The 55445-nt window shown below is 69.5% G+C and carries 61 protein-coding genes and 1 pseudogene (1 of these 62 running past the window's edge); 31 read left to right on the top strand and 31 right to left on the bottom strand.

Translation table 11 applies throughout. The features are described 5' to 3' along the window. Positions 1 to 168, bottom strand: partial view of an FAD-binding and (Fe-S)-binding domain-containing protein gene (locus tag NRB56_RS24575; protein WP_227838324.1) — the beginning only. 2658 nt of this gene lie to the left of the window's left edge; the window shows 168 of its 2826 coding nt (coding positions 1-168); it begins with the start codon at positions 166 to 168; its stop codon lies beyond the left edge, outside the window. A gap of 32 nt (positions 169 to 200) precedes the next feature. Between NRB56_RS24575 and NRB56_RS24570 the strand changes: the two genes are divergently transcribed. The 8 genes from NRB56_RS24570 (at position 201) to NRB56_RS24535 (ending at position 6877) form a co-directional block, all read left to right on the top strand. Further along, positions 201 to 926 carry a GntR family transcriptional regulator gene (locus NRB56_RS24570; RefSeq protein ID WP_153346181.1) on the top strand — a complete coding sequence of 242 codons (726 nt, stop codon included), beginning with the start codon at positions 201 to 203 and terminating at the stop codon, positions 924 to 926. Positions 927 to 1101: 175 nt separating this feature from the next. After that, on the top strand, positions 1102 to 2379 hold the full coding sequence (locus NRB56_RS24565; RefSeq protein WP_319943476.1) for an ABC transporter substrate-binding protein: 1278 nt from the start codon (positions 1102 to 1104) through the stop codon (positions 2377 to 2379). Positions 2380 to 2382: 3 nt separating this feature from the next. Continuing rightward, positions 2383 to 3228 (top strand): carbohydrate ABC transporter permease, encoded by an 846-nt coding sequence (locus NRB56_RS24560; RefSeq protein WP_153346178.1) that lies wholly within the window; start codon positions 2383 to 2385, stop codon positions 3226 to 3228. Continuing rightward, positions 3225 to 4073, top strand: coding sequence for a carbohydrate ABC transporter permease (locus NRB56_RS24555; protein WP_153346176.1), 849 nt, complete (start codon positions 3225 to 3227; stop codon positions 4071 to 4073). The genes NRB56_RS24560 and NRB56_RS24555 overlap by 4 nt, the downstream gene beginning before the upstream one ends. A gap of 10 nt (positions 4074 to 4083) precedes the next feature. Then, entirely contained in the window at positions 4084 to 5172 is a 1089-nt protein-coding gene (locus tag NRB56_RS24550) for an ABC transporter ATP-binding protein (protein WP_153346174.1), read from the top strand. 56 nt (positions 5173 to 5228) lie between these two features. After that, positions 5229 to 5531: a putative quinol monooxygenase gene (locus tag NRB56_RS24545; protein WP_153346172.1), complete on the top strand. Its 303-nt coding sequence runs from the start codon at positions 5229 to 5231 to the stop codon at positions 5529 to 5531. Positions 5532 to 5542: 11 nt separating this feature from the next. Further along, positions 5543 to 6433 (top strand): acyl-CoA thioesterase, encoded by an 891-nt coding sequence (locus NRB56_RS24540; protein WP_194290973.1) that lies wholly within the window; start codon positions 5543 to 5545, stop codon positions 6431 to 6433. Positions 6434 to 6448: 15 nt separating this feature from the next. Continuing rightward, positions 6449 to 6877 (top strand): DUF427 domain-containing protein, encoded by a 429-nt coding sequence (locus NRB56_RS24535; RefSeq protein ID WP_153346168.1) that lies wholly within the window; start codon positions 6449 to 6451, stop codon positions 6875 to 6877. Positions 6878 to 7062: 185 nt separating this feature from the next. Here NRB56_RS24535 and NRB56_RS24530 read toward each other — a convergent pair whose 3' ends face one another. The 5 genes from NRB56_RS24530 to NRB56_RS24510 all read right to left on the bottom strand — a co-directional run bounded on the left by NRB56_RS24530 (position 7063) and on the right by NRB56_RS24510 (position 11782). After that, a complete protein-coding gene (locus NRB56_RS24530; RefSeq protein WP_153346166.1) occupies positions 7063 to 8250 on the bottom strand; it encodes an MAB_1171c family putative transporter in 1188 nt (395 codons plus the stop codon). Positions 8251 to 8254: 4 nt separating this feature from the next. Next, a complete protein-coding gene (locus NRB56_RS24525; protein WP_153346164.1) occupies positions 8255 to 8770 on the bottom strand; it encodes a hypothetical protein in 516 nt (171 codons plus the stop codon). 43 nt (positions 8771 to 8813) lie between these two features. Next, the gene (locus NRB56_RS24520; protein ID WP_153346162.1) at positions 8814 to 9266 is read right to left on the bottom strand and encodes a hypothetical protein; all 453 of its coding nucleotides are present in this window, start codon (positions 9264 to 9266) and stop codon (positions 8814 to 8816) included. Between the two features lie 226 nt (positions 9267 to 9492). Beyond that, a complete protein-coding gene (locus tag NRB56_RS24515; RefSeq protein ID WP_153346160.1) occupies positions 9493 to 10644 on the bottom strand; it encodes a cytochrome P450 in 1152 nt (383 codons plus the stop codon). A gap of 205 nt (positions 10645 to 10849) precedes the next feature. Beyond that, positions 10850 to 11782 (bottom strand): TIGR03564 family F420-dependent LLM class oxidoreductase, encoded by a 933-nt coding sequence (locus tag NRB56_RS24510; RefSeq protein WP_153346158.1) that lies wholly within the window; start codon positions 11780 to 11782, stop codon positions 10850 to 10852. 203 nt (positions 11783 to 11985) lie between these two features. On the opposite strand from NRB56_RS24510, the gene NRB56_RS24505 reads away from it, so the two are divergent. Beyond that, a complete protein-coding gene (locus NRB56_RS24505; protein ID WP_153346156.1) occupies positions 11986 to 13338 on the top strand; it encodes a cytochrome P450 in 1353 nt (450 codons plus the stop codon). 13 nt (positions 13339 to 13351) lie between these two features. Here NRB56_RS24505 and NRB56_RS24500 read toward each other — a convergent pair whose 3' ends face one another. Next, positions 13352 to 13525, bottom strand: coding sequence for a hypothetical protein (locus NRB56_RS24500; protein WP_153346154.1), 174 nt, complete (start codon positions 13523 to 13525; stop codon positions 13352 to 13354). Positions 13526 to 13697: 172 nt separating this feature from the next. On the opposite strand from NRB56_RS24500, the gene NRB56_RS24495 reads away from it, so the two are divergent. The 3 genes from NRB56_RS24495 (at position 13698) to NRB56_RS24485 (ending at position 16049) form a co-directional block, all read left to right on the top strand. Next, positions 13698 to 13889: a (2Fe-2S)-binding protein gene (locus NRB56_RS24495; RefSeq protein WP_153346152.1), complete on the top strand. Its 192-nt coding sequence runs from the start codon at positions 13698 to 13700 to the stop codon at positions 13887 to 13889. A gap of 59 nt (positions 13890 to 13948) precedes the next feature. Continuing rightward, entirely contained in the window at positions 13949 to 14428 is a 480-nt protein-coding gene (gene bfr, locus NRB56_RS24490; RefSeq protein ID WP_153346150.1) for a bacterioferritin, read from the top strand. Positions 14429 to 14588: 160 nt separating this feature from the next. Beyond that, complete coding sequence (locus NRB56_RS24485; protein ID WP_153346148.1) at positions 14589 to 16049, top strand: MFS transporter; 1461 nt, start codon at positions 14589 to 14591, stop codon at positions 16047 to 16049. Between the two features lie 6 nt (positions 16050 to 16055). Here NRB56_RS24485 and NRB56_RS24480 read toward each other — a convergent pair whose 3' ends face one another. Then, positions 16056 to 16706 carry a hypothetical protein gene (locus NRB56_RS24480; RefSeq protein WP_153346146.1) on the bottom strand — a complete coding sequence of 217 codons (651 nt, stop codon included), beginning with the start codon at positions 16704 to 16706 and terminating at the stop codon, positions 16056 to 16058. 202 nt (positions 16707 to 16908) lie between these two features. Continuing rightward, positions 16909 to 19029, bottom strand: coding sequence for an ArnT family glycosyltransferase (locus NRB56_RS24475; RefSeq protein ID WP_153346144.1), 2121 nt, complete (start codon positions 19027 to 19029; stop codon positions 16909 to 16911). 239 nt (positions 19030 to 19268) lie between these two features. Between NRB56_RS24475 and NRB56_RS24470 the strand changes: the two genes are divergently transcribed. Continuing rightward, on the top strand, positions 19269 to 20132 hold the full coding sequence (locus NRB56_RS24470; protein WP_153346142.1) for an alpha/beta hydrolase fold domain-containing protein: 864 nt from the start codon (positions 19269 to 19271) through the stop codon (positions 20130 to 20132). Positions 20133 to 20136: 4 nt separating this feature from the next. Here the strand turns inward: NRB56_RS24470 and NRB56_RS24465 are convergent, their stop codons facing one another. The 4 genes from NRB56_RS24465 to NRB56_RS24450 form a co-directional block, all read right to left on the bottom strand. Then, positions 20137 to 20700, bottom strand: coding sequence for a TetR/AcrR family transcriptional regulator (locus NRB56_RS24465; RefSeq protein WP_319943475.1), 564 nt, complete (start codon positions 20698 to 20700; stop codon positions 20137 to 20139). 69 nt (positions 20701 to 20769) lie between these two features. Continuing rightward, positions 20770 to 22041 (bottom strand): amidohydrolase family protein, encoded by a 1272-nt coding sequence (locus tag NRB56_RS24460; protein ID WP_319943474.1) that lies wholly within the window; start codon positions 22039 to 22041, stop codon positions 20770 to 20772. Continuing rightward, positions 22038 to 22601, bottom strand: a complete 564-nt coding sequence (locus NRB56_RS24455) for a hypothetical protein (protein WP_153346140.1) — start codon at positions 22599 to 22601, stop codon at positions 22038 to 22040. Before NRB56_RS24455 ends, NRB56_RS24460 begins: the two co-directional genes overlap by 4 nt. Positions 22602 to 22629: 28 nt before the next feature. Continuing rightward, positions 22630 to 23847: a CaiB/BaiF CoA transferase family protein gene (locus NRB56_RS24450; RefSeq protein WP_153346138.1), complete on the bottom strand. Its 1218-nt coding sequence runs from the start codon at positions 23845 to 23847 to the stop codon at positions 22630 to 22632. A 206-nt stretch (positions 23848 to 24053) separates the two neighbouring features. On the opposite strand from NRB56_RS24450, the gene NRB56_RS24445 reads away from it, so the two are divergent. The 4 genes from NRB56_RS24445 (at position 24054) to NRB56_RS24430 (ending at position 27886) form a co-directional block, all read left to right on the top strand. After that, entirely contained in the window at positions 24054 to 24818 is a 765-nt protein-coding gene (locus tag NRB56_RS24445) for an SDR family NAD(P)-dependent oxidoreductase (RefSeq protein WP_153346136.1), read from the top strand. Between the two features lie 22 nt (positions 24819 to 24840). Continuing rightward, entirely contained in the window at positions 24841 to 25971 is a 1131-nt protein-coding gene (locus tag NRB56_RS24440; RefSeq protein ID WP_153346135.1) for an acyl-CoA dehydrogenase family protein, read from the top strand. Between the two features lie 148 nt (positions 25972 to 26119). Then, complete coding sequence (locus NRB56_RS24435; protein ID WP_319943473.1) at positions 26120 to 27391, top strand: acyl-CoA dehydrogenase family protein; 1272 nt, start codon at positions 26120 to 26122, stop codon at positions 27389 to 27391. A 111-nt stretch (positions 27392 to 27502) separates the two neighbouring features. Further along, positions 27503 to 27886 carry a hypothetical protein gene (locus NRB56_RS24430; RefSeq protein ID WP_153346133.1) on the top strand — a complete coding sequence of 128 codons (384 nt, stop codon included), beginning with the start codon at positions 27503 to 27505 and terminating at the stop codon, positions 27884 to 27886. Positions 27887 to 27902: 16 nt separating this feature from the next. Here NRB56_RS24430 and NRB56_RS24425 read toward each other — a convergent pair whose 3' ends face one another. From NRB56_RS24425 to NRB56_RS24415, 3 genes are read right to left on the bottom strand one after another with little or no spacing between them, the layout of a single operon-like run. Beyond that, positions 27903 to 28823, bottom strand: a complete 921-nt coding sequence (locus NRB56_RS24425) for a polysaccharide deacetylase family protein (RefSeq protein ID WP_153346131.1) — start codon at positions 28821 to 28823, stop codon at positions 27903 to 27905. Further along, complete coding sequence (locus NRB56_RS24420) at positions 28816 to 30246, bottom strand: cytosine permease (protein WP_153346129.1); 1431 nt, start codon at positions 30244 to 30246, stop codon at positions 28816 to 28818. The genes NRB56_RS24425 and NRB56_RS24420 overlap by 8 nt, the downstream gene beginning before the upstream one ends. A gap of 16 nt (positions 30247 to 30262) precedes the next feature. Beyond that, positions 30263 to 30691: a GAF domain-containing protein gene (locus tag NRB56_RS24415; RefSeq protein ID WP_194290972.1), complete on the bottom strand. Its 429-nt coding sequence runs from the start codon at positions 30689 to 30691 to the stop codon at positions 30263 to 30265. Between the two features lie 490 nt (positions 30692 to 31181). On the opposite strand from NRB56_RS24415, the gene NRB56_RS24410 reads away from it, so the two are divergent. Continuing rightward, complete coding sequence (locus tag NRB56_RS24410; protein ID WP_153346125.1) at positions 31182 to 31892, top strand: GntR family transcriptional regulator; 711 nt, start codon at positions 31182 to 31184, stop codon at positions 31890 to 31892. A gap of 135 nt (positions 31893 to 32027) precedes the next feature. Here the strand turns inward: NRB56_RS24410 and msrA are convergent, their stop codons facing one another. Next, on the bottom strand, positions 32028 to 32546 hold the full coding sequence (gene msrA / locus NRB56_RS24405) for a peptide-methionine (S)-S-oxide reductase MsrA (RefSeq protein WP_319943472.1): 519 nt from the start codon (positions 32544 to 32546) through the stop codon (positions 32028 to 32030). A gap of 79 nt (positions 32547 to 32625) precedes the next feature. Then, a pseudogene (locus NRB56_RS24400) lies at positions 32626 to 33359 on the bottom strand (enoyl-CoA hydratase/isomerase family protein). A gap of 136 nt (positions 33360 to 33495) precedes the next feature. Here NRB56_RS24400 and NRB56_RS24395 point away from each other — a divergent pair. Together NRB56_RS24395 and NRB56_RS24390 are read left to right on the top strand one after the other, a co-directional pair. After that, entirely contained in the window at positions 33496 to 33930 is a 435-nt protein-coding gene (locus NRB56_RS24395) for a hypothetical protein (RefSeq protein ID WP_153346123.1), read from the top strand. Between the two features lie 18 nt (positions 33931 to 33948). Then, a complete protein-coding gene (locus NRB56_RS24390) occupies positions 33949 to 34509 on the top strand; it encodes a dihydrofolate reductase family protein (protein ID WP_319943471.1) in 561 nt (186 codons plus the stop codon). A gap of 80 nt (positions 34510 to 34589) precedes the next feature. On the opposite strand, the gene NRB56_RS24385 is transcribed toward NRB56_RS24390, so the two are convergent. The 3 genes from NRB56_RS24385 to NRB56_RS24375 all read right to left on the bottom strand — a co-directional run bounded on the left by NRB56_RS24385 (position 34590) and on the right by NRB56_RS24375 (position 38210). Next, on the bottom strand, positions 34590 to 36980 hold the full coding sequence (locus tag NRB56_RS24385; RefSeq protein WP_153346121.1) for an ATP-binding cassette domain-containing protein: 2391 nt from the start codon (positions 36978 to 36980) through the stop codon (positions 34590 to 34592). A 144-nt stretch (positions 36981 to 37124) separates the two neighbouring features. Next, positions 37125 to 37535 (bottom strand): VOC family protein, encoded by a 411-nt coding sequence (locus NRB56_RS24380; protein WP_153346119.1) that lies wholly within the window; start codon positions 37533 to 37535, stop codon positions 37125 to 37127. A 90-nt stretch (positions 37536 to 37625) separates the two neighbouring features. Beyond that, the gene (locus tag NRB56_RS24375; protein WP_153346117.1) at positions 37626 to 38210 is read right to left on the bottom strand and encodes a dihydrofolate reductase family protein; all 585 of its coding nucleotides are present in this window, start codon (positions 38208 to 38210) and stop codon (positions 37626 to 37628) included. Between the two features lie 139 nt (positions 38211 to 38349). Between NRB56_RS24375 and NRB56_RS24370 the strand changes: the two genes are divergently transcribed. Then, positions 38350 to 39327, top strand: a complete 978-nt coding sequence (locus tag NRB56_RS24370) for an RNA polymerase subunit sigma-70 (RefSeq protein ID WP_153346115.1) — start codon at positions 38350 to 38352, stop codon at positions 39325 to 39327. Between the two features lie 4 nt (positions 39328 to 39331). Here the strand turns inward: NRB56_RS24370 and NRB56_RS24365 are convergent, their stop codons facing one another. The 6 genes from NRB56_RS24365 to NRB56_RS24340 form a co-directional block, all read right to left on the bottom strand. Beyond that, entirely contained in the window at positions 39332 to 39709 is a 378-nt protein-coding gene (locus NRB56_RS24365; protein WP_153346113.1) for a DUF5313 family protein, read from the bottom strand. An 8-nt stretch (positions 39710 to 39717) separates the two neighbouring features. Continuing rightward, positions 39718 to 40203, bottom strand: a complete 486-nt coding sequence (locus tag NRB56_RS24360) for a MarR family winged helix-turn-helix transcriptional regulator (protein ID WP_153346669.1) — start codon at positions 40201 to 40203, stop codon at positions 39718 to 39720. A gap of 351 nt (positions 40204 to 40554) precedes the next feature. Continuing rightward, entirely contained in the window at positions 40555 to 41325 is a 771-nt protein-coding gene (locus tag NRB56_RS24355; protein ID WP_319943470.1) for a DUF899 domain-containing protein, read from the bottom strand. Continuing rightward, on the bottom strand, positions 41322 to 41678 hold the full coding sequence (locus NRB56_RS24350) for an ArsR/SmtB family transcription factor (RefSeq protein WP_153346111.1): 357 nt from the start codon (positions 41676 to 41678) through the stop codon (positions 41322 to 41324). Before NRB56_RS24350 ends, NRB56_RS24355 begins: the two co-directional genes overlap by 4 nt. Continuing rightward, entirely contained in the window at positions 41668 to 42099 is a 432-nt protein-coding gene (locus NRB56_RS24345) for an SRPBCC domain-containing protein (RefSeq protein ID WP_153346109.1), read from the bottom strand. Before NRB56_RS24345 ends, NRB56_RS24350 begins: the two co-directional genes overlap by 11 nt. 109 nt (positions 42100 to 42208) lie before the next feature. After that, on the bottom strand, positions 42209 to 42880 hold the full coding sequence (locus NRB56_RS24340; RefSeq protein ID WP_153346107.1) for a hypothetical protein: 672 nt from the start codon (positions 42878 to 42880) through the stop codon (positions 42209 to 42211). A gap of 195 nt (positions 42881 to 43075) precedes the next feature. On the opposite strand from NRB56_RS24340, the gene NRB56_RS24335 reads away from it, so the two are divergent. After that, complete coding sequence (locus NRB56_RS24335) at positions 43076 to 44137, top strand: NAD(P)H-dependent amine dehydrogenase family protein (protein ID WP_153346105.1); 1062 nt, start codon at positions 43076 to 43078, stop codon at positions 44135 to 44137. Between the two features lie 25 nt (positions 44138 to 44162). Further along, positions 44163 to 44849, top strand: a complete 687-nt coding sequence (locus NRB56_RS24330; RefSeq protein ID WP_319943469.1) for a TetR/AcrR family transcriptional regulator C-terminal domain-containing protein — start codon at positions 44163 to 44165, stop codon at positions 44847 to 44849. A gap of 9 nt (positions 44850 to 44858) precedes the next feature. Here NRB56_RS24330 and NRB56_RS24325 read toward each other — a convergent pair whose 3' ends face one another. Next, positions 44859 to 45617 carry an ESX secretion-associated protein EspG gene (locus tag NRB56_RS24325; protein WP_194290971.1) on the bottom strand — a complete coding sequence of 253 codons (759 nt, stop codon included), beginning with the start codon at positions 45615 to 45617 and terminating at the stop codon, positions 44859 to 44861. A 283-nt stretch (positions 45618 to 45900) separates the two neighbouring features. Between NRB56_RS24325 and NRB56_RS24320 the strand changes: the two genes are divergently transcribed. Continuing rightward, the gene (locus tag NRB56_RS24320) at positions 45901 to 46932 is read left to right on the top strand and encodes an NlpC/P60 family protein (RefSeq protein ID WP_194290970.1); all 1032 of its coding nucleotides are present in this window, start codon (positions 45901 to 45903) and stop codon (positions 46930 to 46932) included. On the opposite strand, the gene NRB56_RS24315 is transcribed toward NRB56_RS24320, so the two are convergent. Beyond that, on the bottom strand, positions 46908 to 47489 hold the full coding sequence (locus tag NRB56_RS24315) for a TetR/AcrR family transcriptional regulator (RefSeq protein WP_319943468.1): 582 nt from the start codon (positions 47487 to 47489) through the stop codon (positions 46908 to 46910). The genes NRB56_RS24320 and NRB56_RS24315 overlap by 25 nt on opposite strands. A gap of 193 nt (positions 47490 to 47682) precedes the next feature. On the opposite strand from NRB56_RS24315, the gene NRB56_RS24310 reads away from it, so the two are divergent. Next, positions 47683 to 48477, top strand: a complete 795-nt coding sequence (locus tag NRB56_RS24310; RefSeq protein ID WP_153346099.1) for an SDR family NAD(P)-dependent oxidoreductase — start codon at positions 47683 to 47685, stop codon at positions 48475 to 48477. A gap of 18 nt (positions 48478 to 48495) precedes the next feature. Here NRB56_RS24310 and NRB56_RS24305 read toward each other — a convergent pair whose 3' ends face one another. Continuing rightward, a complete protein-coding gene (locus tag NRB56_RS24305; protein ID WP_153346097.1) occupies positions 48496 to 50193 on the bottom strand; it encodes an MFS transporter in 1698 nt (565 codons plus the stop codon). 10 nt (positions 50194 to 50203) lie between these two features. Beyond that, positions 50204 to 50653: a MarR family winged helix-turn-helix transcriptional regulator gene (locus NRB56_RS24300; RefSeq protein WP_319943467.1), complete on the bottom strand. Its 450-nt coding sequence runs from the start codon at positions 50651 to 50653 to the stop codon at positions 50204 to 50206. 128 nt (positions 50654 to 50781) lie between these two features. Between NRB56_RS24300 and NRB56_RS24295 the strand changes: the two genes are divergently transcribed. The 6 genes from NRB56_RS24295 (at position 50782) to NRB56_RS24270 (ending at position 54789) form a co-directional block, all read left to right on the top strand. Then, positions 50782 to 51594, top strand: a complete 813-nt coding sequence (locus NRB56_RS24295; RefSeq protein ID WP_153346095.1) for an IclR family transcriptional regulator — start codon at positions 50782 to 50784, stop codon at positions 51592 to 51594. A 108-nt stretch (positions 51595 to 51702) separates the two neighbouring features. Next, complete coding sequence (locus tag NRB56_RS24290) at positions 51703 to 52305, top strand: TetR/AcrR family transcriptional regulator (RefSeq protein WP_194290969.1); 603 nt, start codon at positions 51703 to 51705, stop codon at positions 52303 to 52305. A 59-nt stretch (positions 52306 to 52364) separates the two neighbouring features. Next, positions 52365 to 52598, top strand: coding sequence for a DUF6374 family protein (locus NRB56_RS40220; protein WP_153346091.1), 234 nt, complete (start codon positions 52365 to 52367; stop codon positions 52596 to 52598). Positions 52599 to 52686: 88 nt separating this feature from the next. After that, on the top strand, positions 52687 to 53145 hold the full coding sequence (locus NRB56_RS24280) for a DUF3558 domain-containing protein (protein WP_153346089.1): 459 nt from the start codon (positions 52687 to 52689) through the stop codon (positions 53143 to 53145). A gap of 248 nt (positions 53146 to 53393) precedes the next feature. Further along, positions 53394 to 53990 (top strand): Rv1733c family protein, encoded by a 597-nt coding sequence (locus NRB56_RS24275; RefSeq protein WP_153346087.1) that lies wholly within the window; start codon positions 53394 to 53396, stop codon positions 53988 to 53990. 106 nt (positions 53991 to 54096) lie between these two features. Continuing rightward, positions 54097 to 54789: a hypothetical protein gene (locus NRB56_RS24270; protein WP_153346084.1), complete on the top strand. Its 693-nt coding sequence runs from the start codon at positions 54097 to 54099 to the stop codon at positions 54787 to 54789. The last annotated feature ends 656 nt before the right edge of the window (positions 54790 to 55445 follow it).

Below are 55445 nucleotides of genomic sequence, written 5' to 3'. Positions count from 1 at the left end.
CGCCACCTCGTGGACATGCCGCGGCCGCACGACGGCCTGCGGCAGCACCCGATACAGCGAGGCGTCCGAGGAGTAGGCGGCCCGCGTGGTCCCGTCGGTCAGCACCTCCCCCGCCCCGGAGCGGCGCAACCGGTCGGCCAGCGAGGCAGTAGCGATCATTCGTAGCATGCTACACCCTCGTAGCATGCTACGATCGCCGCATGGCTGACGGCGAGCTCGACCTCGGTCCCCTCCCGCCCGCCACCGGCCGGCGCATGGAGCAGGCGATCACCGCGGTCCGCGCCGCCATCGACACCGGCCGTATGCGCCCCGGCGTCAAGTACTCCGTCTATCAACTGGCCGACGCCCTGAACATGTCCCGCACCCCCGTCCGCGAGGCGCTGCTCCGCCTGGAGGAGGTCGGCGTCATCAAATTCGAAGCGCGCCAGGGCTTCCGGATCCTGCTACCGCAACCCCACGAGATCGCCGAGATCTTCGCCGTCCGCCTGGCCCTGGAGGTCCCGGCCGCCCGCCGGGCCGCCACCGCGCCCACCCCGGACCTGCCGCGCGCCCTCGCGGCCCACCGGGCGCGGATGCGCTCGGCGGCCCGCGCCGGCGACGAATCCACCTTCGCCCGCGCCGATTTCGACCTCCACGACCTCATCCTCGCCGCCGCGGGCAACGCCCGATCCCGCGCGATCGTCGCCGCCCTGCGCGAGACCACCCGCCTGCTCGGCGCCTCCACCGCCGACACCACCCGCACCCTCACCGATATCGACGACGAGCACACCCCGATCGTCACCGCCGTCTCGGCCGGCGACCCCGAAGCCGCCGCCGAGACCATGCGCACCCACCTGATCACCACCGGCCGCCTGCTGGTCCACCAGGCCGCCCACGCCTGCTCCGGCGTCGACCCGGAAACCATCTGGACCTCCCTCATCGAATAGCCGGCGGGCCCCGGGGTCGGCGAACCCCGCGCGGAACAGCCATCGTCCGGCAACGAGCCGACCGTCCGAGCTCGTTGACAATGTGGTGCAGGTCACCTAGATTGACGCTTCGATCAACGAACGGTCCAGCACCGGGGGAACGGGAATGTCGGCAACCGGCTCGACACGCAGGACGGTGTTGCGTGCGACCGGGCTGGGGGCCGCGGTCTTCGCGGCCGCTTGTACCGGCTTCTCGACCACCGGCAACGGGTCGATGATCTTCCTCTCCACCCAGTTCCGCCCCACCGACGAGGTCGAGCGTTTCCGGGCGCTGCTGGCGCGGACCGCGCCCGGGGTCGCCTACGTGACCATCGAGGAGAGTCCGTTCGCGAATCGGATTCGCACCCAGGTGTCGGCGGGGTCGAACCGGATCGGGATGGTCGGGGGCCTGCACGGTGATCTCGCGCCGCTCGCGCCGGACTATCTGCAGGATCTCACCGGCCTGATCGCCGACCTCGGTCCGCGCGGGTGGTCACCGGACCATCTTCGGCTCGCGCGAGCGGGCACCGACCGGACCTGGTACATCCCCTGGGCCACCGCGACCTACCTACTCGCCGCGCATTCCGACGCGCTGGCGCACCTGCCGCCGGGGGTCGATCCCGAGGCCCTGACCTACGACCGACTCCTGGACTGGGCCGTCGCGGCGCGCCGGGCCAACGGGAACCGGCCGATGCTCGGGCTGCCCGCGGGACCGAAAGGGTTGCTGCACAGGTTCACACAGGGATATCTGCTGCCCTCGTTCACCGCCGGGCAGATCACCACCTTCCGGTCGGCGGAGGCGGTCACGGCATGGCAGTACTTCCGCGAGCTGTGGGCCAACTGCGCGCCCGCGAGCACCACCTACGACTTCATGCAGGAACCGCTGGCGTCCGGGGAGGTTCGGATGGCATGGGACCATGTGGTGCGCCTCGCGCAGGCGCCGCAGCGGGATCCGCAGAACTGGCGAATGTTCCCCGCACCGCGCGGTCCGAAGGGGCTCGGGTACATGGCGGTGCTGCTGGGACTGGGGATTCCGAAGCACGGGCCGGAACCCGAACTGGCGCAACGCACCATCTCCGCGTTCAGCCAGCCCGCCGCGCAGATCGAGCTGTTGCGGTCGAACGGCTTCTTCCCCGCCGTCGGCGCCGCGATCCCCGGCGATCTGCCGCCGGCGGTGCGGCTCGAGGCGGACGCGGTGCGCCGCCAGCAGCAGGCGCCGGGCACGATCGTCTCGCTGCCACCGGTCGGGCTCGGACAGCGCGAGGGTGAGGTGAGCAAGGTCTTCCAGGACACCTTCCGGGCGATCGTGCTGGGCGGGGCCGATATTCGCAACACCCTCGACCAGCAGGCCAAAGTCCTCCAGGGCATCCTCGACGATCTGAAGGTGCCGTGCTGGGCCCCCGATCCGCCCGCCGCACGCTGCCGGGTGGTGTGAGCGATGACCCTGCGCACCCGGACCCCGTGGCTACTGCTGCTCCCCTCGATCGTGCTGCTGCTGGCCCTGTTCGGCTGGCCGCTCGTACAAGCGGTGCTGCAGGCGTTCCGCGATGATCACGGTGTCACCACCGGCAACTTCTCCCGGCTGTTCCACGACCCGTATTTTCTTCCCGCACTGCGCAATACGCTGCTGCTGATCGTGATCGTGGTGCCGATCCAGCTGGTGCTGGCGGTCGCGATGACGCTGCTCGTGCAGGCGCGGCCGCGGTTCCTCGCCGGCCACTTCTATCTCTGGTGCCTGCCGCTGGCGATCTCGGAACTGGCGGCGGGCCTGGTGTGGTTGTCCGTCTTCGGCAATCGGGGCTATCTGAACTCGCTGCTGGTCCGGCTCGGCCTCAGCCACGACGGCGTGCAGTGGCTGGGGTATCAGCACACCTGGACCATGCTGCTGGCCGTGGTGATCGCCGAGGTCTGGCGCGCCACCTCGCTGGTGTTCGTCATCGTGGTGGCCGGGGTGCAGCTGATCCCGCGCGACTACGACGAGGCCGCACAGGTTTTCGGCGCGAATCTGTGGCAGCGGCTGCGGCACGTCACGCTGCCGCTGCTGGCGCCGAGCCTGCAGGTGGCGCTGATCCTGCGAACGATACTGGCGCTGCAGGCCTTCGCCGTCGCGCAGGCCCTGACCGGCCGTGATTTCCCGCTGCTGGTCGGCGAGACCTACCAGTGGTACTCGAATCTGCAGAATCCGGCCGTCGCGAGTGCCGTATCCCTGGTGGTACTGGCGATTTCGCTGATCACCGCCGTGCTGTACCTGCGGACCGTCCGATCACCGGAGCAGGCCGGATGACCGCCGCGCTGCCGCCGATCGACCGCCGCCCGCTGCGCCGCCGCCGGTGGCGCGCGGCCGGGGTGCAGTTCGCCTGCGTCCTGGTGTCGGCGTTCATGGTGGTGCCGATCGTGCTGATCGCGCTGGCGGCCTTCTCCTCGCGGGACAGCATCGACGCCTACCCGAAAACCCTGATCCCCCGGCAGTTCTCGACCGAGACGCTGTCCTCGTTCTTCCACGCCACCGGAACCTTTCCGGCCCTGGGCAATTCGATCCTGGCCGGGTTGTACACGGTGTTCTGGTCGCTGGTGATCGGCGCGCCCGCCGGATACGCGCTGGCGCGCTACGCCTTCCGCGGCAAGGACGCCTACCGGCTGTTCGTGCTGCTGGTGCGGGCGCTGCCGATCGTGGTGCTGTCCGTGCCGCTGGCCACCGTGTTCCTGCGGCTGCGGCTCGACGACACGGTGCTGGCCGTGACGCTGGTGCACACCGTGCTGGCGCTGCCGACCACCGTGCTCATCACCGCCGGCATCTTCGTCGCGGTGCCCACGGACCTGGAGGAGGCGGCGCAGGTGTTCGGGTGCAGCCGCCGGCGCGCCGCGTGGCAGGTGGTGGTGCCGCTCGCGCTGCCGGGCCTGGCCGCCTCGGCGATCTTCACCTTCGTGCTGTCCTGGAACGAGATCCTGGGCGCCACCGTCGTGACCCTCGGCCACCGCACACTGCCGGCCCAGGTGCTCACCGCGCTCGGCGAGGCGTCCACGCCCTATCGGTTCGCGGGCGGTTTCGCGTTGATCGTCCCGGCGCTGGTGTTCATTCTCGTGATACGCCGCTATCTGCTGAACATGTGGGGCACGACGCTGCGATGAGGGATGTGCGATGGCCGAGTTGATCCTGCGCGACCTGGTGAAGACCTACCCGGGCGGCAACGGCCGCGCCACCGACACGGTGTCGCTGGAGGTCGCCGACGGTGAATTCATGGTGCTGCTGGGCCCTTCCGGCTGCGGCAAGACCACGCTGCTGCGCATGATCGCCGGGCTGGAGGTGCCCGACGCCGGGCAGATCGTGCTCGGTGGCCGCGACGTCACCTATCTGGAACCGCGGCGGCGCAACCTGTCCATGGTGTTCCAGTCGTACGCGGTGTTCCCGAACAAGAAGGTCGCCGCCAACATCGGCTTCGGCCTCCGGGTGCGCGGCGTGCCCGCCGACGAGATCCGGCGCAAGGTGGCGTGGGCGGCCGAATTGCTGCAGCTGACACCGTATCTGGATCGCTATCCGGCGAAACTGTCCGGCGGGCAACGGCAACGGGTCGCGGTGGCGCGCGCCATCGTCACCGACGCCGACCTGCTGCTGATGGACGAGCCGCTGTCGAATCTGGACGCGTTGCTGCGCATGTCCTTTCGCGCCGAGCTGAAGAAGCTCGTGGCCGAACTCGGCATCACCACCGTCTACGTCACCCACGACCAGGTGGAGGCGCTGTCGCTGGGCCACCGGATCGCCGTCATGCGCGAGGGCGACATCGTGCAGACCGGCGCACCGGCCGAGGTCTACGACAATCCGGCGACCGAATTCGTCGGCGGCTTCCTCGGCAGCCCGCCGATGAACTTCCTGACCGGCACGGTCGCGCCCGCGGAGTACGGACCGCGACTGGACCTCGGCGGCCAGTCGCTGGCGCTGCCCGAGGGGCTGGCCTCCTTCGACGGCCGCGAGTTGCGGCTCGGCATCCGGCCGGAGGCGCTGGAGGTGGTCGAGGCGGGCTCCGATCCGGTGCTGCGCGCCGATCTGCAGGTCGTCGAGCCGCTGGGGGCCTCGACGCTGCTGACCACCGCGGTCGCGGGCCAGGTGGTGAAGGTGCACACCGCGGCCGGCTTCCGCGCCGAACCCGGCGACACCCTCACCCTGCGGGTTCCGCCGCACGCGTGCCGCTGGTACGACCCCGGATCGGGCACGTTGTTGCCGACCGCATGATCATGGCGGCATATTGTGAGAATCTTGTTCTCCGAGGAACAGAGTAAGGATCTCACATGTCGGACAGCCCGATCATCGCCATCGTCGCCCTGCGCGTGAAGTCCGGTGCGGCCGCCGCCGCCCGGGACACGCTCGCGAAGTCCATCCCCGACACCCGGGCCTTCCCCGGCTGCCTGAACGTCACGCTGCTGGCCGACGCCGCCGACGAGCACCGGATCACCCTCATCGAGGAATGGGCCAGCCTGGAGCACGACCGGGCCTACCGGAAGTGGCGAGCCGGCGAGGGCGCGGTGCCGGGCATGGCCGACCTGTTCGAGGGCATCCCGCAGTTCAGCCACCACACCCGCATCGGCGAGTAGCGGGCAGCGCGATGGACGGCACAGCGGAACAGACCCGCCCCTGGACCCAGGACGAACTGCTGCGGTTGATGGACGTACAACCGCAGGGTGACGGCATCTTCAGCGCCCCGGCCCACGGCCCCACCGCGCGCGACGTCGTGGAGGCCGGGCAGATGCTCGGCGCGACCGTGGTGGCCGCCGCGAAACAGGTCCCGGGCCAGCGCGTGGTCTCCGCGTCCATGATCTTCTCCCGGGCCGCCGCGCACTCGCGGCCGCTGACCGTGCACCTGGACCCGGTCCGCACCGGCCGCACCTTCAGCACGCTGGAAGTCCAAGTGCGGCAACAGGATACCCAGCGCTGCTCGGGTGTGGTGCTGCTCGACGCGGACGCCGCCGATCTGATCCGCGGGTCGATCGCGATGCCGGAGGTGGATCCGCCGGACCGGTTGCGTTCGCACGACGTGCCCGGCGCGGTGGTGGACGGCCGCGACATCCGGGTCGTCGACGACGCCTACGACCACGACCCGGACCGGATCGGACCGCCGGAGTTGTTCGTGTGGACCAGGTTTCGAGACGCGCCCGCGCACGAGTACCTGCACCAGGCGCTGCTGACCCAGTCCACCACGCACTGGACCGTGGCCGCGGCGATGCGCCCGCACAGCGGGATCGGCGAGTCGATGGCGCATCGGAGCGTCTCGACCGGAATCACGATGACCACCGTGACGTTCCACGATACGGCGGATGTCTCGACGTGGCTGCTGTACGCCACCCGTGCCACCTATGCCGGCCGTGGCCAGGCCCAGAGCGACGGCCACGTGTTCGACGTGGACGGCCGACTGGTGGCCTCGTACAGCGTGCACGCCATGATTCGGGGCCTGCTGCCACGCAACGGCGCCACCTCCGGTGGCGACACCCTGCTCTGACCACAGGAGGCAAGCATGACCAACGACCGGCCCTCGGGCTTCGTCGACTGGCCGGACTACTACATCGACGTCCGGCGCGTGCGCAATCTGATCCGGGTGACCCACGAGGGAGCGGTGGTCGCCGAGACCACCGGGGCGCTGCTGGTGGCCGAACAGGATCACGGCATCGTGTTCTACATTCCCGCCGACGACGTGCGGTTCGACCTGCTCACCCCGGACGACGACACGACAAGCCGCTGCCCGTTCAAGGGCGACGCGAAGTATTGGCGGCGCCCGGAGAGCACCGAGCCGATCGCCTGGGAGTACACCGACCCGTATCCGGAGGTGGCGGCGATCCGCGGCCACCTCGGCTTCTATCAGGATCGGACCACCCTCGAGGTGGGCGTGGCGGTACCCGCCGTCAGCGGGCGCCCCCAGCCGAAACCGGCGGCCGCCGCGCACTGAACACGAAACGCTTGGACGGCTGCGGTGTTCGATGAAGGGGATACCGAACACCACAGCCGCACCGGCAAGGATAGCCGCCCGGCGCGCGCACGTCACCATCGGGCCGATACCCGGGGATGCATCGAAAAACACAGATACACAGTACTTTTCGACACAGTTATCGAATCGGCGCTGGTAGCGGACATTCATCCTGACGTGCGGCGATCCGGACCACCCGCCGCCCGCGCCGATTCCGGCAGCTCCCGGAAGGCCGCCGCGACCGCCAGCAGCCAGGCGAGTTCGCCGTCGAAACCGGGTCGTGGCGGCTCCCGGAAGGTGGCGCCGGCGCCGCCCACCGCACCCGCCGCGCGCCGTCGCAGGGCGGCCGCGATGCGCGCGGCTTCCGTTGCCGCCGAACGCTTCTCCGCGGACGACCGCGCACCGGCCGGCAGCCGTTCGGCGTGATCGCCGTCCGCCGGGTCCAGATACGGTTGCAGACGGAGCAGCGCGTCGCGGATCTCGATCACCCGGCGGTACCGCACATCCCGCAGGCCCCGGCCGAGCTCCGTTGGGCCGCCGCCCGTCTCGGGCAGTTCCGCGCCCAGCGCCGACCGCAGCGGTTCCAGCCGGGGCAGTGCGCGCGCCTGGGTCACGGCGGTGATCGCCTGCGGGATCAGTGACGGGCACAGGTAGCCGATCAGCATGATCGTCGCGCCGAGCCCGGCGAATGCCGGTGCGATCTGAATGCTCAGCCGGTGCAGCGGAACTCCGGCCCAGGCCCCGGCCAGCGCCACCGCCTTGCCGATGCCGTAGCCGAGTGCGACGGTCGAGCCCACGGCCAGCAGCCGCAGTCCCCGCCACAGCCACACCTGCTCCCGCACCTGGCCGAGCCAGGTGCGGCACAACAGGATCAGGCGGATCAGTCCACCGCTGTAGGCGCCCAGATAGACCGTCAGGAACGCGGTCACCAGCGGCTGCGTGCCGTAGTGGTCGTCGAAATCGGTGGCGTGCGAACGGTCGTGCACCGGCGCCAGCGCGAACAGCACGGCCAGCGTCACCGCGACGGCGACGATCACCAGCAGCACCGGCCGGCCGCGCAACGGCGGACGATCCTCGGGCGCCACCAGATACGCGGCCCATACCAGCTGGGCCAGCACCGCCGTCGCGATCGCCGCGTACACGATCGGGGTGGCCAGGTTCTCGACGCCGCTCCACCGGCCGAGCCGATCGTAGATCGGCGGCACCGCGGCCCCGAAACCCACTGCCGCGCACAGGATCGCGACGGCCACCGCCCAGCGGGCCGGGCTGGGGTCGCGGGCGGCGAGCAGCAGCCGCCAGCCGAAGGTGAGCAGGGCCAGCGTTCCGATACCGCCGTAGGCGAGCGCGAATCCCATGGCGTCAGGCGGGCCCCGGGCCGAGGGTATCGAGCAGGCTGCCCAGCTCCGGCGGCGCGGTGTCCGGCAGCACCCATTCCGGCCGGGCCGCCCATTCCGTGATGTGGTGGGCCATCAGCAGATCCGCGATGCGCTCGGCCTCCCGCTCCTCCGACTCGGACGAGCAGGACCGGCCCAGCATCCGCTCCACCACCGCCGGGTCGATGTGCGGGGCGAGCAGCCGGGCCGCGGCCGGCCCGGTGACCGTGACCGGGCGATGCCCGGCCAGCAGGTGCCCGAATTCGTGGCACACGATGTGATCCTGGTGCATCCGCGTCGTATCGCGCTGGTAGGCGATGAAGTCGATGTCGGCGGTGATCAGCAGTCCACCCGACAGTCCGGCCGGCGGCAGCGGTTCGGGCCGCAGCCGCAACGGCCGGCCGCGCCGCCGGGCCAGCGCCTCGGCCAGCCGGCCGACCGAAAAACGTTGCGGCAGGCCGAGTATGCCGAGCTCACGGCGCAACCGCCGATGATCCATCACCGAATTCCCACCCCCGAGGCTCTGCCACGCCGCGATCCGCATATCAGCCGTCGCCGTCGCGCTCGGCCTCGATCCGCCGCAGCACGTCGAACATCGCCGCGACGGCTTCGGCCCGCACCGTACCGTGCGCGAGCCCGTCCCGCAGCACCAGCTCCAGCGCGGCGCCGTCGCCTTTTCCCTTGAGCGCGTTGATCAATGCCAGTTCCCGGCCGCGTTCGGCCGCCAGTTCCGGATTGGTCAGCGGGTCGAGACTGTCCAGTCCGAAGTAGGCGCGCAGCGCCTCCAGCGTCTCGAACGACGGATTCACCGCCTGCCCGGTCCGCAGTTTCCACAGATAGTTGGCCGACAGCCCGAATCCGGTCTCGCGCAGGATGTTCTCCGCCAGCGCCCGATGGGTGATCTCGACCGTGCGGCCGTCGCGTTCGGCGGGCGGATGCATCGCGCCGATCAGAGTGTTCAGCGCATACGTGAACGGATGCTCGTGGGACGCAATCATCGGCGATCTTGTCTCCTGCAGTTGACAGGCTCCGTGGCACAGATCATATACTCATCGGCGACTTCGCGAGGTCGCGTCGACGGCGGTTGCCCCCGAAGGGGAGGGCATCGGCCGTGAGAGGTCGGCGCACGGTACGCGGAGCAAGGGGTGGGGCGATCGAAGACGCTCGCCCCTCCCGTCCGGCCGGAAAGTTCTCCGCCACAGCGGATTCCGTGTTCTCCGAGCCTCAGCCGACCTTCACCGGCAGCGTGAGCGGGCCGCGGTGCCGGAATCCGGACCGCCACGGCACCTGGTCGGCGGTGGCGCGCAGACCCGGCCACTGCGCGTAGATCTGCTCCAATACCGCCGTGGTGACGGTCCGCACCAATGCCGTACCGACACAGGCGTGCGCGCCCAGACCCAAGCCGAGATGCGCGTTCGGGCCCCGGCGATGATCCGGCTCCTCCGGGCGCGCGAAACGGTCCGGATCGTGGTTGGCCGCGGCCAGGCACAGCAGCACGGTCTCCCCCGCGCGCACCCGGTAGCCACCGAGGTCCAGATCCGTGACCGCGAACCGCGGCCCCGCCAGCACCTGCGGCGACTGATGGCGCACCAGTTCGTCGACCACCGCGCCGTCCGGGCCGAGCGCGCCCACCAGCGCCGGCCACTGCGAGAACGTCAGCACCGCACCGGAAATCAGATCCGCGAGCACCTCGTACCAGACGAACAGCAGGTAGAACAGCAGGCCCGCGAGCTGCCCGGAATCGAGTCCGGCCGCGGTCCGCCCGGTGCCCACCAGACGCCCCAGGACCGTGTCGTCCCCTGCCGCGCGCGCGTGTTCCAGTGTGCCCGTGATGATCCGGCCCATCGTGGCCAGAGTGTCGCGGGCGCGCAGCGTCCCGTCGGGGCGCAGCGTCGAATTCGCCCAATTCAGCAGGGCTTCGCGCTCAGCGGCGGCCAACCCCAGCAGGTCGCCGAGCACCGCCGCCGGCAGCGGCACGGCCACCCGCTCCACGAAATCGAATTCGTCCTCCCGCACCGCCGCCAGACACCGGCGCACCAGATCGCCTGCGGGCTCGGCCCATTCGCCCGTCCGCCGCGGCTGCAACGCTCCCACGACGGTCCGGCGCAAGCGGGCGAGATCCTCCGCATCGCTGCTCTGGAACACGTCCAGCGGAGCAGGCACCGCGAAACCCCGATAGTCGTTGCCCTGCGCGAAACGGAGATTTGTCGACAACCGCTCGTCCAGCAGCCCGGCCCGCACCTGATCGAAGCGGGTCACCAGCCACGCCGGCGGCCCGTCCGGGGTGGCCACCCGATGCACGCCGCCGTCCTCGCGCAGGTGCGCCAGCACCGGCCACGGATCGCGCGCGAACTCCTCGTCGAAAATGGTCAGCACCAAGCCATCATGGCCGTTGCCGCATCCCTGTGCACGGCCGGATCCGCGCACACCCACGGCCGCCCAACAACTTTCACGCCCTCAGCTGCGCCGGAACTCCGTCGCGCGCACTCCCGTGACGGAGTTCCCGGACCTGCCGTGATCAGGCGGGAGGATTCACGTCGGATGCCGGCACCTGCCGACCACGACGGCGTGCGGTGGCGCCTCAGGCCGTCAGTTCGCCGAGCAGGGCGACGGTCCGATCGCGTTCCGCCGCGTCGCCGAGCCCGGATCGGCTGATCCACAGTTCGGTGGCCCCGGACTCGGCGTAGGCGCGCAACCCGGCGGCCACCTGTTCCTCGGAACCGATCAGCGCGAGATCGGCGGCGTGAGCGACATTTTCGCGATCGAGTGCGGCGCGGTAGGACGGGATGCCCTCGTAGAAGCCGAGTGCCGCCACCGCTTGTTCCCGGAGTTCGGCGGCGCGGTCGGTGACCAGCGCGACCACCCCGGCGACCACCTGCGGCGGACGGGCTCGCGCGGGCCGCGCGCGCTCGAGGCTCGGCACGATATGCGATGCCAGCGTGCGCGGGCCGGTGAGGAACGGCAGCACGCCGTCGGCCAGCTCGCCCGTGACCCGCAGCGCCTGCGGGCTCAGCGCCGCCACCAGTAGCGGAACGTGCTGTCCGCCATGGACGGTCGTCGGCGAGGTGGGCCGCGCGCGCAGCCGCTCGCCGTCGATGTCGGCCCCGCCCTCCTCGATCAGCTGCCGCAGCGCGGTGAGGTATTCCCGCAGGCGCCGAATCGGTTTCGGCTCGCGGACGCCGTAGACCGTCTCCTCGATGGCGGCCGCGCCGAGGCCGAGGCCGAGCCGGAATCGGCCCCGCGACGCGGCCTGCACGGTCTGCGCCTGCGCGGCGACCACGACCGGATGCCGGGGATTGATCGGCACCACCGAGGTGCCCACGCCGATCCCGTCCACCGCCTGTGCCACCACGCCGGCCAGCACCAGCGAATCCAGGTCGAACCGCTGTCCGAACCACACCGAGCGCACCCCCGCGGCCCGCGCGGCCGTCACCTGGTCGATCACGTCCGTGACGTCGTTGGCCGCCCCCGGCTCGGGCCACAGGGCCACACCGATCGGAATTCCGATACCCATGGCCGCCACGGTAGCCCGGTCCGGGGCCGGAGCCCCGGATTGCGACCATCCCGATCGGAACGATCGACAACCCGCGAAACAGCGGCTATGGCAACGGCTTCCGGGGTCCCGCGGCACCGCTCTTGTCCCGGCCGCGACCCTGTAGTACCGTCCAGACAGGTGTCCAACATGGTGTCGACAGGCACGTACGGAGGGTTCGAGCGATGACGTTGGTCCGGCCGCGACAGGTTTCCGGCGGCGAACACGAACACGGCCACCTGGAGGAATTCCGGACCGATCCGATCGCGCTGATGCACCGGGTGCGGACGGAGTGCGGGGACGTCGGCTCGTTCCGGCTGGCGGACAAGGACGTCATCCTGCTGTCGGGCGCCGAGGCCAACGAGTTCTTCTTCCGCTCCACCGACGAGGACCTCGACCAGAGCGCCGCCTACCCGTTCATGAAGCCGATCTTCGGCGAGGGCGTGGTGTTCGACGCCAGCCCCGAACGCCGCAAGGAGATGCTGCACAACCAGGCGTTGCGCGGTGATTTCATGCGCGGGCACGCGGAGACCATCGCCCGCGAGGTGAACCGGATGATCGCGGGCTGGGACGATTCCGGCGAGATCGACCTGCTCGAGTTCTTCGCCGAGCTCACCATCTACACCTCCTCGGCCTGCCTGATCGGCGTGAAGTTCCGCGAGGAGCTCGACGGCCGGTTCGCGCACCTCTACCACGAGCTCGAACAGGGCACCGACGCGCTGTGCTACGTCGACCCGTACGCCCCCATCGACAGCTTCCGCCGCCGCGACGAGGCGCGCGCGCAGCTGGTCGACCTGGTGCAGGGCATCATGAACGACCGCATCGCGAATCCGCCCGCGGGCAAGGCGGATCGGGACATGCTCGACGTCCTGGTGTCGATCCGGGACGAGGAGGGCGGGCTGCGGTTCTCCGCCAGCGAGGTGACCGGGATCTTCATCTCGATGATGTTCGCGGGCCACCACACCACCTCCGGTACCGCCGCCTGGACGGTGATCGAGTTGCTGCGCAATCCGGAGGTGCTCGCGCAGGTGACCGCGGAGCTCGACGAGCTCTACGCGGACGGGCAGGACGTGAGTTTCCATGCGCTGCGCCAGATTCCGCAGCTGGACGCGGTGGTCAAGGAGACCCTGCGGCTGCACCCGCCGCTGATCATCCTGATGCGGGTGGCCCGGGACGAGTTCGAGGTGTGCGGAAACCGCATCGCCCCCGGCGATCTCGTGGCCGCCACGCCCGCGATCTCCAATCGCCTGCCGGAGGATTTCCCGGATCCGGAGAACTTCGATCCGGGGCGTTATCTCGATCCGCGGCAGGAGGACCTCACCAATCGCTGGACCTGGATCCCGTTCGGGGCGGGCCGGCATCGCTGCGTGGGCGCCGCCTTCGCGCAGATGCAGTTGAAGGCGATCTTCTCGATCCTGCTGCGCGATTGGGAGTTCGAGATGGCCCAGCCATCCGACAGCTACCGCAACGACCACTCGAAGATGGTGGTGCAGTTGCAGCAGCCGTGCACGGTCCGCTATCGGCGCCGGGTGCGCTGACCGGATCCGGTGATCAGCTTTCCGGGCCGCCCTCGGGTGCCCGCGGGACCGGACGCGGAGTGACCCGGATCACGCCGCGGTCCAGATCCAGCGATTCGATCTCGAACGGCTGATCGCCGGTACCGGCGTCCTCCTGGCTCTCCTTGCGGATCTTCGGCCCCGGAAAGAGCTCACCGATCTGTCCCATACGTCCACGGTACGTGCCCGCATCGGCCGGCCGCGGGGCGATCGTGACAGAAACTTGTTCGTCGCTATTGACGGGCATCCGGGTCCGGATGTTATAAATTTAGGCGAGGCTTACCTCGTGAAGACGAGCCTAACCTCGCCAAGCTGCCCACTGATGCGCTTCGAGGCCCGCCATGTACGTCTGTATCTGCAACGCCGTCACCGAATCGGACGTGCACGACTGCGTCGCCGCCGGCGCCTGCACGACCGGACAGGTCAAGCGGGCCTGCGGGTGGAAGCCCGGTTGCGGCAGTTGCACGACCCGTTTGGCCCAGATGGTGCGCGACGCTCGGAGCAACAGCCCGGTGGAAACCACCGCCGCCTGATCGAGACACACACAGCCGTATACCGCTAGTCATCGTGGCTTGTGCCACGATGACTAGTCATGGAAGGCGACAAGGAAATCCTCACGCTGCTCAACGAGCAGCTGACCGCCGAACTGACGGCGATCAACCAGTACTTCCTGCACGCCAAGATGCAGGAGAACTGGGGTTTCACCCGGCTGGCGAAGCACACCCGGCACGAATCCATCGACGAGATGAAGCATGCGGAGACGCTGACCGACCGCATCCTCTTCCTCGAGGGTCTGCCGAACTACCAGAAGCTCAACATGCTGCGCATCGGGCAGACCGTGCCCGAGCAGCTGAAGGCCGATCTGCAGGTCGAGATGGAAGCCGTGGAACGGCTGCGGCGCGGCATCGACCTGATGCGCTCCCGCGGCGACGTCACCTCCGCCCGCATCTTCGAGGAGATCCTCGCGGACGAGGAGAGCCACGTCGACTATCTGGAGACCGAACTCGATCTCATCGAGAAGCTGGGTGAACCGCTGTACCTGCAGCGCTACACCAAGGCCGACGACGACTGACCGATCGCGACGAGCGAAGCTGTCACCGCGCCGCCGGTGACAGCATTGTCGCCGGAGAAATCCGCCGAAGAACCTCTGCCACGGGTGCATGTCTTGCATCATGCACATCGTGTGTAGTAGCCATATAGTTAGGGTTGCTCAGCAGAGGGAAGTACCAGCCATGGCCATGCCCGTATCGACGGCCCGTCCTCGCGCCCTCATGACGGTGCTCGTGCTCGCGGGAATCACCGCGTCGCTCACGCAGACCCTCGTGGTCCCCCTGCTGGGCCAGCTACCGCAGATCCTGCACACCAGTACGTCGAACGCCACCTGGGTGGTCACGGTGACGCTGCTGGTCAGCGCGGTCACCAATCCCGTGGCCGGGCGGCTGGGCGATCTGTACGGCAAGCGGCGGATCCTGCTCGTCTCCGTCGCCCTGCTCATCGCCGGCGCGGTGGTCTGCGCGCTGGCGACCTCGCTCGTGCCGATGATCATCGGCCGCAGCCTGCAGGGCATGGGGTCGGGCATCGTCGCGCTCGGCATCAGCGCGTTGCGCGATCTGCTGCCGCCCGAACGGGTCGGCTCCGCGATCGCCCTGATCAGCTCCTCGCTCGGCGTCGGTGCGGCGCTGGGGCTGCCGCTCGCGGCGACCGTGATGGAGAACAGCAGCTGGCGCGTATTGTTCTGGGGCCTGGCCGGTTTGGCGGCGGTGATCGGCGTCCTGATCGTCCTCATGGTCCCGGCCACCGACACCGGCGATCCCGAGGGGCGTTTCGACCCGCTCGGCGCGCTCGGCCTGGGCACCGGTCTGGTGACGCTGCTGCTGGCCGTCTCCAAGGGCGCGTTGTGGGGCTGGACCAGCCGATCCATCCTGACCCTGATCGCGGTGGGCGTCGTCTCGCTGGGGCTGTGGGCCTGGTGGGAACTGCGCACCCGCTATCCGCTGGTCGACCTGCGCACCACCGGACGACCGCAGGTGCTGCTGACCAATGCCGCCTCGTTCGTGGTCGCGATGGGCATGTACGCGCAGGCGCTGCTGATCCCGCAGTTGCTGCAACTGCCCGTGGCCACGGGATACGGTCTGGGACAGTCGATGATGACGATGGGCCTGTGGATGGCGCCCAACGGCATCATGATGGTGCTGATGTCGCCGGTGAGCGCGCGACTGTCCGCGGCGCGCGGACCCAAGACGACCCTGCTGGTCGGCTGCCTGATCATCGCGACCGGCTACGCGGCCTCGACGGTGATGCTCGCCCACACCTGGACGCTGCTGATCGTCACCATGATCATCTACACCGGCGTGGCCTTCTCCTACGGCGCCATGCCCGCGCTGATCATGGCGGCGGTGCCACACTCGGAAACGGCCGCCGCCAACGGTTTCAACACACTCATGCGGGCCGCGGGCACCTCGGTGTCGGCGGCGGTGATCGGCGCGGTGCTGGCCCAGATGAGCACGAACTACCACGGCCACAGCATCCCCACCTCGGCGGGATTCCACACCGGACTGCTGATCGGCTGCGGCGTCGCACTGCTGGCCGGCGCGATCACCGCCGCCATCCCGGTCCGCAGCCGCTTCGAGGATTCCGAACCGGAGCCCCAGCCCGCCACCCCGGCACCGGCCGCCCTGCCGGTCGAATCCTGAAGGCGCTCAGGACACCACGCGCGGCCATGGATAGAACGCCAGGTGCAGCAGCAGGATCACCAGCAGCGCCAAGAGTACCGCGGCCAGCGGATGCGCCCGGCGCTCCAGATAGCCGACCGTGCGAAACAGCGTGGGAAACGGCACTTCTCGCGCCCGGAACGCGGCCAGCAGACTCGGCACGACCACCCACATCACCGCGATCGCCCCGTACAGCACATAGGCCCCGGCGTAGGTGCCCGGATACATCACCCGGGCGCCGACGGCGAACCCCACCCCCAGCACCAGCGTGGCGATCGCCGCGACCAGATAGCCGCCCATCCCCCGATAGCGGACCGCGCCCGGGTCCGGTGTCATCCGCCCGTTGGCCGTGACCTGCCGCCCGCCGACCACGCCCGACTGCTCCGGGTTCGTGATCAGCTGCGGCACAGCGTAATAGGCGAGCACGACGATCACGAACACCACGACCAGCCGCACCCAGGAGTGCTGCGTCTCCAGATGACCGATGGTCGCGGAGATCGTCGGCAGGTCCGCCACCCGGAACACCGCGATCAACTCCGGCACCAGGATCACCGCCCCGGCCAGGCCCCACATGAGATATCCCCAGAACTCCGCCGACCGCCCACCCGCCCCGGGCGTCACGGCAACCGCTTCCGTCATGGAATCGGTCTACCACTGTGGGGCGACACCGGCACGACTTCCGCCGGCCGCACCGGCGGCGAGCGGGGTCCGTCGCCGCACCGGCGAGCGCGGTCCGGCTGACCGTTCCGACGTTCGGCCGGACGATGTCCCGGCGCGTACAGCCGGAGAGGGTGCCGCGCGGCGACCCGCTCGACCGGCGAGCCGAGCGGGTCGCCGGCGCTCAGTGTGCGGGAGCGGTCAGGTCGTAGACCGCGACGCCGTCCACGGTGGTGGCGGTGTAGTGCTGCTGCACCCAGGCGGTGATCTTCGCGCTCTCGGTGTCGCGGTCGTTGCCGAAACCGCGGCTGCCACCGAGGAAGTAGTGGATCCGGCCCTGCGCCACGTACTCCTGGAACTTCGCCAGGGTCGGCGCCGGGTCGCCACCGCTGAATCCGCCGATCGACATCACCGGGACGTCGCTGTCCAACTGATAGGAGTTGGCCGAGTGCGAGGAGACGGCCGCTCCTGCCCAGGTGTAGGAACCGGCGTTCTCCTGCAACATCGCGACGACCCGCTCACTGGGCTGCGCGCCGAAGCCGCCACCGGGGCCCTGCGGACCCGCGTTACCTCCGCCCGGCGCACCGGGATTCGCGCCACCGCCGTTCGCATTCGGGTTCGCGGCACCACTCGGTCCCGGGTTCGCGGCGCCACCGTTCGGGCCGGGCGCCACCTGGTCTCCGTTGCCACCGGGACGATTCGGTGCGCCTGATCCGTTGGCGCCGTTGCCATTTCCGTCGGCGTCGCCCGTGCGGCCCGTACCGTTCGGTGCCCCCGGCCCGCCCTGACCGGGGCGATTCGCTCCGCCGTCGCGCGGACCGCCGAAGCCGCCCCGGCCCGGCACCCGCGGTCCGGCCGAGGTGCCGCCGCCACCGTGCCCGACCGCCACCGTGTCCGCGGTGTAGGCGATCTGCCCGGCGAGGCCGACGAACATCGCCGCCAGCGCCGCGATCACGGCGGCCCGGCCGCACAGCGGCGCGAGCATCGCCGCGGTCGCCACCACGCCGACGACCAGGACGGTCCAGCGCAGCCACGGGAAGAAGGCCGGCGTGCGGGACAGGATCGACCAGGCCGTCGCCACGGTCAGGGCCACGCTCAGCGCCAGTGTCGCTCGCACCCAAGGCTTTTCGCGTTCGCGCCACAGCAGCGCGCTGCCGCCGCCGATCAGCGCCGCGACCGCCGGCGCGAGCGTCATCGTGTAGTAGGAGTGGAAGATTCCGGTCATGTAGCTGAAGACCAGGCCGGACACCAGCAGCCAGCCGCCCCACAGCAGCAGTGCCGCGCGCTGGTCATCGGTCCGTGAATATCGGTGCACCGCAGCCGGACCGGAGGTGCGGCGACCGCGCAGTACCAGGCCCGCCACCAGCAGCACCAGCGCCGCCGGGATCAGCCAGGTGATCTGACCGGCCAGTTCGGGCTGGAACAGCCGGGTGATTCCCGGAGTCCCGGAGCGGGGTCCACCGTCCTCGGAGTTGAGCCGTTGCAGGCCGTTGTAGCCGAGGGTCAGATCCAGGACCGAATTGTCCTCCGAGCCACCGATGTACGGCCGGGAGCCGGCCGGCCACAGCTGCGCGATCAGCACCCACCAACCGGCGCCGACCAGCAGACCCGCACCGGCGGCGCACAATTGGCCGATCCGGACCCCGAACCGCCGCGGCCCGGCGACCAGATACGCCAGCGCCAGACCGGGAACCACCAGCATCACCTGCAACTGCTTGGCCAGGAAACCGAATCCGACGATCAGGCCGGTGAGTGCCAGCCACCGCCAGCGTCCGCCGGCCAGCGCCCGGGTCATCGCCCAGGCCGCGGCGACGATCAGGAAGGTCAGCATCGCGTCGGGATTGTTGAACCGGAACATCAACGCCGCCACCGGAGTCAGCGCCAGCACCAGGCCCGCGAGCAGACCCGCGCCGGGCCCGAACGGCCGCCGCACGGTGGCCCACAGCAGCGCCACCGACGCGATGCCGAGCAGCGCCTCGGGCAGCAGCATGCTGAAGCTGCTGAACCCGAACAGCCTGGCGGACAACTCCATCGGCCACAACGACAGTGGTGTCTTGTCGACGGTGACGATGTTGCCGGGGTCCAGTGACCCGAAGAAGAACGCCTTCCAGGACCGGGCGCCGGATTGCACGGCCGCCGCGTAGAACTCGTTCGCCCACCCGGCCGCGGTCAGCTTCCAGAAGTAGGCGACCGCGGTGCCGATCAGCAGCAGGGCCAGGCCGGGTAGTTCCCAGCGCGGGCGGGAGGCGGGGGCCGGGAGCGCCGTGTCGGGCGGCACGTCGGCTCGCGTGACAGTCTCGGTCATGAGGCCGATTCTCGGCGGCGTCACTTCGGCCCGCCTGGGGTGTCGCTGGGAATGAGCTGTGAGCGCATCCGGGCCTCTGAACAGGGCATACCTCACATGCTCGGGCTGCCGCGCACCCGTTATGCTGCGACCATCGCCGGGCCGGCCCGCCGCGGGCCACCGTATTCGTCACCGGAACATGTCGCGCGTCTGCCGGGTCGTCGATCACGGCGACGAGAGCCGGAGAGGAAACCGTTCGGATGAGCGTGCAGATGGACGCAGTGGCCGTGTACATGCGGATGACGACGCAGCGCCGGATGAACACCCCGCAGCGCGCCCGGGAGCGCATCGCCGCGCCGAAGGGTTCGGCCCTTCCACCGGCCCGGCTGCGCGGCCGCCACCGGGTGGAACGGCGGACGGAGGGCGGCTTCACCTGCTACACGATCACGCCCCGGAATCGCAGCGTCGAACGCAGCGCCCTGTACCTGCACGGCGGCGGCTACATCTCCGAGATCGTCCGCCAGCACTGGGCGCTGATCGCGCAGCTGGCCGACGCGGGTGTGCGGGTCGAGGTGCCGATCTACGGGCTGGCGCCGCGGCACGGCTACCGGGAGGCCTACGAGTTCCTGACCGCGGTCTACCGCCGTTCCGCGACCGCGCCCGACGCCATCCCGATGACGATCCTCGGGGATTCCGCAGGTGGCGGGCTCGCGCTCGGTTTCACCCAGACCCTGCCCCGGTTGCAGCTGCCGCCGCCGGCGCGCCTGGTCCTGATCGCGCCGTGGCTGGATCTGACCCTCGCCAATCCGGACGCCGCCTCGATCCGCGACCCCTGGCTCAGCCGCACCGGCCTGCTCGCCGCGGGCACGGCGTGGGCCGGGGGCGACGACCTCGCCGACCCGCGCCTGAGCCCGATCAACGGCCCGCTGTCCGCGTTGCCGCCCACCGATGTGTACATCGGCACGCGGGATCTGTTCTATCCTGACGCGCTGCTGCTGCGGCAACGCGCCGCCAACGTCTCCGTGACCGTGTGCCAGGGCGCGATCCACGTGTATCCGCTGGTCCCGGTCCCGGAGGGCCGGGCCGCGGCGCGCACGATCGTGGAGACCGTCGCGCGGGGCTGACCGCCTAGGGCGCGCAGGCCCGCGCGGCGGTCAGCACCATGTCGACGACGGTGTCGGAGTAGCCGCCGCGCACCGATTTCCGTTCGAAGTGGGCGCGGTAGATCACCGGGGCCATCAGCAGATCGATCAACAGCCCGACGTCGGTGTCCGGTGGCAGCTCACCACGGTCGACGCCGCGGCGCAGCACCCGTTCGTAGGTGCCGCGGGCGTCGGCGACCGATTTCCGGCGCACCTCGTCGAGTTCCGGCTCGCGGGTGGCCGCGTCGAGGAACGAGGCGAACACCCGGCCGCTGTCGCGGCTGGACACGTAGCTGACCAGCTGCCGCACCAGCACCAGCAGGTCCTCCCGCAGTGAGCCGGTGTCCGGTTCGTCCACCGGCCGCTGGATCGAGGTGATCGCGGCGTGTACCAGCTGGGCTCTGGAACCCCAGCGCCGATAGATGGTCGCCTTGCTGACGCCGGCCGCGGCGGCCACGGTGTCGACGGCCAGACCGTCGACCCCGTGTTCGGCCAGGATGTCGATCGTCGCGCGCAGGATCAGTTCCTCCGAGGCGAGCGGGCGCGGCACATGCGGTCCTTTCGACGGGCTGACGAGCACTGCACGGGCGACGGTCCGCGTCGTTCCCGGAACGTACGGTCAGAAGGTACCGATGCCGGCGGCCTCGTTGCGTTCGCGCCATTGGGTTTTCGACATCCGGGTGACGTCGACGTCGGTGGCCGCGGCGCGCAGGGCCCCGACGGTGGCCTGCTCTTTCGGGGTGTGCCGGAACGGGTCCCAGTCGAAGAACCGGCAGGCGTTCTGCCAGGTGATCCGGTGGATCTCGTCCGGGGTCACCTTCGCCTCCTGGAATTCCGCCCACGCGTATTCCGGGGATTCGGGCCAGGTGGTGTCGGTGTGCGGGTAGTCGCATTCCCAGGCGATGATGTCGGTGCCGATCCGGTCGCGCAGCAGCAGCCCCGACGGGTCGGTGATGTAGCAGGCCAGGATGTGTTCCTTGAACACCTCGCTGGGTAGTTTGCCGCCGAAGTCGTTGCCGCCGTGCAGCCAGGCCTGGTTGGTGAAGTGCCGGTCGATGCGATCGTAGTAGAAGGGGATCCAGCCGATCCCGCCCTCGGACAACGCGACCCGCAACGTCGGGAACTTCCGCAGGGTCGGGCCGAACAGCAGGTCCTGGGCGGTGATCGCGGAGATCTGGCACGCCAGCACCATCAGGTGGTCGATCGGGGCCTCGTCGGGGCGTTTGATCACGTCGAACCCGGCGCCGATGTGCAGGGACAGGACCATGTTCTCCTCGCACAACGCTTCCAGCATCGGATCCCAGTGCCCGGACAGGAAACTCGGGAACCCCTGCACGTGCGGGGTCTCCAGGAAACTGATCGACCGGCAGCCCTTGCGGGCGAGGCGGCGGACCTCGGCGACGGCGAGGTCCACGTCCCACATCGGGACGATGCCCAGCGGGATGAACCGGCCCGGGTAGGTGCCGCACCATTCGTCTATCGCCCAGTCGTTGTAGGCCTGCAGCATGACCAGCGCGAGTTCCTTGTCGCGCGCCTCGTGGAAGGTGCGGGCGTTGAATCCGGCCATGGTGGGGAAGCACATCGAGGCCAGGACGCCGTTGGCGTTCATGTCCCGGACCCGTTCGTGCACATCGAAACAACCCGGCCGCAGTTCGCTGTAGGCGCCGGGGTTGAAACCCCACTCCTCCTTCGGCCAGCCGACCGTCGCGGCCATCCCGAACGGCGTGGAGGTGGCCTCGCCCTGGAACACCCACTCGTCCACGCCGTTCGCGTTGCGGACGACCTTGGGCGCGTCGTCCTTCCATTTCGCCGGGACGTGGTTGGCGTACATGGTGGGCGGTTCGATCATGTGGTCATCGATACTGACCAGAATCATGTCCTCGAGATTCACGACAACTCCTTCGAGGTTTCGGCGATACGAGAGCGGGTCGACGGAAAGGGGATGACCGTGGCCGACACAGCGGCACGGTGGAACTGCTCGACCCGATCGACCCGGCGCGCGCCGGCCCCGACCGCGACGAGCGCTTGAGCTTTGAAAGCCATTGCGGCGGAACTCAATCGGTACTCGAACGGATCCTGGTCGGCGCTGTGGCCGGCATTCCACAACCGGACCTCGGTGCGGCCGCGATCCCGGGCGGCGCCGACGAGGTCGCGAACCTGCGGATCCGCCCGGTACAGCGCGGCGTCGACGGCCAGCGCCTGCGGGCCCGGCTCGAGCGCGACGTCGAGCCGGTGCAACCCGGCGACCTGGGTACCGAGGATGCGCAGCGACCGGCGATTGCCGCGCTCGGCGACCAGCGCGTACACCATCCAGCCCGCCATCACCTGGTCGAACAGCCACCCACCCGCGTACCGGACAACCTGTTCGGGATCGTGCGCGACGACCACCAGGCGGTGCCGCAGCCCGCACCGGCGGTCGGGCGGGGTGGAGGTGGTGGTGGCCGGGCGCATGGTGGAACTCCCTTCGGCTGCGCGGCGATCAGGCGACGATGCCGCGAACCTTCAGATCCACGACGGTATCCCAGTCCAGGCCCAGGTCGGCCAGGATCGCGTCACCGTGCTCGTTGAACTCCGGCGCGCGGCCGGGCACCGGGGGCTGTTCGCCGTACTGGACGGGCGCGGCGGCCATCCGGAACGGGGTGCCGGAGGCCGTACGGCATTCCTGCACATAGCCGTTGGCGACCACCTGGGGATCCGACGGCAGCTCCAGCGTGGTCTGCACCACCGTCCACTGACCGCTGAAACCGGCGAGCGCGGTACGCCATTCGTCCAGGGGACGCGACGCGAAGACCTCGTTGAGGATTTCGACCGCCTCGGTGCAGTTCTGTTGCAGCCCCGCATGATCGGCGAAGCGCGGATCGGTGGCCAGATCCGGCCGGCCGATCAGCTCGCACGCCTCGGCCCAGTACCGGCCCGCCTGCAGGCAGCACAGCGACAGCCAGCGGCCGTCCTGGGTGAGGTAGTTCCCGACCAGCGGGTTCAGCCGGGCGCGGCCCTCCGGCGGCGGCATCCACGGCACGTCCATCAGCAGCGACAGCGCCACCGCCTGGCCCATCGCCCAGATGCCGGTGCCCAGCAACGAGACATCCACGGTGGTGGCCTCGCCGGTGCGTTCCCGATGGAACAGCGCGCCCATGATGCCGCCGGCGATGGTCATGCCGCCGATGGAATCGCCGAAGCCGGGCGCCGGCGGGCTGGGCACGTGACCGTACGACGGCTGGGCCATCGCCATCCCGACGCCCGGCCGCGCCCAGAACGCGAGCGAGTCGTAGGAACCGGCGTCGGCCTCCGGGCCCTTGTCGCCCTGTCCGGTGCCGCGCACGTAGATGATGTTCGGGTTGTGCTCGCGGATGGTGTCCACGTCGATCTGCAACTTCTGCCGCACCCGGGGCAGCTTGTTGGTCAGGAACACGTCGGCGGTGGCCGCCAGCCGGTAGAGGATCGCCCGGCCCTCGTCGGAGTTCAGGTCCAGCCCCAGGCTCTTCTTGCCGCGATTGGAGTGCTCCAGCAGGACGTGGACGTCGGAGGGAATGTTCACCACACCGGTCGCGCCGAGCCCGCGCATCGCGTCGCCGCGCTCCACGTGCTCGATCTTGATCACTTCGGCGCCCCAGTCGGCCAGCAGGGCCGACGCCGCGGGGACGAAGGTGTGCTCGGCGACTTCGAGGATGCGCACACCCTGCATGACTTCGGTCATCTATGACCACCCATCGGACTTTCGAGACGAGACTGTCTCGTTTACTTTCGCCGTCCGCGGACATATAGTCAAGACCACGGCAGTGCTCGGGCGCGCTCCCCCGGCCTGTCGAATATTACTGTCTTCCAATGCTTTTCGCGGATCTCGAACCGGCCGCGGAGCGGCGGGGAACAATCGCGGTCCGGCCGCAGAAACGGGAGAGAGCAATGCAGCTGGAGGGATCCTCCGCTCTGGTGGTCGGCGGGGCCGGTGGCTTCGGCGCGGCCACCGTGCGGCGGCTGGCCGAGGCGGGAGCGCACGTCGTGATCGCCGACCTCAACGACGAGCGCGGTAAGGCCCTGGCCGCCGAGCTCGGCGGCGCCGATTACGTGCGCACCGATGTGACCAGCGACGATTCGGTACGCGAGGCCATCGCCGCCGCCACCTCCGCGGCTCCGCTGCGTACCGTGGTGATCGTGCACGGCGGGCCGGTGGCCGCCCGGCGCATCGTCAATCGCGCCGGCGAGCCCTATTCGGCGGACATCTTCGCCCGGACCCTGGACATCTATCTCACCGGCACCTACCGGGTGCTGAGCCTGACCGCCGCGGCGATGACCGCCAACGAGCCGCTGGATTCCGGGCAGCGCGGCGTGATCATCGCGACCGCGAGCATCGCGGGCTTCGAAGGTCAGGTGGGACAGAGCGACTACTCGGCGGCCAAGGGCGGCGTCATCGGCCTGACCCTCACCGCCGCGCGCGACCTGGCGCCGACCGGTATCCGCGTCATGACGATCGCCCCCGGCACCTTCTACACGCCTGCCTACGGTCCGGACGAGGCCGCGGTGCAGGCGAAATGGGGACCTTCGGTCCCGAACCCGAAGCGCATGGGCAGTGCCGACGAATACGCGCGGCTCGCCCTGCACATCGCGGAGAACGACTATCTGAACGGCACCGTGATCCGTATCGACGGCGCGCTGCGGTTCAACATCTGAGACTTGCGGGAGTTGTGGGCCGATGTTGTGGGAGTTGAGTGCCGACCAGGAGTTCTTCCGGGATACCACCGCGAAGTTCCTGGCCGAACAGGTGCCGGTGGAGGCGATCCGGCGGCGGCGTCACGAGACGGACGGCTTCGACGCCGAATACTGGCGTCGCGGTGCGGATCTGGGCTGGACCTCGCTGCTGGTCGGCGAGGAGGCCGGCGGCGGCAGTATCAGCGGTGACCCGGTGGTCGACCTGACGCTGATCGCGTACGAGTTCGGCCGTACCGCCGCGCCCGGGCCGCTGCTGTCGGCCAACGTGGTGGCCGCCGCGTTGAGCGAGGCCGGATCGCATCCGGACGTGGTGGCGGAGATCCTGTCGGGCGCCGCGGTCGCCGGCTGGGCGCACGCCGAGCCGCGCGGCGGTATCGGCGCGGTCGGCCTCCGGATCCGGGTCGACGGCTCGGAGCTGGTGCTCGACGGGGTGAAGCGCCCGGTCGAGGCCGCGGCGCAGGCGCGATACCTGCTGGTGAGCGGCCGTACCGGCGCCGGGCTCACCCAGGTGCTGGTGCCCGCCGACGCCGCGGGCGTCTCGATCTCCGCACTCCAGACGGTCGATCTGACCGGCCGCTTCGGCACGGTGACCTTCGACGGCGTCCGGGTCCCGATCGATGCGGCCGTCGGCGAGATCGGCGGCGCGGCAACGCAACTGGAGCGTCAGCTGCAACTGGCACTGGCGATCCAGGCGGCCGAGACCGTCGGCGCGATGCAGCGCGGCTTCGACATGACCGTCGAATGGGCCACGGACCGTTACTCGTTCGGCCGGCCGCTGGCCTCCTACCAGGCCATCAAACACCGGTTCGCCGACCTGAAGTCGTGGCTGGAGGCCTCGCACGCGATCGCCGACGCCGCGGCCGCCGCCGTCTCCGCGCGGGCCGGCAATGCGGGCGAACTGGTCAGCGTCGCGAAGGCGTACATCGGCGAATACGGCCTGGAACTGTTGCAGGACTGCGTACAGCTGCACGGCGGCATCGGCCTGACCTTCGAGCACGATCTGCATCTGTTCCTGCGCCGCGCCACCGTCGATCGCGCGCTGTACGGCACCCCGGCACAGCACCGGGCGCGGATCGCGCAATTCGTCATCGAACGGGAAGGTAGGGCGGCATGAACGGTCAAGGGCCGAAGGCGGTAGCGGAGCGTCACCACGCAGGCCCTCCGCTCATGCCGAATGGACAGGGCATGAACGGTCAAGGGCCGAAGGCGGTAGCGGAGCGTCACCACGCAGGCCCTCCGTCCATGCCGAAGGGAGAAACAGCGTGAGCGTCGATTTATCGGATATCGCGGCCGTGGCCGAGGATGTCGAGAGTTTCCGGGCGCGGGCCCGCGAGTGGATCCGCGGCAATCTCGGCCCGTTCCGGCCCGAGACCGCGATGGGTCTGAGAAGCGTTCCGGCGGAAGAGGAATTGGCGTCGGTCGCCTACGACCGGCAGTTGCAGCGGAAGGTGTACGACGCCGGGTTCGCGGGCATCGCCATTCCCCGCGAATACGGCGGCCTCGGCCTGACCGCCGCCCACCAGCGGGCGTTCAACGAGGAGCTGGCCGGGTACGAATGCGCGACCCGCTTCCAGATCCCGACCATGTGCCCTTGTGCCGCAGTGCTTCTCGACTTCGGCACCGAGGAGCAGAAGCAGCGGCACATCCCCGCGATGCTGCGCGGGGAGGAGATCTGGATGCAGTTCCTCTCCGAGCCGTCCGGCGGCTCCGACGTGGCGGGCGCGCTGACCAGCGCGGTCCGCGACGGCGACGAGTGGGTGCTCAACGGCTCCAAGGTGTGGACCACCGGCGCCTGGTGGTCGGACTGGGCGCTGTGCCTGGCCCGCACCAACTGGGACGCGCCGAAACACCGCGGCCTGTCGGTGTTCATCCTGCCGATCAAGCAGGCCGGCGTCGACGTGCACCAGATCGAGATGCTCAACGGCGCCAAGGACTTCTGCCAGGAATTCCTCACCGACGTCCGGGTGCCGGACACCGACCGGGTCGGCGCCGTCGACGACGGCTGGACGGTGGTGACGCGCTGGATGTTCCACGAGCGCACCCTGTTCAACTCGCCGTACGTCACCTATCCGCAGGGTCAGGTGCACACGGTCGCCGACGCCTCGCCCGCCGACATCGCCCGCGACGCCGGGGTTCTCGACGATCCGCGGGCCCGGGACCTGATCGGGGAGGCCCGGACGCTGGACGTCGTCGGTGACGCGCTCATGCAGCGCATCGCGGGCGGGATGCGGTCCGGCCGGATTTCCGACCAGTCCGCCGCCATCGGCCGCCTGTATCGCGGTATCGCCGGAACCCGCACGGCGACCATCAAATTCGACCTCGCCGGCCCGGACGCGGCCGCCTGGTCCGATGACGACGGCGGAATCTCGCAGTCGGGCAACGGTTTCCTGATGCGTCAGACCGCCTGCATCGGCGGCGGCACCACCGAGATGGCCCGCAACGTGATCAGCGAGCGGGTGCTCGGATTCCCCCGGGAGCAGCTGCCCGATCGCAACGTGCCGTTCCGGGAGGTACCGCGCGGCGGATCTCGATAGGGCGACATCGGGTACAAATCGGGCTCGGCGGGCGTACTATCAGAAAAAAGGATTGCTGTCAATTAGCTATCGGATCGCACTTTCCAGGTACGCCAGGATAGAGGTGCAGCCATGGCCCGGAAATCGTCGGCTCTGCGGCGTTGTTGCCTCGCCGCCGGGGTGGTGGGCGCCCTTCTGGGGCCGATAGCGGGCCCGCACGCGGTGGCCACGCTCACCGCATGCGGGGATTGTGTGGTCAGCCTGCCCGTCGGGCCCGGCATCCCGGGTATTCCGGGTGGTCCCGGTGGCGGTGGCAATCCCGACGAGGATCGCGGTAACCGCTCCGGGAACGACACCTTCCCGCGTGGCTTGCACATCTTCCCCGGCGTCACGCCCGACCCCCTGAATCTGCGGCCGCCGTCGAACAGCATTCCGGGCGGGATGACCCAGCAGCCGCCGATCGCGAACCTGCCGTCGTACAACGAGCCGGTATACGACGAGTTCGACTCCGAGTAGCCGGCGGTACCACGGGTCAGTCGAACTCCCGATGATGATCCAGCCACCAGCGGGCGATGTCGGCCCGCCGGGCGAACCAGACACCCTCGCGCGCCAGGGCGTGGTCGAGGAAGTCGCGGACGGCCCGGGCCCGTCCCGGCATCCCGGCCCAGCGCCCGTGCAGGCCGATGGTCATCATCCGGGGACGGGTCGCGCCCTCCTCCCACAGATCGTCGAAACCCATTGCCAGGTATCGGGTGAACGAGGTCGGATCCGCGTAACCCGGGAAGGCGAACCGCATGTCGTTGAAGGTCAGCGAATACGGCACCACCAGATGGGAACCCGCGGCGGTCTCGGTGAAATAGGGCAGATCGTCGTTGTACGCGTCGGAGTCGTACAGGAATCCGCCCTCGGCGGCCACCAGTTCCCGGGTGTGCACCGACGGCGTGCACCGCGAATGCCAGCCGACCGGCCTGGAGCCACAAGCACTCTCGATATCCGCGACCGCCCGCGCGATATGCTCGCGTTCCTCGGCCGGCGACAGCCGCCAGGGCTCCTCCCAGCGCCAGCCGTGCGCCATCGGCTCGTGCCCGGCCTCGGCGATGTACTTGCCGATCTCCGGATTCTCCAGCAGCGCACGGCCACAGCAGTTGAACGTGGCGGGTAGCCCGTACTCGTCCAGGATGCGCGCCAGTCGCCAAGTGCCGGAACGGCTCTCGTATTCGAAGCTGGACTCGACGCACAGGTCCCGGATACCGGGCCTGGTGGGGTTGATGGCGACGCCGAACTCTCCCACCGCTTCCCGGCGGCCGTCGCCGGCGGCGAAACTGTACTCGGCCCCGGCCTCGTAGTTGATCACCAGGCTGACCGCGATCCGCGCGCCGTCGGGCCACCGCACCCGCGGGGGCACCCGGCCGTAGCCGACGAAATCCCGGCGCGGCCCCAGTTCCTCAGGCATACACGGCCTCCCGTTCGACTCCGGCGTTCGCCCGGTTCGCCACCACGTAGGCGCCGGCGGCGAGCACGGCGCCCAGTGCCCACGAGAACGGCGCCGCCTGATGCCAGGCCGGGATCAGCGCGACCGGGATCGCGGCGACCGCGCCGATCGCGGCCGACGCCATGGCTCGCGGATTGACCCCGCGCCGATACCAGTACCGGCCCTCGCCCTCGATGTAGAGGTCCGCGACGACGACCGCGCCCCGGCGCACCAGGTAGTAGTCGGTGGCGATGACCCCGAACAGCGGGCCGAGCAGCGCGCCGAGCCCGCCGATGAAGTAGTCGACCACCACCGGGCTCGAGTACAGCGCCCACGGGCACACCAGCACCGATCCGACCGCCGCGATCAGGCCGCCGCGCTCGAAGGTGATGTAGCGGGGTGCGATGTTGGAGAAGTCGAACGCCGGTGACACCACGTTCGCCGCGACGTTCACGCCGACGGTGGCCGCGGTGAACACGATGGTCGCGAAGATCAGCACCGGCGTGTTGTCCAGCCGCTGCACGAGCTGGATCGGGTCGGTGATCGCCGTGCCGAACAGCTTCGCGCTACCGGTGGTGACCACCGCGACGGTGACCGCGAAGACCAGGAAGTTCACCGGCAGCCCCCACAGATTCGCCCGCCGCATGGATCGCGGGCTCGGGCTGGACCGGGTGAAATCGCTGATGTTGAGCAGGAAGGTTCCGAAGAAGGACACGATCAGGGCCACGATCGACGCGAACGCGAGCACCGCCGAACCGCCGTGCACCCGCTCGGCGGACACCTCCACTCCCGGCGCGCCGCCGGTGCGCACGAGCACCCAGCCGAGCAGCACGAACATCACCGCGTACACCGCCGGACCGGCCCAGTTCTGATACCTGCGCACCGCCTCCATGCCGTGCCGCACCACGAGCAGTTGCAGCGCCCACAGCAGCATGAACGAGCACCAGCCGAGCGCCGACAACCCGAGCACGTGCGTCCGGTTCCAGGAGGCCAGCCCCGGGGCCAGCCGCAGCGCCAGCGCCGATACCGCCACCGAGCCCAGATAGGTCTGCACCCCGTACCAGAACACCGCGAGCACGCCGCGCACCAGCGCGGGCAGATTGGCGCCGAAGACGCCGAAGCTGATCCGCGCCACGACCGGATACGGCACCCCGGTGCGCTGCCCGATCGCGCCGCTGAGATTCATCAGCACGTAGACGACGGCCAGGGCCACGGCCATCGCGGCGAGCACCAGCCACATGCTCAGGCCGCGGAAGAAGAAGCCGATGGCGAAGGTGTAGGCGCCGACGTTGTGCAGCACCGACATCCACAGCGCGAAGACGCTGTACCCGTTCCAGTCCCGGGTGGTGGCCGGCGCGAGATCCGGATTGTGCAGCCGAGGGCTGATCGGTGGTGGTTCGGACATGACGACTCCTCGATGATCAGCCGGTGAGCCCGGCTTCGACGTACTGCTGGAAATCCCGCACCGCGGCGACATCGGCGGCGGTGAATCGGTGCGGACGGTCCTGGATGTGCACGGAGATGGTGCCGACGGTCCGGCCCGCGCGGCGGATCGGCGCCAGCACCTGCGCGTAGACCCGCATCTCCTCGATCAGCGACCGCGGCGGCCGGATCGGATGGGTCCGGGTGTCGGTTTGGATGAGGATTTCACCGGTCTCGACCAGGTGCCGGTAGGTGGGATAGCCGGCCGGATCGATCGGGGTGCCGGTTCGCATCGAGAGCACCCCGGGCGCCAGTTCCTCGGCGACCAGGGCCGGGAATCCGGCCGCGTCGGCGAGCCGCAGGGTGACCCGGTCGGCCCCGGTCGCGGACAACAGCCGGCGGCATCCGTCGGCGTATTCGGCGGTCACGCGAGAACCCCACGCTCGCACCGGTTCCGCGACCGCCGGGCGGCCGTGCGGCGCCGATCCGGGACACCGGCGTGTGCCGGAAAAGCCGATACCGCCGAACAATTCGGCCGCGGAAATTCCGGTGAAGTATTCGCCGTCCGGGTGTCGCCGGAATCGGGCCGATACTCGCCCGAAACGATTTCAGGACACTGCAATTCGCCCGGCCGGATCGCCGATTCACGGACACTACGGGATATTCGCACGGAAGAATCCGGCATGGGCCGGGCGGCCTCGGCGAATACCATTTCCGCCCCGGCGCGGACGACGTCGATCGCTGCCATGAAGTGCCTCCTCCGTGCTCGTCCGATCGCTCCGATGTCGATATTCTGGGAATACCGCGACATCGAAGTCAACGAATGCGGACGTATACTTCGCGAGGTATACACAGCCGGAAACGCCGCCGAAACACCGGCGGTGCGAGGTATTAGCACGAGCGTGTTACCACTGATTCATGGCGTCACCGACAACGGTTCCGGGGCATGCGCAACTGCCCCCGGTCCCACCCCGCGTGCAGAACATGTTGCGGCAGTGCGGCCCCGGCCTGCCGCCGCTGCGGGAACGGGTGCGCGATGTGCTGCGCGACTGGATCGCCGTCGGCCGGCTCACGCCGGGCATGCGCCTGTTCGAACAGGATCTGGCTGTGGCGCTGGGCATCTCGCGGGTGCCGGTGCGGGAGGCGATCCGCCTTCTGGAGGCGGAGGGGTACGTGACCGTGCGCGGCCGTCAGGTCCGGGTGCGGGCCTTGGATCCCGCCTCGGTGGCGCACCTGTTCGACGTGTGCGAGACCCTCGAGGCGCTGGCGGCGCGGCAGGCAGCCGAGCAGATCACCCCGGCCGGTGCGCTGCGGCTGCGTGAGGTGCTGGAGTTGGGCCGGACCCGGCTGGCGACCGGCGGCTTCCCGATCTCCGACGGCGGCAATATGGCTCTGCACGAAGAGATTTCACGCCTGGCGGGGAACGAGGTGCTCGACGGCGTGCTCGCGCCGTTGCGCGGGCGGGTGCAGTTCCTGTTGCGGCACGGCAGCGAGCACGACCGCATCGAGACCGAGCACGCCGCGATCGCCGCGGCCATCGCGAACGGCGATCCGGAACTCGCCGCGGAACTGTCCGCCGCGCATATGCGGGCCACGCGTCGTGAGGTCCTGGCCGATCTGCCGTGGTGAGCGACGAAGCCCGTCGTGTCCGGCGGTCGAGGACCGAGCCCGCGGCTGAGGGTCCAGCGCGCGGCGGAGGCAGATCGCCGGACCGCCGGAGAATGCGGCGAGCGGGGCCGCCGGGCGACCCCGCTCATCGGTGGGTTACGACTGCGCGGTGGCCTGCCGGCGCGGCAGCTTCCAGCCCGGCCGCGGGAAGTGGCAGGTGTAGCCGTCCGGGTAGCGCTGCAGGTAGTCCTGATGCTCCGGCTCGGCCGGCCAGAACGGCACCGCCGGGCTCACCTCGGTGACCACCTTGCCCGGCCACAGGCCGGAGGCGTCCACGTCGGCGATGGTGTCCAGCGCCACCCGCTTCTGCTCGTCGTCGAGATAGAAGATCTCCGAGCGGTAGCTGGTGCCGATGTCGTTACCCTGCCGGTTCTTCGTGGTCGGGTCGTGGATCTGGAAGAAGAACTCCAGCAGCGCCCGGTAATCGGTCCGCGCCGGGTCGTAGGTGATCTCCACGGCCTCCGCATGGCCCGGGTGGTTGCGATAGGTGGGGTGATCGTTGCGGCCACCGGTGTAGCCGACCTCGGTCGACACCACTCCGGGCTGCTTGCGGATCAGATCCTCCACACCCCAGAAGCACCCACCGGCCAGGATCGCCTTCCGCGTTTCGGTCACGCTTCCTCCTTCACGAACACGTTCCGTCGACTCCTGCTACAACTCGTTCCGGAGCGGAAAAGTTCCGCGGAGACGGTGATCACGACCGGCTCAGCGGCGAGTCGGGCACCGTGTGCAGATGCCGCGCGGATTCGATGTCGATGTACGCGGCCAGCGGCAGCGTTTCCGCCGACAACACGTTCGCCTTCATCATCCGCAGCACGAACGCCGGACGGGCGGCCAGTTCGCGGGCCAGCGCGGCCACCTCGTCGTGGAAGGTCTCCGGATCGAACAGCCGGGTGACCAGGCCCTGCTCGTGCGCCTCGCCGGCGGTGAACTTGCCCGGGAACAACAGCATTTCGCGGGTACGGCCGCCGCCGACCGCGTGCAGCAGCGACCAGACCAGCCCCATATCGCCGGAGATCCCGACGTCGAGGAAGGCCGTGTGAACCGGGCGCGGGTCGTCGCCCAGCGGAAGTCGCACGCGGTGGCCCAGCCCATCGCCGCACCGGCGCAGCCGCCGTCGATCGCGGCGATGGTGACCTGCGGCATGGTGTGCAGCAGGGTCGCCGCGTGATAGCTGGGCCCGAGCCGCCGCAAGGTGGCCGCCCCGGCGGAATCGCCGCTACCACCGATGTCCGCGCCGACCGAGAAGTCGGCGCCCGCGCCGCGTAACACCACGACCTGCGCGTCACCGGCGGCCAACTCGCGCAGCGCGCGGTGGAGCTGCTCGCACATCGCGATCGTGACGCCGTTGCGGCGCTGCGGCCGGTCGAGCGTCACCACCGCCACCGCGCCCTGTCGCTCGACCGATACCTCGGAAAACTCAGCCATGCCCATCCTGCCCACGAGAACCTTGATCTCTACAACAAGAATAACGTTCTGGACGATTTTCCGGGCTTCGCCGCCCTCTGCGCCCGATGTCTACTACGCTCGGTCGTAGAATTCCGGCGACGGAAGGACCCGGCACATGCTCCCTCCTCGAGACCGATCCCGCACCACGTTGCGCGCGGTGACAGTCGTCTTCGCGACAGCCCTGCTCGTGCACGGCGCCGATCATCTACGGCGTGGCATGAACACGGTGTCGACCCTGGTCATGACGCTCGGCACCATCCAGTTCACGCTGGCGGTGGTCGTCGTCGCTCTGGTGTTCACCGGCTACCGGCACGCCCCGGTCGCCGCCACGATCGTCGGATTCGTCAGCGCCGCCGGTTTTTTCGTGGTACACCTACTTCCCGACTGGTTCGGCCCGTTGAGCGACAGCTTCATCGATGCGCCCGCCGCGCGGCGCGTCACCGGGTTCTCTTGGTTCGCAGCGATTTTCGAGATACTGGCAGATATCGCGATCGGCATCGCCGGACTGCGGGCGGCCCGGGCGGCATCCCGGGCCGCGCCCGTCGGCTGACGAGAAGGAGCAGGCACAGTGGCCGGACTGATCTATTCGGCGATCGCCTCACTGGACGGCTACATCGAGGACGCGCAGGGCGAATTCGACTGGGCCGCACCGGACGACGAGGTGCTCGCCGCCGTCAACGAGATCGAGCGCCCGATCGGCACCTACCTGTACGGCCGCCGGATGTACGAGACAATGCGCTACTGGGAGACCGCTCCCACCGGCGCCGACCGTCCCGCCCTGGAGACCGAGTTCACCCGGATCTGGCGGCAGGCCGACAAGATCGTGTATTCCCGTACGCTGCAATCGGTTTCGACCGAAAGGACCCGGCTCGAGCCCACTTTCGACCCGCGCGCGATCACCGGGCTGAAGCAGTCCGCCGACCGCGACCTCAGCGTGGGTGGGGCCGATCTCGCCCGCCGGGCCCTCGCCGCGAACCTGGTCGACGAGATCCACCTGTTCCTCGGCCCGATCCTGGTCGGCGGCGGCAAACGGGCACTGCCCGAGGGCGTCTCGATCAGCCTGGAACTGTTGTCGGAGCGGCGCTTCGACTCTGGCGTCGTGCACCTGCACTATCGAGTGCGCTCCTGAGCCGGCCGATCCGATCGCACTGACGCCGCGGATATCGGACTCGTTCCGGGAGCATCGGTTCCATGGGCAGGCGGCCCCGCTCAGGCGCCGACGTAGGCCGCCAGATGTTCGCCGGTCAGGGTCGAGCGGGCCGCGACCAGATCGGCGGGGGTGCCCTCGAACACGATCCGGCCGCCGTCGTGACCGGCGCCGGGCCCGAGATCGATGATCCAGTCGGCGTGCGCCATGACCGCCTGATGATGTTCGACCACGATCACCGACTTGCCGGAGTCGACCAGCCGGTCCAGCAGGCCCAGCAACTGTTCGACATCGGCGAGGTGCAGGCCGGTGGTCGGCTCGTCCAGGACGTAGACGCCGCCCTTGTCGCCCATGTGGGTGGCGAGTTTCAGGCGCTGCCGCTCACCGCCGGACAGCGTGGTCAGCGGCTGACCCAGCCGCAGGTAGCCGAGCCCGACATCGGCGAGCCGCGCCACGATCGCGTGCGCGGCGGGCAGGCGCGCCTCGCCGGCGCCGAAGAATCCGGCCGCCTCGTCCACCGACATCGCGAGCACCTCGCTGATGTCGCGCCCGCCGAAGTGGTAGTCGAGCACCGCGGCCTGGAACCGCTTGCCCTCGCACTCCTCACACATGGTCGCCACCCCGGCCATCATCGCCAGATCGGTGTAGATGACCCCCGCGCCGTTGCAGGTCGGGCATGCGCCCTCCGAATTGGCGCTGAACAGAGCGGGTTTCACGCCGTTGGCCTTGGCGAACGCCTTGCGGATCGGTTCCAGCAGCCCGGTGTAGGTGGCGGGATTGCTGCGCCGCGAACCGCGGATGGGGCTCTGGTCCACCGACACCACGCCCGCGCCGCCGGGCACCGAGCCGTGCACCAGCGAACTCTTGCCCGAACCCGCCACACCCGTCACCACGCACAGCACGCCGAGCGGGATGTCGACGTCCACCGCGCGCAGATTGTGGGTGGTGGCGCCGCGAATCTCCAACGCGCCCTTGCCCTTGCGCACCTTCGGCTTCAGCGCCGCGCGGTCGTCGAAATGTCTGCCGGTGATGGTGCCGCTGCCGCGCAGCCCGTCGACGGTGCCCTCGAAGCACACCGTGCCACCCGCGCTGCCCGCGCCGGGACCGAGATCGACGATGTGGTCGGCGATCACGATGGTCTCCGGCTTGTGCTCGACGACCAGCACCGTATTTCCCTTGTCCCGCAAGCGGAGCAGCAGTTCGTTCATCCGCTGGATGTCGTGCGGGTGCAGCCCGGTGGTGGGCTCGTCGAACACATAGGTGACATCGGTGAGCGAGGACCCGAGATGGCCGACCATCTTGACCCGCTGCGCCTCACCGCCGGACAACGTGCCCGCGGGCCGGTCCAGCGACAGGTAGCCCAGCCCGATCTCGACGAACGAGTCGAGCGTGCCGCGCAGCGTCGTCAGCAGCGGCGCCACCGACGGCTCGTCGAGCCCGCGCACCCAGGCGGCCAGATCGCTGATCTGCATCGCGCACGCGTCGGCGATGCTGATGCCCTCGATCTTCGAGGACCGCGCCGCCTCGCTCAGCCGGGTGCCGTCGCAGTCGGGGCAGGTGGTGAAGGTGACCGCGCGCTCCACGAAGGCCCGGATGTGCGGCTGCATGCCTTCCTTGTCCTTGGCGAGCATCGACCGCTCGATCCGCGGGATCAACCCCTCGTACGTCATGTTGATCCCCGCGATCTTCATCCGGGTCGGCTCGTGCCGCAGGAAGTCGTGCAGTTCCTTCTTGGTGTACTTGCGGATCGGCTTGTCCGGATCGACGAAACCCGACTCGCGGTACAGCCGCAGATTCCAGCCGCCGGCGGTGTAGCCGGGCACGGTGATCGCGCCCTCGTTCAACGACTTCGAATCGTCGTAGAGCTGGGCGAGGTCGATGTCGGTGACCGAACCGCGGCCCTCGCAGCGCGGGCACATGCCGCCGGTGATGCTGAAACTACGGCGCTCCCTGACCTTCTCGCCGTGCTTCTCCACCGTGACCGCGCCGGCCCCGCTGATGGAGGCGACGTTGAAGGAGAACGCCTGCGACGAGCCGATGTGCGGTTTCCCCAAGCGGCTGAACAGAATTCGCAGCATCGCGTTGGCGTCGGTGGCGGTGCCGACCGTGGAGCGCGGATCGGCGCCCATGCGCTGCTGGTCGACGATGATGGCCGTGGTCAGCCCCTCGAGCACGTCCACATCGGGCCGGGCCAGCGTCGGCATGAAACCCTGCACGAAGGCGCTGTACGTCTCGTTGATCAGCCGCTGCGACTCCGCGGCGATGGTGCCGAACACCAGGGAGCTCTTACCCGAGCCGGACACCCCGGTGAACACCGTCAGCCGCCGCTTCGGGATCTCGATGCTGACATCCGCGAGGTTGTTCACCCGCGCGCCGTGGACGCGGATGAGGTCGTGGCTGTCGGCGAGGTGGGACTCGGGCGACGCGGTGTTCCCCTTGGTGGCCGTGCTCATCATCTCTCCATCTGTCTGCTCGGGCGGGGGGCCGCTCGCGGCCCCTGCGGCGGCACTCCGGCTCGATCCATCGGGCCCACCCTAGGCCGTGACCCGGACACATTCTGCCGCCGGAAGGTGTCCGCGCAGGTCACGGCCGTCGACTCAGTTGACCTCGTTGATCCGGATCAGATTGCCCGCCGGATCGCGGAACGCCGCGTCGCGCACCCCGTACGGCTGGTCGGTGGGCTCCTGCACCACATCGGCGCCGCCGGCCTGCAGGGCGTCGAAGGTGGCGTCGAGGTCGGGCACCGCGAGGGTGATGCGACCGTAGGTGCCCTTCGCCATCATCTCGGTGATGGTGCCGCGCTCGGCCTCGGTGACGCCGGGATCGGCGGCCGGCGGATACAGCACGATCGCGGTGCCGGGCTGACCGGCCGGGCCCACGGTGATCCAGTGCATGCCGTTGTAGCCGACGTCGTTGCGCACCTCGAAACCGAGCAGATCGCGATAGAAGGCCAGCGTGGCCTTCGGGTCCTCGTGCGGGAGGAAGGTCGAGTGAATGGTGATGTCCATGCCGACGACGCTAGGCGCGGCCGCCCGGCCTGCGCTTCTCGATTCCTGATCGGTTCGGCCGTGCCCGCGGCGGGGCACGGCCGGCCCCGGTCAGGCGTCCCGCTCCGGCCGGTAGGTGTGCAGGGCGAGGGTGTGCCCGATCGCGCGGGTCGCGACGAGCCGCAGCGGCCGGGTCGCGGGCCCGATCCGGTCGAACCAGCGCTCACCCGCTCCGAGCAGGTACGGGAAGGTGGTCAGCCGCAGTTCGTCGACGAGGTCGTGCGCCAGCAGCGCCTGCACCAGCTCCCGGCTGCCGTAGACCACGATCTCCCCGTCGATCCGCCGCCTCATATCCGAAACCTCCTCCACCACTTCACCTTTCACCACCTCCACGTGATTCCAGTCGGGCCCGTCCAGGGCCGCGGAGGCCACGACGTACTTCGGCAGTTCGCGCAGCCGGTCCGCCCAGTCGCCCGGCCTCGCCGCCCACCGGGCGGCGAACCATTCGTAGGTGCGGCGACCCAGCAGCAGCGCCGCGGCGTCGCGCGCCTCCGCGTACTCGATCGCGGACCATTCCTCCCGGTCCGCGCCGGTGAAGTGGGTGAACCAGCCACCGAGCGCGAAGCCTTCCTCACCGGTCGGATCCTGCACCACCCCGTCGAGGGTGACGTTCTCGCTGACGATGATCTTTCCCATGCCGATCTCCTTCGTGGTTGTGGTCCTACGACAAGGCAGAAACCGGCGGGCCCGGAAAATGGTCGGCGCGCGACCGACCGATTCGCGGTCCGGCCGGTGTCCGTATATCAGTAGTCCGAACAGGAAGAGGTGACACAGGATGGTGACCGGTGAGTTGCTGCCGCGGGCCCGGGCCGGCGACGGCGAGGCGTTCCGGCAGCTGACCGAGCCGTTCCGGCGGGAACTGCAGGTGCACTGCTATCGCATGCTCGGCTCCTTCCAGGATGCCGAGGACGCGTTGCAGGACACGCTGCTGGCCGCGTGGCAGGCGCTGGACGGATTCGAGGGACGAGCCTCGCTGCGCACCTGGCTCTACCGGATCGCCACCAACCGGTGCCTCAACGCGCGCCGCGCCGCGAGCCGGCGCCCGGCCAAGCAGTGGGACATCCCGCACATCGAGCCACCCGAGCCGACCGGGCTCGGCGACATCGTCTGGCTGGAACCGTTTCCCGACGCGCTGCTCGCGGGCCCGGAGACCGGATACGAACAGCACGAGGCGGTTTCGCTGGCGTTCGTGACCGCACTGCAGGTGCTGCCGCCGCGGCAGGTCGCGGTCCTGATCCTGCGCGACGTGCTCGACTTCCGGGCCGGCGAGGTGGCCGAAATGCTCGACGCCAGTGTGGAATCCGTCAACAGCGCGCTCAAACGCGCTCGCACCGGGCTGAAACGGAGGCTGCGTGCGTCCGATCCCCCGCCCGCCGACTCCCCCGCGGAGCACGCGATCGCCGAGAAGTTCACTCGGGCATGGGAATCCGCCGATCTCGCGGCGCTGTTGGCGTTGCTGACCGACGACGTCTTCATCTCGATGCCGCCGATGCCGCTGGAATACGAGGGCCGAGCGGCGGCCGAGCGGTTCTGCGGCGCGATCCTGAACGGCGGCAGGCGATTCGACCTCGTGCCGACCCGTGCCAACGGTCAGTCCGCGTTCGGCACCTACCTGCGCGGCGCGACCGGGGTCCGGCACGGCACCGGGCTCTATGTGCTCACGCTGTCCGGTGATCGGATCAGCGGGATGGCCCGGTTCGAGAACACGGTGCTGCCGTGGTTCGGACTGCCCCGATCACTGCCGCAGCGGTGACGAATCAGCCTCGGCCGTGCCGGGATTCGTAGGCGGCTCGTTCGGCCGCGGCCCGTTCGCGTTCGCCGGCGTCGGCGAGTTCGGGGTCCAGACCGTGCGCGATCAGCCGATGACGCCGGTACACGTACATGAGCGCGATCGTGAAGTAGATCAGCGGCACGTACAGCAGTGCCATCATCGCGAGGCCGATCCACAGTGGGCCGGGTACCAGGAGGAACAGGCACAGCACCGGCAGGATCGGCACCATGAATCGCAGCATGTACCGGCGGCCGGCGCCGGGGCCGGTCAGGTCCCGCAGTACCCAGTCCGACATCGACGGCGGCAGTGTCGCCCCGAAGATGTAGCGCACCCGCTGTATCGGGTTCGGGCGGTGACCAGTCATCTCCACTCCTAGTTCTCCGAGACCGGAAGATCCACGGGCACAGCGTGTTCACGCCCGGCCGAACGGAGCGCGGCCTGGTTGACCCGGGTGAGGACCGTGCGCAGTTCCTCGAGGTCCGCCAGGCTCACCCCCAGCCGCTCGACCACCGCGGGCGGGATCCGCTCGGCCTGCCGCCGCAGCGCGCGGCCGTCGCCGGTGAGATCGATGAGCAGGGTGCGCTCGTCGCGCGGATCGCGCCGGCGGGTGATGTAGCCGGCGGACTCGAGCCGCTTCAGCAGCGGCGACAGCGTCGGCGAATCGAGCTGGACGGCCTCGGCGATGGCCTTGACCGACATGGGCGCCTCACCCCACAGGGCCAGCATGACCAGGTACTGCGGATGGGTCAGCCCCATGGGCTCCAGCAGCGGCCGGTAGACCGCCAGCACCGACCGGTTGGCCACCGCCAGCGCGAAGCACACCTGCTTCTCCAGCCGCAGCGGATCGCCGAGCTCCATCGCACCTCCCGTCGTCATGGCCAACATACCGCACTAATAGTTAGTGCGCAAACAGTTAGCGCCCACACGAGCGGTCGCCCGGCTTGCCCCGGCGCCGACCTGCTCGGCGCCGGTCCGGCTGGATCCAGCGCGGCGAGGTGTGGACCACCCAGCCGGCGGCTACGCGATCGGCAGCCACCTGCCGCCGGCCCGGATCGCCACCATCCGGGCGTGGGTGTCCCGCAGCGCCGACTCGCTCACCGCCTGTCGGCGATCAGTGGAACGACCGCGAGCACGTCGGCGCGGCGCTGCGTGAGATCGACGAGGCGCCGGCCCTGGCGGAGGTAACCGGCGGACTCGTTCGGGCGCAGCTCAGTTCACCGGATGCGCGCAGCAGCCCGCCGGCTCCGCGCGCAGCGTGATGCCGGTGTCGGCGGCGCCGCCGATCTGCGCCAGCCAGCCCGGCGCGGCCGTTTCGCCGCCGGTGTACTCGTCGTGCCAGTTCCACCATTCGTACGGCGGCGTCTGCGGATACCCCGCGGGCGAGTCCTCCCACGACTCCTGCCGCCCGAGGGCGGTGATGTCGAGGTAGTCCCAGGTGCCGCCCATCATCTCGTCACCGCGGCTGTTGACGAAATACGTACGGTAGACGGTCTTCTCGTCCCGGATGAAGGCATTGGTGCCGTGCCATTCGTCGACCCCGAAGTCGGCGTCGAACCCGTCGGTGAGGGTGTACCACGGCATCGTCCAGCCCATCCGGTCCTTCACCCGCGCGATATCCGATTGCGGTGCGCGCGAGGCGAAGACGAGCGTCGTGTCGCGCGCGTTGAGGTGCGCGAGATGGGCCACCTGATCGGCGATCATCGAGCAGCCGCGGCACGGATGCTCGGGCCACCCGAACACACCCGGTTCGAAGAAGGCCCGGTAGAGGATCAGCTGCCGCCGCCCCTGGAACAGGTCGAGCAGGCTCGCGGCGCCCGCCGGCCCCTCGAACACGTACGGCTGCTCGATCGGCAGCCACGGCATCCGCCGGCGCTCGGCCGCCAATGCGTCACGGGCGCGGGTCATCTCCTTCTCCCGGTCGAGCAGGCGCAGCCGCGCCGCCTCCCACTCGGCCCGATCGACGATGTCCGGAATCTTCACGGTCGTTCCTCCTCTGCCGTTGCCGCCCGGTCGAGATGATCTCGCAACGCCCCGAGCGGACCGTCCCAGTCGCGCGCCAGCGCGGCCAGGAACTGCTGTGCCACTTGCATGGGCGCGGAATGCACCCGATACCGCACCCGCCGCCGCTCCCCCGGTTCCGCGATCACCAGACCGGCCTCCGACAACAAGGTCAGATGTTTGGTGATCGCCTGCCGGGAGATGGGCAGTCGGGCCGCCAGATCCGTTGCGGTGGAAGGCCCTTCGGCAGCCAGCGCGGCGAGGATCGCCCGCCGGCTGGGATCGGCCAGGGCAACGAAGACCTGTTCGGCGATCGCCTCGGAATCAGGCCGCATCGAGATGCGCGGCCAGCTTGCCGAGTTCGTTCCCCCACCCCTGCGTATTGGACTCGTGCGCCTTCTCGTACACCTCGTCGGGCAACTGCGCGAATCCGGACTCCACCACCGTCAGCCTGGTCCCGGCCGCCACCGGTTCGAGCGTGAACTCGACATAGGTCCGGCGCGGATCGTCCTCCGCCAAACCCATGATCTGCCAGGTGTATCCGAATACCCGCGGCTCCTCGACACGCTCCACGCGCATCCGCACCGCGAACCCCTCCTTCCACGCCAGCCGGGCCGGGCCGCCGGGCCGCAGGTCGATCTCCGCCTCGTCCCCGAACCACGTCCCCAGCCCCTCCGCCGTGGTCAGCGCCCGCCACACCCGCGCCGGCGCATGCGCCAGCTCCACGGTCCGCTCGATCCGATCCGGGAATCCCATGAGAACCTCCATTGAGTAGCAACCTGCCGGTTGCAATAGTATTGCAACCGACAGGTTGCGTCAACGGAGTGCGAGCGGGCCGAATCACGGTGGACCGCACCGCCTGTCGTCAGCGGGCGAGAACGGTGGCGGCCCGGGCGCGGGCGTAAGCGATCACGTCTTCGGCGTAGGCGGCGTCGGCCGCGCCGAAGTGGTGGCGCACGTGGTCGAAGGCGTCGTCCAGCTCGGGACCGGGGCCGCGGTCGGCGAGCAGGATCGCGATGGCCTCCCACTCGCCGGCCCGGGGGTCGGGAACGGCGAGCAGTTCATCGAGATAGCGGCCGGGTTCGAGCAGGCGCAGGGCGCGGCGGGCGTAGGCGTGCACCCGGCGGGGCAGGTCGGCGCGGACGGCATCGATATCGGCCTGCAGCACATGGCCGCCGGGCTGGTCCGGGTCCAGCCGCACCGACCACAGGCCGGTCAGATCCGCGGGCAGGCCGTGGTCGGTGAGCAGGCCGGGGCCGGTGGCCGACTCCGGCGGAACGGGTGGCAGGCCGCGTTTCTCGTTGCGCCGGTTGCAGTACGCCCACCAGGCGGCCGGGGTGGCGCCGAGGCTCAGGCCGAACTCGAGCACCTGCTGCCCGCCGGTCCAGGTGCGGAACGTACGAGTCCTGCCGACCATGGCCAGCCCCTCCGGCTCCAGCCGGACCCAGGTGGGCTCGGCGCCGTGAAATCCGTACGACTGCAGCAGTTTCTCCAACTCGCGTAGTACGCGGCGCAGCGCCGGCTCCGGTCTGACCATCCCCGCAGATTAGCGGTGGTCACCGACAGGATGCCGCGACGGCCCCGGCGGCGGGAACGATGTCCCGCGTCGATTATTCACCTGGCGGGAAAAATTTCCCGAAACGCCCTCGCGCGACCGCGCGGCGGGTGTAAGCAGGAAGCCGAACCGGCGAGCACCGCAGCACCGCCGGACCGCAAGTGAACGAGGTTATCGATGCCATCGACCCCCTATCGCGTCGTCCAGTGGACGACCGGCAATGTCGGCAAGAGTTCCGTACAGGCGCTGGCCGCGCACCGGGATATCGAACTGGTCGGCTGCTTCGCCTGGTCGGCCGACAAGGTCGGCCGCGACGCCGGCGAGCTGGCCGGAATCGATTCGGTGGGAGTAACCGCCACCGACGATGTCGACGCCCTGCTGGCGCTGAAGCCGGATTGCGTCGTCTACAACCCGATGTGGTTCAACGTGGATGAACTGGTCCGCATCCTGTCCTCGGGCGCGAACGTCGTGGCGACCGCCGCCTTCATCACCGGCCACAACCTGGGCGACGACCGGGAGCGGCTCCAGGAGGCCTGCCGGCTCGGCGGGTCGACCCTGTTCGGCTCCGGCAGTAGCCCGGGTTTCGCCCAGTTGCTGGCGATCGTCTCGGCGAACGCCTGCGACCGGGTGGACAAGGTCACCATCGCCGAATCGGCCGACACCACCTTCTACGACTCCCCGGAGACCGAGAAGCCGGTCGGCTTCGGCCGGCCGATCGACGACCCGGGTCTGCAGGAGGCGGCGGCCAAGGGCACCGTGGTGTTCGCCGAGGCGGTGCGCCTGCTGGCCGACGCGCTCGGCGTCGAACTGGACGATATCCGTTGCGTCGCCGAATTCGCCCAGACCACCGAGGATCTCGATCTCGGCTCGTGGACGATCGGAAAGGGTTGCGTCGCAGGGTCGTTCATCAGCTGGCAGGGCCTGGTCGGCGACGAGGTCGTGATCGATCTCAACTTCCGCTGGCGCAAGGGCCAGACGCTGGAACCGGATTGGAAGCTCGACGGCGACGGCTGGAAGATCACCATCGACGGCCGCCCGACGGTGACCACCAGCGTCGGATTCCTCCCGCCGCCGGACTTCCAGGCCCAGACCATCGCCGACTTCATGGTGCTCGGCCACATCCTGACCGCGATGCCGCCCATCCACGCCATCCCGGCGGTGGTCGCCGCCGCGCCGGGCATCGCGACCTATGCCGATCTGCCGCTGCCGCTGCCGCGCGGAATCCTGCGGCAGCGCTGATCCGGGCCGTTTGTAGGCTGAGCGGGTGAGCAGTGGATATCCACCCGGCCGGGAGGCGCCCGCGGGTGCCCGCGGCCGGGGCCGGCCCAGCAAGATCAACCGGGACCGCATCGTCGCGGCCGCGCGCGAGCTGGCGCCGGAGAAGCTCACCATGCAAGCCGTCGCCGATTCGCTCGGTGTCGACCGCAAGGCGCTCAACTATTACGTCTGCGACCGGGAGGGCCTGCTCGAACTGGTCGCGCTGGACGCCTTCGAATCCGAGATCGGCCGCGTCGACCTGCCGGCGCACGCCGACTGGCGGCAGGTGCTGCGCTCCTACGCGACCGCGACGAAGGAGGCGTTCACCCGGGTCGGCGTGCTGATCTCCTATGTGCGGTTCGACGGCGTGACCGATACGGCGGCCCTGCGGGTGGTCGAGCGGATCGTCGAGTCGCTGACCGCGGCCGGCTTCGATGTCGACGATGCCGGGCGGGCGATCACCCTGGTGTCCGCCGTCGCCCACGCCGCCGCCCGCGAGGCGATGACGGTCGCCGCGGGCCGCGTCGATCCGCAGGCGGAGAACGTCCTGAACGCATTGGAAACCGCACCGCCGGAACAGTTTCCGCTGTTGCGGCGACTGGCCGCCGGGCGCCGGGCGCCGGTCCGGCCGGACGAGCAGTTCCGCTTCGACGTGGAGGTGATCGTCGCGGGTCTGGAGCGGCAACTGCCCTGAGCCGCCGGGTCAGCCGCCGCTCTCGGCGCGCCGCGTGATCTGGGCCGCCAGTTCCTCGGCCGAGACCGCGGTGACGACCGTCTCGGAGTCGTCGACGTCGACCAGATAACGCCCGCCCGCCCGGGTGTCGAGCTCCACATCGAACCAGGTGAGATGCGCTGCCGGACGGAGCTGTTCGCGCGGGCCGCGTTCGATGCGCAGATAGCCCTCCGCCGAGCGCGGTGCGCGCAGCAGCGCGCGCACGCGTTCCTCGACGGAGCGTTGCGCCATATCGTCGCGCAGCCACGAACCGGCCGGCCCCTCGCCGCGTACCCGGGGCGTGGGAGCGGTCATGGACCCCGCCGCACCGGCGGCGACCGGCGGCAGGGTCGCGGCGAGATGTCCGCCGAGGTGCCCGGGGCGGGTGACGACCAGGCGGAGATCTCCCCCGGAATCCGCCGCGGTACCGGGTTTCTGGGACAGCACGACACCGAGGTCCCCGGACGCGGCGCCGAGGGCGCGCAACCGCACGTCGGAGTGGTGGAACCGTCCCCAGGACACGATCCGCAGGTCGGGGTCGGCCAGCGCACGCAACGGCCCCGTGAGATCCGGATCGCCGTGCCGGGGGTACCGGACGCTCACCTCGGCGCGGTATCGCGCGTATTCGGCTGTGGTGGAGGGTGTTTCGAGGATGCTGATCGGGAACGGCACCGCGTCCGCGCCGGTCTCCGCTTCCCAGACCCAGGCGAACTCGTCCGGCGTGAAATTCCAGGAGCTACGAGGATTCACCGACCACCGCACAACACCCCCTCGACGAACACGGCATCCGCGGAAGCGGGGCCGGATGCCTGTCCCCGGAGGATAACACGACAATCGGTCCCACCCGATGGGCCGAGGATCTCGAGCCGAGGACTCACCGCTGCGGCGGCGGCCGACCGTCGACGCGCCGGAACCGCTGCGGCACAGGAAAACCCAGCACCTGTTCCCACGCTCGGGAGTCGTGCGTCGATCATGGACCGATATCATGGAGACCGGTTTTCCGGTTTCGGATGGTTCGACAGGCGGTCGTTCGGTGTCAGAGAATGGCGAGGATCCGGCGCTGCCGCAACCGGATCCGAGTAACCCGGCGAATCCGATCGCGGCCATGTTGCCCGTGGTGGGCGCGGTGTTGCGCGGCCTCACCGGCGGCAATCCGGACAATCCGCTGTCCGCGGTGCCGGATACCCTGCAACAGTTGGCCGCCACCTACGGCAGCGGCGCCGCGGCGGTTCCCCCGGGGGCGGAAACCCCGGTGGCGCCGGATATCCGGGTCACCGGCATCGAGCCGGGGGCAGGCGGCGCACCCGCGGCGCTGGCCGCTACCCAGGCCGGGCACAGCGATACCGCGACGGCCTACGGGGACATCGACAATCGCCTGACGAATCAGCTCGACGGTCTCGCCGATCACAGCAACACCGGCCGGACCGCCATGGACACGCTGGCCCGGGATCTTACCGATCGGCTGACCGGATTGGGGGTCACCGCCGACACCCCGGCCGGGCGACAGCAGATGCAGGACACGCTCGGCACGGCGCTGCGGGGCGCCCAGGATCTGGTGACCGGATCCAGCGCCGCGATGGATCAGGCCGCGGCGGCCATCGACAAGCTCGCCGACGAGTTCCGGCACGGCCGGTCCGACCGGAACGACGCTCCCGCACCGGAACCCGCCGCGCCGCCGGCCGACGGTCCGCCGGATCCGGACGGCACTCCCGCCGGAAAGGCGGTGCAGGCGGCGCTCACCGAGGTCGGGAAGCCGTACGTGTACGGGTCGATGGGACCGAATTCCTTCGATTGTTCCGGCCTCACGCACTACGCCGCCGACGCCGCGGGGGTCGACATCCCGCGCACCGCCGCAGACCAGTATCGGCAACTCGACCGGATCGAGACCGATTCCATCCAGCCGGGCGATCTCATTTTCCCGGCCGCGCAATTCAACGGCGGATATCCGACGCACGTCATGCTCTACGTCGGCGACGGGCAGTGCGTCGAGGCGCCGACCGCGGGCCAGAACGTCCACGTGGTCGCACTACCGGCGAATTTTCACGCCTCGCGCTGGGCGAGTTGATCCGCGGCGCGGGAGGCGGCGAGGACCATGTCCACCACGGAATCGGCGTAACCGCCGCGCACCGATTTCCGTTCGAAATGCGCGCGATAGATCACCGGCGCCATCAGCAGATCGATCATGAGATCGGTTTCGGCCGCGGCCGGTAATTCGCCCCGGTCGATACCGCGGCGCAGCACCCGCTCGTACATGTCGCGCGCGTCGGCCATCGACTTCTTCCGCAGCACTTCGAGTTCCGGCTCCCGGGCCGCCGCGTCGACGAAGGAGGCGAACACCCGTCCACTGTCGCGCCTGGACACGTAGGAAGCCAACTGCCGCAACAACGTCAGCAGATCGTCGCGCATCGACCCGGTGTCCGGATCCACCAGCGGGCGCTGCAGCGAGGTGATCGCCGCGTGCACCAACTGCGCTCGCGAACCCCACCGGCGGTAGATCGTGGCCTTGCTCACCCCGGCGGTCGCGGCGACCGTGTCCACCGCGAGACCGTCGATACCGTGCTCGGCCAGAATGTCGATCGTCGCACGCAGAATCAATTCCTCCGAAGCGAGCGGACGCGGCACGGGCACTCCTTCCGGTGGAATCGGCCGAAACGGTGGAGAAACGAAACAGTGTCGTTTATTGTAGGCGACCGTTTGCCGCCCACCCGGCCGCGACGGCGTGACCTTCACCATTGTCCCCGATTGCGTTCCCGCGGTATGCCGAATCCGCAATGATACGATACGGTTTCGTTCACTTTCGTACGGAGGGGCCGGGATGGATCTCGGACTGGCGGGCGCGACGGCGGTCGTGCAAGGCGGCACCCAGGGTATGGGGCTCGCCGCGGCGGAATGCTTCGCGGCGGACGGCGCGAAGGTGGCCGTACTGGCCCGCACTCCGGCCACACTCGACAAGACGGTCACCCGGCTGCTCGAACTCGGCGCGGCGGACGCGGTCGCGTTGCGCGCCGACCTGACCCGTCCCGAGGAGGTGATCGCGGCCTTCGACACCGTGCGCGAGCGCTGGGGCGAACTCAACATCCTGGTCAATGCCGCCGGACCGCACACCGGCGGCGGCTTCGAGGATCTCACCGACGAGGACTGGCTGGCCGCGATCGATCTCGGGGTGCTCGGCATGGTCCGGTGTGTGCGGGCGGCGCTGCCGCTACTGCGGCGCGCGGAATGGGCACGGATCGTGAACATCTCGGCCCATTCGACGAAACGGCAGACCGAGTCGCTGATCGCCTACACGGCCGCCAAGGCGATGGTCACGAGCATCACCAAGAACCTCTCGCTGACCCTGGCGAAGGACGAAATCCTGGTCAATACGGTCTCTCCCGGCAGTTTCGCCTCCGAGGGGCTGCAACGCTGGGCCCGCGGCGCCGGTATCGATCCGACCGATCTGCGCGCGATCATGCGCGGAATAGCCGAGAACTTCGGCCATCCCGCGCATCTGCCGCGCGCGGGCGATCCCGCCGAGATCGGCGCGGTGATCGCGTTCACCGCCTCCCGGCGCAACACCTACATGACCGGAGCCGACATCAACGTCGACGGAGGCTCCGACTTCTGCTGAGCGGCAACGGCTCTCGGATCAGTCGCGCGCGGCGACCTGCGGCGCGCCACGCAGCACCGAGGCCAGCGCGGCGATCAGCGTCATGATCGCGGACGCGCCGAACACGATCAACAGGCCATGATGGAACGGTCCCGACACCAGCGCCGGGAAGAACCGCTTGCCGGTGAGGGTGTCGGCATCGGCGGCGGGCAGCGTGTGCAGCACACCGGTGGAGCCGAGCAGATGCGCGATCGGATTGCTGCCCAGGAATGTGGAGAACAGTGTGCTGACCGGCGGTAGCGCGGCGACGTCCGCGGCGGTGCCGGCGGGCACGCCGTGGTCGCGCAGCCCCGCGGACAGGGTGCCGGGCAAGGTGCCGGCCAGGCCGGTGATCATCAGCGAGAACGCGAGGCCGATCGACATCGCGGTCCCGGAGTTCTGGAAGGTCGCGCGCATACCCGAAGCGACACCGCGATATTCGGGCGCGACGCTGCCCATGATCGCGGAAGTGTTGGGCGCGGCGAACATTCCGTGCCCCAGCCCGGCCAGCAGCAGTACCGCCGCGAAGGCCCAATAGGGGAAATCGACCGGGAGCGCGAGCAATCCGAGGAAGGCCGCCGACACCAGCAGCAATCCGGTGGTGGCGAACAGCCGCGCGCCGAAGCGATCCGACAGATAACCGGAGATCGGCCCGCCGAACAGGAATCCGAACGTCAAGGGCAGCATGAAGATTCCGGCCCACAACGGGGTGTCCTCGTACTCGTAACCGTGCAGCGGGAGCCAGATGCCCTGCAACCACATGATCAGCATGAACTGCAGGCTGCCGCGCGCGATCGAGGTCAGCAGGGCCGCAAGGTTTCCCGCGGCGAACGCGCGCACCCGGAACAGCGCCAGCCGGAACATCGGCTCGGCGACCCGGGTCTCGGCGAAACAGAAGACACCCAGCATCGCCACGCCGCCGATCAGGGCGGCGAGCACGTACGGGTTGGTCCAGCCGGTCGAATGGCCACCGTGCGGCTGGATGCCGTAGGTGATCCCGATCAGCAGCGCACTGGTTCCGGCGGTGAAGGTGGCGTTGCCGATCCAGTCGATCCGGCCGGGCCGGCGCTCGCCGATCTCCCGCAGGCTGCGATACGACCACACCGTGCCGATCACCCCGATGGGCACGCTCACCCAGAACACCGCCCGCCAGTCGACGGCCGCCAGCACACCACCGAGCAGCAGCCCGAGGAACTGCCCGGCCAGCGCGGTGATCTGGTTGATACCCAACGCCATACCGCGCTGCCTGGCCGGGAAGGCGTCGGTGAGGATGGCCGCCGAATTCGCGGTCAGCATCGCGCCGCCGAAGGCCTGCACGATCCGGAAACCGATCAGCCACATCGCGCCGTGCCCGCCGGTGAACGGATCCACCGACAGCGCCAGCGAAGCCAGCGCGAAGATGCTGAATCCCATGTTGTACATGCGAACTCGGCCGAACATGTCACCGAGCCGGCCGAGCACGACCACCAGCACCGCCGACACCAGCAGGTAGCCGAGCATCATCCACATCAGATAGCCGATGTTGCCCGGCGCCAGCGGATCCAGGCCGATCCCCCGGAAGATCGATGGCAGGGCGATGATGACGATCGACGAGTCGATCGTCGCGATCAGCACGCCCAGCGTGGTATTCGACAACGCCACCCATTTGTACCGGTCGCCGGTCGGGCGACCGGCGACCTTCTCATCCACGATCTGCATCTGCTCACCGTCACAATCGTTCCGCGAGCCGATCCAGCAGCGGCATCGCCGCTTCGAGGACTTGCCGTTCGGCCGCGCTGAATTCACTCTCGATGGCGTCGGCCAGATACCGCGCCGACTCCGAACGCCGATCGGCGATCAGCCCGCGCCCGGCGGGTTCGATCGACACCACGGCCCGACGGCCGTCGGACAGGTCCGGCCGCCGGGTGATCAGGCCGCGCTCCTCCAGCGCGGCCAGGGTCACCGCCATGGCCTGCGGCCGAACCCCTTCCGCGGCCGCCAGCACGGTGGGAGAGCTCGCGCCCTCCCGATCCAGCCTGGCGAGCACGGACATCTCGGACAGCGCCAAACCACTCGCACCGGCCTTGGCCTGCCGCAACTTACGCGCGATCCGGCCGACCGCCAGCCGCAACCGCACCGCGGTCGCACCGGCATCCGCCCCGGACCCACTCGTTACCACGGGTACTTACATTAGATTAATAAACTCGCGATAACTACCCTGGGTAACGATCTACCCCCTTGGCGGACGGGTCCGGCGCTGCTAGCGTGAAAATAGAATTGATTTCAGTCTTCTCGTGAGGTGGTGGCATGACCTCGATGCTGACGGGCGATGCCGGATCGCCGGCGGTGGCACTGCCGCCGTCGATGATCGAGCGGATCACGCTGATCATGGATCTGTTCGAGCGGCCGCACACCCGGCGCACGCTGGAGCAGGTGTGCCGCAGTACCGGGCTGCCACGCTCGACCGCGTACCGGATCCTCGAACAGTTGGTGCGGTTGCGGTGGCTGGATCGCACCGATATCGGTTATCGGCTCGGCAGCCGGGCGCTCGGGCTCGGGGGGCGCGAGATCGGGCACAGCACACTGCGGGTCGCGGCCGCGCCGGTCCTGCAGGACCTCGCGCTGCGCACCGAACTCGTGGTGCACCTGGCCGTGCTGGACGGGCCCGACATCTACTACCTGGACAAGGTGGGCGGTCGGTCGGCGGTCGACGTGCCCTCGCGGGTCGGCGGCCGGGTGCCGGCGCACTGCACCGCGCTGGGCAAGGCGATGCTCGCCTGGGTGCCGCCGGAACGGGTGGAGGCACAGCTGCGCGGGATGCTGCTGCGCTGCACGCCCCGCAGCATCGGCGAATTCGGTGTCCTGCACCGGGAATTGAACCGGATCCGGGGCGCGCACGGGCTGACTTTCGAACGGGGCGAATGCTTTCCGGGGATCGGCTGCGTGAGCATGGCGGTCCGCAACACCGATGGGCCGGTCGGCGCGCTGTCGGTGGTCGGGACCGCCGACGCCGCGCTGGAACGGGTCGCGCCGCTGGTGGCGGAGGCGGCGCGCACCGTGGCCGACGCCCTGTACGTCGAATCCCGCCGGCCCGCCGAACGGCCCTCGGTCGCATCCTGATCCACCATCGGCGGGCCGCTCGCGGCGGCAGCGGTACTGTCGTTCCGCACGGCCGGAACGCACGACCGTGGCCGAGCCCGGCCGCATCGGACGAAAAGGACTCGCGCAGTGGCCCGAATCGCCGAAACCCGCCCGCCCGCCGCGCCCGTCTCGCGACAGCAGGTGCAGCGGCGCGAGCGCATTCTCGACGCGGCCGCCGCCCTCGGCGCCGGCGCGGACTACGACCGCGTGCAGATGCTGGACGTCGCCAAGCGGGCCGGGGTCGCGATCGGCACGCTGTACCGGTACTTCCCGTCCAAATCCCATTTGTTCTCAGCGGTTTTCGAGCAGCGCATCAGCGCCTTCGTGGGCGCCGAATGGTCGTCGCCCACCGGCGATCCGGTCGCGGACGTCGGCGAGAATCTGGTGGCGCTCAGTCGCGAATTGTTGCGCACCCCACGGCTGTGCGGGGCCATGATGCAGGCCGTCGCGGCCGGATACGTCAGCGGCGACGAGGGCGTGACACCGCGACTGGCGTTGGTGCGGGCCGTGATCGAGACGCTCGGCCGCGCACCCGACGAGGTCGACCTCGGTGTCATCCGCCTGCTCACCTACAGCTGGTGGGGCGTGCTGGTGTCCTGGCTCAGCCACAAGATCGCCCCCGCCGAAGCCGAGGCCGACGTACGCCTGGCCGCGCAACTGATCCTCGCCGCGTACGCCGGCGACGAGTGAACTGTCCTCCGCCGACCAGCTATCGAAAATTTGTTCGACTCGAGGTACTGTTCCGGATCGTGTCAGAACCGGCGCGGATACCCGACGCATATCAGCAGATAGACCAGGTGAGACGGCAACTCGTCGAGGCCGCGGCCTTCTCGAAGCACCTCACGCCCGACGCACTCGAGCACCTCGCGGGCACCCTGGCCACGGGGCTGCGGCTGATCGCCGACCACACCACGGCATCGCCCGTCCGGTACTCCGGCGGCGGCCACAAGCACGCCGGATTCCTGCGCTATCGGTTGCGTTGAGCTCACGTAACTGTTGAGCCCGCCGTCGGCATACCAGTATGTTGTCGGCGGACACGGCGGTGTCCGCCCCGACAACGAATGGAACCTGATGAAATCCGTGTGCCTGGTGAGCATCCTGTCCGCGACCGCGCTGTGGGCCGCCGTGCCGATCGCGGCCGCCCAGAGCCCCGCCTATCAGCCCTGCGCCGACAACGATGCCGTCCAGGCCGCCGGCTACGACCCGGCCAGCCGCGAGGATCTGGCCACCACCGCCACCTCGAGCGGCTGCGTCTTCCTCAACGAACAGGGCAACCGGATGACGCTGCTGTCCGACGGCAAGTCCTGGGAGGACGAGATCAATGTCGGCACCAGCGGCAACATTCACGCCACCCCGATCGACCCCCTCGCCGGCCACCAGGCCGTGCGGGTCGACGGCCCGGGCCTGCCCAACAGCTGCATCGTCGTCGTGAAGACCGCCGACCGTCCCTTCGAGGTCCGGCTCGACTCCTACGGCGACATCTGCGGCCAGACCATCAACGCCGCGAGCAAGTTCGCCCCCTCGCTGTAGCGATTCCGACGCGGGCCCGGTCACTCGGAGCCGGGCCCGCTGTGACGTAATCGTGTCGCTTGGATCTGCGGCGACCGGGTATCGCCACATCGACCGCGACGCGGCCGCGGGTCTCGCGCGTGATCCCCGCCGGTGACGGTCGACCACTCGGGTGCGACGTTGCGCCCTGCCGAGCGCCGGCGCTCGGCACTGCTCGACAGAGACGACGTACCCGGCCGCCAGCGGGTCGACTGTGACAGGACTCCGAGATGACATCAGCGAAGCGCAACAGGTTCACCATGTTCCCGAGTCCGCGGCGGACCGTCCGGGCCTGGCGCAACCCGCTCATGCCGGCCGGTTACCGCATCCGGTACGCACTGCGCGTACTCCTGCTGATCATCGCCGTGGCCGCGATACCCGCCGCGGTGACGGTGGGCACGAACCAGTACCACCGCCTCACCGCGAACGCCGACCGCGAACGCGCGGGCCTGCACGAGGTCGTCGCCGTCACCGACGTCGGCTCCTCGCTCCTGAGCCCCGAAAACCTTGTCGCATCGGCACATTGGAGCTACAACGACGTCCCGCACACCGGGATCGTCCCGGTGCAGTCGGCCAGGCACCTCAACGATCCGATCCCGATCCTGGTGAACGCCGACGGGGATCGCGTCACACCGCCGTCGACCCGATCGCAGAACCTCGGGGACGCCGTGCTGACCGCCCTCTTCGCCTACGGCGCCGTCGTCCTGGCATTGACGCTGACGCTCTGGGGCGCCGACCATCTGATCAACCGGCACCGTTACCGGCTCTGGAGCCGGGAATGGCAACTGCTGGCGAGCGACCGGCGCTGGAACCTCCCCGCGCCGTGAGGAGCCGGTGCCGATAACGGATTGGGGCGCTGCGCATTTCACCGTACGACGGACCGCCGAGGCGGTACGCTGCCACCACGACCGGTGGCCCACGCGGGGGAGCGCAGTGAATCGGCAGAAGAGATACCAGCGGCAGTATCAACTGGCGGCCACCGAGGCGATGCGGGCACAGGCCCAACTCGCGGCCGCCCAGGCCGCGGGGCTGCGGCAACAGCAATACCACCAGGCCATGGCGGTCCGGCAGCAGCAATACCGGCAACACGTCGCCTACCTCCGGGCCCAGGCCGACGCCGCCCCGATCACCTGCGACAGCTGCGGCCGGGAGAACACGCCCCGATCGGCGAAATGCGAAGGCTGCGCGGCACATCTGGAACCCAACCGCCCCGTCCTGCCCCCGCCCTGGACCCCACCGCAACGCCGATCCGCGTGGCAATCCTTCAAGGCCCTACCGAAATTCGTCCGGATCGGCGCCTACACCCTGGTCCTCCTGGTGCTGCTCCTCTTCGTGATCGCCGTCGCCACCGCGCCGAAGTCCTCGACCGCGTCCGCGGCCCACGACCGAGCTGTCCAGGCCTGCAACGAGATCGACGCCGCCCTCCGCCCCACCCCCGCCGACCCCCGCACCGCGATCCGGAACAGCGGCGCCGCCACCGACGCCTCGATCGCCGGGAACGAAGACCCGGCCTACGCGAAGCTCTACACCGACATCTCCGCCTACACCGGCGGCTCCCCCGTCGGCCTCGCCGCCATCCAGGTCGAGTGCCAGCAGATCACGGACGCACCCGCACCGCCGCGCTGAGCGGACCAGCTCACTGGGCCGGCACTTCCCTCCACAACGACTTTTATCGAGCGACTTCTCCCGTGGTGTCAAGAATTCAGGGCCGAATGCCCCGGAGGGGGGTGAGGTAGTGACTTCCGAAAACAACGTATATGACGTAGGCCCCTGGTCAGGACGGACGCCGAGTTCAGCTCGCTACCGGTCTTCTGGTCGCGCGAGCGCCTGGACTTGGAGACGGTTGCACATGTCGATTTCCTCTTGGTGTCATTGGGTCGCCGGGGACGGAGGATGCGTGCGGGTTTGGGCCGCAGTGGCAGGCCATCGTCGGCGGTGGCATTCTCGGCTTCTGCGACATCCGGTAGAAAGAGGCAACGGACAGGTACTCGCCTGCGTTCTACCCGTCTTGACGCCGCCCAACGCCATGACAGACCGATCACCGATATAGCTGACGAGTACAAGGCGACCCGCCCTCGTCGGGGTTGCTTGCCATGGTCCGGCCTCCGCGGTACAGGGGATCACAGCCGGATCCAGGCCATGGGTGAGTAGCCTAAGAGCTCCTATCGGGTTCGATTGCTGAGTCGTCGCCAGCAGATGAGGGAGGCGCCGAGGTTGAGGAAGCCTTCGTGGATGTCTGTGCGGCGTTCCCAGCGGACGGCCAGCCGCCGGTACTGGTGGAG

It is taken from the genome of Nocardia aurantia (assembly GCF_009604425.1).
Classification (GTDB): Bacteria; Actinomycetota; Actinomycetes; order Mycobacteriales; family Mycobacteriaceae; genus Nocardia; species Nocardia aurantia.
Note: the sequence above shows the minus strand (reverse complement) of the source record. Positions and strands in the feature narration are given on the sequence as shown.

Excerpts from the sequence above, each read along its gene's own strand:
- NRB56_RS24500 (WP_153346154.1), bottom strand. The coding sequence starts at position 13,525 with ATGGGACAGATCGGTGAGCTCTTTCCGGGGCCGAAGATCCGCAAGGAG.
- NRB56_RS24380 (WP_153346119.1), bottom strand. The coding sequence starts at position 37,535 with ATGGACATCACCATTCACTCGACCTTCCTCCCGCACGAGGACCCGAAG.
- NRB56_RS24440 (WP_153346135.1), top strand. The coding sequence starts at position 24,841 with ATGTTGTGGGAGTTGAGTGCCGACCAGGAGTTCTTCCGGGATACCACC.
- NRB56_RS24350 (WP_153346111.1), bottom strand. The coding sequence starts at position 41,678 with ATGCGGCCTGATTCCGAGGCGATCGCCGAACAGGTCTTCGTTGCCCTG.
- NRB56_RS24505 (WP_153346156.1), top strand. The coding sequence starts at position 11,986 with ATGACGTTGGTCCGGCCGCGACAGGTTTCCGGCGGCGAACACGAACAC.
- NRB56_RS24425 (WP_153346131.1), bottom strand. The coding sequence starts at position 28,823 with ATGCCTGAGGAACTGGGGCCGCGCCGGGATTTCGTCGGCTACGGCCGG.
- NRB56_RS24340 (WP_153346107.1), bottom strand. The coding sequence starts at position 42,880 with ATGGTCAGACCGGAGCCGGCGCTGCGCCGCGTACTACGCGAGTTGGAG.
- NRB56_RS24420 (WP_153346129.1), bottom strand. The coding sequence starts at position 30,246 with ATGTCCGAACCACCACCGATCAGCCCTCGGCTGCACAATCCGGATCTC.
- NRB56_RS24475 (WP_153346144.1), bottom strand. The coding sequence starts at position 19,029 with ATGACCGAGACTGTCACGCGAGCCGACGTGCCGCCCGACACGGCGCTC.
- NRB56_RS24570 (WP_153346181.1), top strand. The coding sequence starts at position 201 with ATGGCTGACGGCGAGCTCGACCTCGGTCCCCTCCCGCCCGCCACCGGC.
- NRB56_RS24445 (WP_153346136.1), top strand. The coding sequence starts at position 24,054 with ATGCAGCTGGAGGGATCCTCCGCTCTGGTGGTCGGCGGGGCCGGTGGC.
- NRB56_RS24470 (WP_153346142.1), top strand. The coding sequence starts at position 19,269 with ATGAGCGTGCAGATGGACGCAGTGGCCGTGTACATGCGGATGACGACG.
- NRB56_RS24560 (WP_153346178.1), top strand. The coding sequence starts at position 2,383 with ATGACCCTGCGCACCCGGACCCCGTGGCTACTGCTGCTCCCCTCGATC.
- NRB56_RS24540 (WP_194290973.1), top strand. The coding sequence starts at position 5,543 with ATGGACGGCACAGCGGAACAGACCCGCCCCTGGACCCAGGACGAACTG.
- NRB56_RS24410 (WP_153346125.1), top strand. The coding sequence starts at position 31,182 with ATGGCGTCACCGACAACGGTTCCGGGGCATGCGCAACTGCCCCCGGTC.
- NRB56_RS24450 (WP_153346138.1), bottom strand. The coding sequence starts at position 23,847 with ATGACCGAAGTCATGCAGGGTGTGCGCATCCTCGAAGTCGCCGAGCAC.
- NRB56_RS24385 (WP_153346121.1), bottom strand. The coding sequence starts at position 36,980 with ATGAGCACGGCCACCAAGGGGAACACCGCGTCGCCCGAGTCCCACCTC.
- NRB56_RS24335 (WP_153346105.1), top strand. The coding sequence starts at position 43,076 with ATGCCATCGACCCCCTATCGCGTCGTCCAGTGGACGACCGGCAATGTC.
- NRB56_RS24535 (WP_153346168.1), top strand. The coding sequence starts at position 6,449 with ATGACCAACGACCGGCCCTCGGGCTTCGTCGACTGGCCGGACTACTAC.
- NRB56_RS24375 (WP_153346117.1), bottom strand. The coding sequence starts at position 38,210 with ATGGGAAAGATCATCGTCAGCGAGAACGTCACCCTCGACGGGGTGGTG.
- NRB56_RS24485 (WP_153346148.1), top strand. The coding sequence starts at position 14,589 with ATGGCCATGCCCGTATCGACGGCCCGTCCTCGCGCCCTCATGACGGTG.
- bfr (WP_153346150.1), top strand. The coding sequence starts at position 13,949 with ATGGAAGGCGACAAGGAAATCCTCACGCTGCTCAACGAGCAGCTGACC.
- NRB56_RS24395 (WP_153346123.1), top strand. The coding sequence starts at position 33,496 with ATGCTCCCTCCTCGAGACCGATCCCGCACCACGTTGCGCGCGGTGACA.
- NRB56_RS24280 (WP_153346089.1), top strand. The coding sequence starts at position 52,687 with ATGAAATCCGTGTGCCTGGTGAGCATCCTGTCCGCGACCGCGCTGTGG.
- NRB56_RS24310 (WP_153346099.1), top strand. The coding sequence starts at position 47,683 with ATGGATCTCGGACTGGCGGGCGCGACGGCGGTCGTGCAAGGCGGCACC.
- NRB56_RS24455 (WP_153346140.1), bottom strand. The coding sequence starts at position 22,601 with ATGCGCCCGGCCACCACCACCTCCACCCCGCCCGACCGCCGGTGCGGG.
- NRB56_RS24530 (WP_153346166.1), bottom strand. The coding sequence starts at position 8,250 with ATGGGATTCGCGCTCGCCTACGGCGGTATCGGAACGCTGGCCCTGCTC.
- NRB56_RS24275 (WP_153346087.1), top strand. The coding sequence starts at position 53,394 with ATGACATCAGCGAAGCGCAACAGGTTCACCATGTTCCCGAGTCCGCGG.
- NRB56_RS24550 (WP_153346174.1), top strand. The coding sequence starts at position 4,084 with ATGGCCGAGTTGATCCTGCGCGACCTGGTGAAGACCTACCCGGGCGGC.
- NRB56_RS24495 (WP_153346152.1), top strand. The coding sequence starts at position 13,698 with ATGTACGTCTGTATCTGCAACGCCGTCACCGAATCGGACGTGCACGAC.
- NRB56_RS24510 (WP_153346158.1), bottom strand. The coding sequence starts at position 11,782 with ATGGGTATCGGAATTCCGATCGGTGTGGCCCTGTGGCCCGAGCCGGGG.
- NRB56_RS24305 (WP_153346097.1), bottom strand. The coding sequence starts at position 50,193 with ATGCAGATCGTGGATGAGAAGGTCGCCGGTCGCCCGACCGGCGACCGG.
- NRB56_RS24545 (WP_153346172.1), top strand. The coding sequence starts at position 5,229 with ATGTCGGACAGCCCGATCATCGCCATCGTCGCCCTGCGCGTGAAGTCC.
- NRB56_RS24345 (WP_153346109.1), bottom strand. The coding sequence starts at position 42,099 with ATGGGATTCCCGGATCGGATCGAGCGGACCGTGGAGCTGGCGCATGCG.
- NRB56_RS24295 (WP_153346095.1), top strand. The coding sequence starts at position 50,782 with ATGACCTCGATGCTGACGGGCGATGCCGGATCGCCGGCGGTGGCACTG.
- NRB56_RS24520 (WP_153346162.1), bottom strand. The coding sequence starts at position 9,266 with ATGATTGCGTCCCACGAGCATCCGTTCACGTATGCGCTGAACACTCTG.
- NRB56_RS24360 (WP_153346669.1), bottom strand. The coding sequence starts at position 40,203 with ATGGAGCTCGGCGATCCGCTGCGGCTGGAGAAGCAGGTGTGCTTCGCG.
- NRB56_RS24555 (WP_153346176.1), top strand. The coding sequence starts at position 3,225 with ATGACCGCCGCGCTGCCGCCGATCGACCGCCGCCCGCTGCGCCGCCGC.
- NRB56_RS24480 (WP_153346146.1), bottom strand. The coding sequence starts at position 16,706 with ATGACGGAAGCGGTTGCCGTGACGCCCGGGGCGGGTGGGCGGTCGGCG.
- NRB56_RS24365 (WP_153346113.1), bottom strand. The coding sequence starts at position 39,709 with ATGACTGGTCACCGCCCGAACCCGATACAGCGGGTGCGCTACATCTTC.
- NRB56_RS24370 (WP_153346115.1), top strand. The coding sequence starts at position 38,350 with ATGGTGACCGGTGAGTTGCTGCCGCGGGCCCGGGCCGGCGACGGCGAG.
- NRB56_RS24430 (WP_153346133.1), top strand. The coding sequence starts at position 27,503 with ATGGCCCGGAAATCGTCGGCTCTGCGGCGTTGTTGCCTCGCCGCCGGG.